Below are 56,595 nucleotides of genomic sequence, written 5' to 3' on the forward strand. Positions count from 1 at the left end.
CCGGGCGCGGGCGCCTCGCGGTGGGCGCGGCGGCCGGCGCCCTCGCGGGCGTCGGGGAGTTCGCGGCCGCGCGGATCGCGCCGGGGCCGCGCACCGCCCGCTAGGTCGCCGTGATGACGGTGACGAGCCTGGCCATCCCGCCGGTCGCGACCTGGCACTGGCTGCGCGGCCTCGTCGCGGCCCGGTCGGCCGCCCCCTGGCCGCCGCCGGTGCGGGCGGTGCTGTTCGACCGGGACGGCACGCTGATCCACGACGTCCCCTACAACAAGGATCCCGAGAAGGTCGAGCCGGTGCCCGGCGCGAAGGAGGCCCTGGACCTCGCCCGGCGGGCCGGGCTGCGCGTCGGCGTCGTCACGAACCAGTCCGCGATCGCGCGCGGCCTGGCCACCGAGGCCGAGGTCGCCGCGGTCAACGCGCGGGTGACCGAACTGCTCGGCCCGTTCGACACGTGGCGGCAGTGCCCGCACGGCACGGGCGACGGCTGCGACTGCCGCAAACCGGCCCCCGGCCTGGTGCTCCAGGCGGCGGCCGACCTCGGCGTCGCCCCCGAGGAGTGCCTGGTCGTCGGGGACATCGGCGGCGACGTCGCGGCGGCGCGGGCCGCCGGGGCGCGCGGCGTACTGATCCCGACGCCGCGGACCCGGCCGGGGGAGACGGCCGGCGTGCGGCGCGCCGCCGGGCTCGAGGAGGCCGTCCGGTACGCGCTGGCGGGCGGTACGGGTGCGGTGAGCTGGCATGAGTGAGCGCGGAGGCCGGCGGGTCGGCGGCGAGCGGCGTTCGCTGGTGGTGCGCCTGGACAACGCCGGTGACGTGCTGCTCGCCGGGCCGGCCGTCCGGGCCGTCGCCGCGCGGTCCGCGCACGTCACCATGCTGGTCGGGCCGCGCGGCGAGGCGGCCGCCCGGCTGCTGCCCGGCGTCGACGAGGTCGTCGTGTGGCGCGCGCCCTGGGTCGATCTCCGTCCGCCGCCGGTCCGCCGCGACGAGGTCGACGCGCTCGTGGACCGGCTGGCCGCCGGGCGGTTCGACGACGCGCTGATCCTGACGTCCTTCCACCAGTCGCCGCTGCCGACCGCGCTGCTGCTGCGGCTGGCCGGCGTCGTTCGCACGGCCGCCATCAGCGTCGACTACCCGGGCGCGCTGCTGGACGTACGGCACCGGCTCGACGACGACGTCCCGGAGGCCGAACGCGGGCTCTCGCTGGCCCGCGCGGCCGGTTTCCGGCTCCCGCCCGGCGACGACGGCCGCCTCGCCGTACGGACTCCGCTACCCGACGTGCGGCACCTGACCGGCGGGGACCGGTACGTCGTCCTCCACCCGGGCGCGTCGGTCCCGGCCCGCGCCTGGCCCGCCCGGCGCTGCGCCGAGGCGGTCGCCGAGCTGACCGGGCGCGGATGGCGGACCCTCGTCACCGGCGCCGGCGCCGAGCGCGACCTGACGGCGCGGGTCGCGGGGGAGACCGGCGTCGACCTGGGCGGCCGTACGAGCATGGCCGAGCTCGCCGCGATCCTCGCCGGGGCGGCCGTGGTCGTCGTCGGCAACACCGGTCCGGCGCACCTGGCCGCCGCCGTCCGCACGCCGGTGGTGTCGCTGTTCGCCCCCGTCGTCCCGGCGGCGCGGTGGGCGCCCCATGGCGTGCCGCACGTCCTGCTCGGCGACCAGAACGCCGCCTGCCGCGACACCCGGGCACGCGAGTGCCCCATCGACGGACATCCCTGCCTGTCGGAGGTCACGGCCCAGGAGGTCGCCGACTCCGTCGAGAAACTCGCCATCGAGGTGAGCCGATGAGGGTGCTGATCTGGCACGTCCACGGGTCGTGGGCGACCGCCTTCGTCCAGGGGCCGCACACGTACGTGCTGCCGGTGACGCCGGACCGGGGGCCGGACGGCCTCGGCCGGGCCCGTACCTGGGAGTGGCCCGCGAACGCCGTCGAGGTGCCGCCCGAGCGGCTCCGTGACGAGGAGATCGACGTGGTCGTCCTCCAGCGGCCGCACGAGGAGAGGCTGGCCGAGGAGTGGCTGGGCCGCCGTCCCGGCGTGGACGTGCCCGCCGTGTACGTCGAGCACGACGCGCCCTGGGGCGGCGTGCCGCTGACCCGGCACCCGATGGCCGACCGGCCGGAGATCCTCCTCGTCCACGTCACCCACTTCAACCGGCTGATGTGGGACAACGGGTGCACGCCGACCGCCGTCGTCGAGCACGGCATCGTCGACCCGGGGCTCCGGTGGACCGGCGAGCTCGAGCGGACGGCCGTGGTGGTGAACGAGCCGCTGCGGCGCGGCCGCTGCGTCGGTACCGACCTGCTGCCGTACTTCGCGGAGGGCATGGGGCTGGACGTGTTCGGGATGAAGGTCCGGGACCTGCCCGGCCGGCTCGGCCTGCCCGGCGTCCACGCCTACGAGGACCTGCCGCAGGAGCGCATGCACGAGGAGCTGGCCCGGCGGCGCGTCTACCTGCACCCGATCCGGTGGACCTCCCTGGGCCTGTCGCTGCTCGAGGCCATGCACCTGGGCATGCCGGTGGTGGCGCTGGCCACCACCGAGGTCGTCGAGGCGGTGCCCCGCGAGGCGGGGATCATCTCCACCCGGCCCGACCGGCTCCGCGACGGTCTGCGGCGGCTGCTGGCCGACCGCGAGGAGGCCGCCCGGCTCGGCAAGGCCGCCCGCGCCGCCGCACTCGAGCGCTACGGCCTGCCCCGCTTCCTCGCCGACTGGGAGGAGACCCTGGCCGAGGTGACCCGTTGCCCGCCGTCCTGATGCTGCGCGCCCTCGGCCTGGGCGACTTCCTCACCGGCGTGCCCGCCTACCGGGCGCTGCGCCGCGCCTACCCGGACGCCGAGACGGTCCTGGCCGCCCCAGAGGCGCTGCGGCCCCTGGCGGAACTGACCGGGGCGATCGACCGGCTGCTGCCGACCGGGGAGCTGCGGCCGATCCCGTGGGACGGGCCGCCGCCGGCCGTCGCCGTCGACCTGCACGGCAACGGCCCCGCCAGCCACCGGCCGATCGACGCGACCGGCGCGGCGACCCGCATGATGTACGCGTCCGCGGCCGCCCCGGACGTCGACGGCCCGTGGTGGGACGACGACGAGCACGAGGTCGCCCGGTGGTGCCGCCTCGTCGAGCGGTGGGGGGTCCCGGCCGACCCGGGCGACCTGCTGCTGCGCGCCCCGGCGGCGGAACCGCCGGTCCGCCGGGCGGCCGTCGTGCACCCGGGCGCGGCGTTCCCCGCCCGCCGCTGGCCGGCCGACCGCTTCGCGGCCGTGGCCCGTGCGCTGGCCGCCGAGGGACACCCGGTGGTGATCACCGGGACCGCCGCGGAACGCGACCTCGCGGCGGCCGTCGCCGAGGGCGCCGGGCTGCCCGCCACGGCCGTGCCGGCCGGGACCACCGGGCTCACCGGCCTGGCCGCCCTCGTCGCCGACGCCGCCGTCGTGGTCAGCAATGACACCGGCGTGTCCCACCTGGCCACCGCGTACGGCGTGCCGTCCGTGACGCTGTTCGGCCCGGTCTCCCCGGCGCTGTGGGGACCGCCGGAGGACGGCCCGCACGTCGCCCTGTGGCACGGCACGGGCGGCCGTCCGGGTGACGCGCACGGCGGCGAACCCGACCCCCGCCTGCTCCGGATCACGGTCGACGAGGTCCTCGCCGCCCTCGCCGGTCTCCGCCAGCCGGCGGGCTGACGGTCCGGTCCGGGCAGGTCGCGGGATCGTCAGGGCCGGGAGGCGAGGTGTCAGGCGGGCTGCGCGGCGGCCTCGAGGGTGGGGTAGTCGATGTAGCCCGTCGCGTCGCCGGTGTACATCAGGTGCCGGTCTCTGATCGGGTTGAGCGGGGCACCGACGCGCAGCCGTTCGATGAGGTCGGGGTTGGCCAGGAACGGGCGGCCGAGCGCGATCAGATCGGCGCCCGCCGCCACGAGCCGGGCCGACTCGTGGAGGACGTGACCGGTGGTGACTTCCGGAAGCTTGGGATTGGCGATCAGTGTTCCGGGCCAGAGACGACGGATCGCGCGGAAGACGTCCTGGTCCGGGTCGGCGTACACGACGTGCAGGTAGGCCGGGGAGATCTCGGCCAGGGCCCGGACGAGCGCGGGATAGAGCTCGTCGACGTCGTCCTCGTACATCGCGTTCGCCGTCACACCGGGAGCGATCCGCACGCCGACGCGGTCGGGACCGATGGCGTCGACGACGGCGCGGGTGACCTCGACCGTGAACCGGATCCGGTTCTCGATCGGGCCGCCGTAGGCGTCGGTGCGGCGGTTGGTGGCGCTGGAGAGGTACTGGTGCAGCAGGTAGCCGTTGGCGGAGTGCACCTCCACACCGTCGAATCCGGCGTCGACGGCGTTGCGGGCGGCGGCTGCGAAGTCGGCGACGGTCCTGTGGACGTCGTCGAGCGTCATCTCGCGGGGTGTGACGGCGGGCTGGAAGCCCGACGGTGTGTAGATCGGGTCGGGGAGCGGGACGGGAGAGGGGGCGATCGGGTGCAGCCCGCTGTTGTCGGGGTGGCCGATGCGGCCGCCGTGCTGGATCTGCAGGAACATCCGCCCGCCCGCGGCGCGGACCGCGTCGGTGACGTCCCGCCAGCCCGCCACGTGCGCCGGACCGTAGATCGCCGGGATGTTCGGGTAGGTCAGCCCGACCGCGTTGGGGGTGGCGGCCTCGGCGACGATCAGTCCGGCGGCGGCGCGCTGGGCGTAGTAGGTCGCCATCAGCGAGCCGGGAACGCCGTCGGCGTCCGCCCGGTTGCGGGTCATGGGCGCCATCACCAGGCGGTTCGGCAGGACGAGGCCGCCGAGACGCGCGGGCTCGAGAAGGGCGTCGGCCGGCTCGGTCGTGGTCGTCATCGAATCCTCATTGCGGCCTTCGTACCTGGTCATGGCCTGCCTCCCTGTGGTGTCGGTGTCGCGGTGCGCTGACGGGAACGACTCTGCCGGGGGCCGCTTCGGAAACGCTGATGATCTGCTGACGGACGGCCACGGCCCCGTGTGTACGGTGCTGGCATGCGGTTCGGTGTGCTCGGTCCGGTGACCGTGTGGGACGGGGACGGGGCGCCCGTGAAGATCCCCGAGGCGAAGGTCCGGGCGCTGCTGGCCGACCTGCTGGCGCATGAGGGACGGCCCGTCTCCGCCGACCGGCTCGTGGCGGACCTGTGGGGCGGACGGCCGCCCGGCCGCCCCGCCAACGCCCTGCAGGCCAAGGTCTCGGTGCTGCGCCGGGCGATCGGCCACGACCGCGTGGTGCGCCAGGCGCCGGGCTATCGACTCGTCCTCGACCGTCCCGGCGACGAGGTGGACGCCGACCGTTTCCGCGCGCTGGCGGCGCGGGCCCGGACGCGGACCGATCCGCGGGCGCGGGCCGCGCTGCTCACCGAGGCGCTGGAGCTGTGGCGGGGACCCGCGTTCGCCGACGTCGCGGACGAGGAGTTCGCGCGCGCGGCGGCCGACCGGCTGGCCGAGCAGCGCCTCGCCGTCCTGGAGGAGCAGGCCGAGGCCCGGCTGGAGGCGGGCGACCACGCGCTGCTCGCCGGGGAGCTCGCCGACCTGGTGACGCGCCACCCGCTCCGGGAGCGGCTGCGCGCGGTCCAGATGCGCGCCCTCTACGCGGCCGGGCGGCAGAGCGAGGCGCTGGCCTCCTACGCCGAGCTGCGGAAGCTGCTGGTGGACGACCTCGGCCTCGATCCGAGCCCGGAGCTCGCGGCCCTGTACGAGGCGATCCTGCGGCAGGACGGGTCGCTGGCTCCGGCCTCGCAGCCGGAGCGGCCCGACGCGGCCGTGCCGGCCGGCCCGGTGCCGCGGTCCAACCTGCCGATCCCGCTCACCGCGCTGGTCGGCCGTGACGGGTCCCTGGACCATCTCGCCCGGCTCGTCCGGACGGCCCGTCTCGTCACGCTCTCGGGGCCGGGTGGGGTCGGCAAGACCCGGCTCGCGGTGGAGGCCGCCACCCGGCTCGCCGCCGAGGACGAGGCCGGTTTCCCGGACGGCGTGTGGCTCATCGAACTCGCCGGGCAGCGCGGGGGCACGGCGGCCCTGGCCCAGGAGATCTCCGCCGTGCTCGGTGTCCGCGACGACCTGCCGTCCGGCGTGCCCGGGACGGGCACGTCCGTGGCGCCCGCGCGACGCCTCGCGGCGGCGCTGCGCGACCGGCGGCTCCTGCTCGTTCTCGACAACTGCGAGCAGGTCGTCGACCTGGCCGCCGAGCTGGCCGAACTGCTGCTGGGCACCGCGGCCGGGCTGCGGATCCTGGTCACCAGCCGCGAGCCGCTGGGCCTGACCGGCGAGGCGGTGCATCTCGTCGAGCCGCTTCAGGAGAACGACGCCGTGCGGCTGTTCGCCGACCGCGCCTCCGCCTCCGCCCCCGGGTTCTCGCTGGAGTCCGACCGCGAGGCCGTCGCCGAGATCTGCCGCCGCCTCGACGGCATCCCGCTCGCCCTCGAACTCGCCGCGACCCGCGTCCGCGCCCTGGGCGTGCGGGAGCTGGCGGCGCGCCTGGACGACCGGTTCCGGGTGCTCACCACCGGGCGGCGCGGTTCGCCGGCGCGCCAGCAGACCCTGCGCGCCGTGATCGACTGGAGCTGGGAGTTGCTCGGCGCACCGGAGCGCATCGTCCTGCGCCGCCTCGCCGTGCCCGTGGACGGCTGCGACCTGGACGCGGCGGAGGCGATCTGCGCGGGCGACGGAGTCCGCCGCGAGGAGGTCCTCGATCTGCTCACCCGGCTGGTGGACCGGTCTCTGGTCGTGGTCGCCGACGGACCGGCGGGGCCCCGCTACCGCCTGCTGGAGTCCGTCGCCGCGTACGCGACGCAGCGGCTCCACGAGATGCGGGACCTCGACGCGACCCGCGACCGGCACCTGCGCCACTACCTCCGGCTCGCCGAGCGCGCCGAGCCGCGGCTGCGCGACGGCGGGCAGCGGGCCTGGCTGGACCGGCTCGACGCCGAGTCCGCCAACATGCGCGCCGCGCTGGAGGAGGCGCTGCGGCGGCCCGCCCTGGACGAGTCAGTGCGGCGGCCCGCCCTGGAGGAGGCGGTGCGGCTCGTCACGGCCCTGAGCCGGTGGTGGCTGCTGCGCGGCCGCCTGCACGAGGCCCGCCGCGCCCTGTCGGCGGTGCTCGACGTCGCGCCGGACGCCGCCGAGGTCCGCGTGCTACGCGCCGCGTTCGCGCTGCTGACCGGGGACCGGTCCGCGGCGGGCGCCGAGCCGGACGGCATCGCGGACCCCGCGCGCCGCGGCCGGGCCTTGTGGCTGTACGCGTACGGGCTGTTCCACTCCGGCGATCCCGTGGCGAGCGAGCGGGCCAACGCGCGGGCGCTCGACCTGTGCACCGAGGCCGGCGACCCGTGGGGTACCGCAGCCGCGTACGGGCTGCGCGCGATGCTCGCGCTCGTCCAGGGCGACCTCGGCACCGTCGAGGAGGCGGGCCCGCACGCCGCGGACCTCTTCGGCGACCTCGGTGACCGCTGGGGCGAACTGCAGACGGTGACACCGCTCGCCGAGCTCGCCGAGATCAGGGGCGACTACGCCGAGGCCGAACGCCGCCAGAACGAGGGCCTGCGCATCGCCCGCGAACTGGGCCTGGAGACGGAGGTCTCCGCGCGCCTCTCGGGCCTGGGCAGGCTCGCGCTGCTCGCCCGCGACTGGGACCGGGCACGCGACCTGCACCGGGAGGCCCTGCGGCTGGCCGCCGAACAGGGCCACCGGTACGGCGAGGTGCACTCGCTGATGGGCCTCGCCCTCGGCGCCCGCCGCTCCGGTGACCTGGACGCGGCGGACCGGCACCTGCGGCGCGTCCGGGACGAGTACGAGTCGTCCGAGATCGGGGAGCACCTGCTGTTCGCGGAGCTCGGCTTCACCGCCGAGGCGCGCGGGGACGCGGCCGGAGCCGCCGCGTGCCATCGCCGCGGGCTGGAGATCGCCGTGGCGCTCGGCGAACCGCGCGCGCTGGCACTGTCCCTGGAGGGAGTGGCGGGCGTGCTCATCCTGTCCGGCGACGCCCGGCGCGCCGCCGTGCTGCTCGGCGCGGCCGATTCGGCCCGCCGTAGCGTGCACGCGCCGCTCCCACCGGCCGAACGCGGTGACGTGGAGCGGATCTCGACCGCCGCCATGGCCGCCCTCGGCGAGGAGGCCTTCGCCGACGCCTTCCAGCGAGGCGTCGAGACCCCACCCGCCGACGCGGCCGCACTGGCCAAGGACGCGATCCGCATCTGAGGTCCGGTCCACCCGGCGACGCGAGCGTGCCGGGGTGCGGATTCCCGTACCACGAATCCGGATGGAAGCACGATCGTGCGGCTCCTCCGACCGGTCCAGGCTTGCGACATGCCCTTTTCGAACCCGCACGGCCGCTTCCCGGCGCACGACGGTCCGGGAACCGGCGCCGCCGCCTCGCCGTACCGACCCGGCGGCGCGCTCGACGCCACCACGCCCTCTCGAGACGGCACGGCGGACGCCGCTCCCGGCGACGGCGCGGTGGCCCGGTGCGATGACCTGCACCGTCGCTACGGGAGGGGCGCGAACGCCGTCCACGCCCTCCGCGGCGTGACCGTCGCCTTCGCACCGGGGACGTTCACGGCCGTGATGGGGCCCTCCGGGTCGGGCAAGACGACCCTGTTGCACTGCGTCGCGGGCATGGACCGGCCGACCTCCGGCACCGTCTGGTGGGGACCGACCGAGGTGTCCCGGCTGCGGGAGCGGCGGCTGGCCGAACTGCGCCGCGCCGAGGTCGGTTTCGTCTTTCAGTCGTTCAATCTGATGCCCGCCATGACGGTCGAGCAGAACGTGACGCTGCCGGGCCGGCTCGCCGGGCGGCCGCCCGAGCGGACGGCGGTGCGCGAGGCGCTGCGGCAGGTGGGGCTCGGCGGGCGCGAGCGGCACCGTCCCGGGCAGCTGTCCGGCGGCCAGCAGCAGCGGGTCGCCATCGCGCGGGCCCTGGTCTCCCGCCCGAGGGTGCTGTTCGCCGACGAGCCCACGGGCGCGCTCGACCGGCGGACCGGCATGGAGATCCTCTCGCTGCTGCGCGCCGGCGTCGAGGAGCAGGGGCAGACCTGCGTCATGGTGACGCACGACCCGGTCGCCGCCGGGTACGCCGACCGCGTCGTGGTGCTGGCCGACGGCGTCATCGTCGATGACCTGGATCGCCCTTCGGCGGCGGCCGTCTCCGCCCGGCTGAGCCGGTTGGGAGGCTGACGTGCTGCGACTGGCCTTCGGGCAGATCCGGACCCGGCCCGCGACGTTCGCCGGGCTCGCCACGGCCCTGTTCATGGCGGTGACCGCGATCACCCTGTTCGGGTCGCTGATCGCTGCGAGCGTCGTCTCTCCCCCGGCGTACGCGGGGCAGCCCGGTCTCGTGATCATCGGCGGGGCGTTCGGGGAGATCGCCGTCCTGGTGGCCCTGTTCGTGGTGGTCAACACCCTCGGCTTCGCGATCCGCCAGCAGCATCGGGATCTGGCGCTCCTGCGCACCGTGGCGGCCACCCCCCGGCAGGTCCGCGGGCTGGTGCGCCGGCAGGTACTGATCGTGGTCCTCCTCGTCAGCCCGGCCGGCTGGGCGGCCGGGGCGCTGGGGGCCCACCGTCTGCTCGGCGCGCTCGTGGACCGGGACCTGGTGCCGGCCGGAAGCCGGATCCCGTTCACTCCGGTACCCGCCGCGGCCGCCTCGGTGATCGCGCTCCTCCTCGGCATGCTGTCGGCCGTGGTCGCCGCCCGCCCGGTCTGCCGCGTCGCCCCGGCCGTCGCGCTCGGGGAGAGCGTCGGCGGCGACCGGCGATTCGGACCGATCCGCACGCCCGCCGGGTTCCTCGCACTCGCCGGCGGAGGCGGTCTCTGCCTCGCCGTCGCCCGGCAGCCCCCGGACAAGGCCGGGCAGGGCGCGCTGCTGGCCACGCTGGTCCTCATGGTGGCGGTCGCGCTCCTCGGACCGCTGTTCACCGTGGCCGTCGTCACGGTCCTCGGCCTGTCCGTACGGGTCGTCGCCCCCCGCTCGGGCCGGCTCGCCGACGCGAACCTGCGCGGGTACGCCGCCCGGCTGTCGTCGGCCGTGGTCCCCCTGGCGCTGCTGACCGCGCTGGCGTGCGCGTTCCTGTCCCTCGGCGATACGGTCAAGGACGCCGCCCACCACCTCTCGGGAACGGAGCTGACCTCGGTGAACTCCGCCGGCGACGTCTGGCTCCGCCAGGTCGAGCTGACCATCCTCGTCTGCTTCGGCGGCGTGTCGACGGTCAACACCCTGGCGGCGCTGACCGCCGCGCGGCGCCGCGAGTTCGCGCTGCTGACTCTGGTCGGCGCGACCCGCCGGCAGCTCGCGTCGATGCTCTGCGCCGAGTGTCTGCTGATCACGGCGGTGGGCACGCTCACCGGCACGGCCGTCGCGGGGGTCAGCGTGAGCTCGTTCAGCGTGACCCTGCCGGGATCCCCGCTCCCGTCGATGCACCCGGCGGGCTATGGATCGATCGCGGCGGGTGTGGCGGCGCTGGCCGCGCTCGGCATCCTCCTCACCGGGCTGCGGGCGACCTCCGGGCCGGCCACGGAGACGGTCGCGGGGCAGCGTGGCTGACCACTCGGGCGGCCCCGCCGGGCTCCGGCGCGCCGCCGACCCGGAGGAGGCCCGACGGGCGGGACGGTTCCGGCCCCGCTTTCCCCGGTTCCGGCCCCGCCTGTCCCGATCCCGGCCCAGCGAGCCCCGGGTCCGGCCTCGCCTGTCCCGGTTCCGGCCCCCTCTGCCTCGGCCCGCCGTGCGGCCCGGCGAGGTCGTTTTCGCCGTCGCGGGGCTGCCGGCGGCCGTCGCCGGTGCCGTCTTCGTCTTCGCCATGCTGTACGCGGGCACGCTTCTGGCGGTGACCCTCATCGGGCTTCCGCTCGTCGCGGCGGGCCTGCGCGGCGCCCGGGTGCTCGGCGGACTGCACCGCCGCGCCGTCGCCGGGCTCCTCGGCGAGGACGTGCCCGGCCCCGAGCCGGTGCCGCCCGCGCCCGGAGTGCTCGGCTGGATCCGCGCCGGGCTCACCGACCCGTCGGGCTGGCGGGCCCTGCTGTACCTGGTCCTCCGCCTCCCGGCCGGCCTGGCGGCCTTCCTGGTCGCGGTCGTGCTGCCGGCCACCGCGGTGTGGCTGATCGGCTTCCCCGTGCTCGTTCATGTGCTCGCCCCGCATGACCGGGCCGTCCCCTGGTGGGCGAGCGTCGCCGGCCCGTCGCTCGGGCTCGTCCTGCTGGCGGCCGTCCCCGCCGCCATTCGCAGGGCGAGCGGGCTGAACCGCCGGCTGGCCCGGCTCCTGCTCGGCCCGACGTCCGGGCAGCGGCGGATGCGCGCGCTCGAACGGTCACGGCACGCGCTGGCCGCCGAGAACACCGAGGCCCTGCGCTCGATCGAACGCGATCTGCACGACGGAACGCAGGCCGAGCTGGTCGCCATCGCCATGACCCTCTCGTTGGCCGACGACGCGCTCGGCGCACGCCCGGATCCGGCGCCGGACCGGCTGTCCGTCCTTCTCGCCCGGGCGCGGACCCAGACCGACGACGCCATCGCGGGGCTGCGGCGGATCACCCGTGGCATCAATCCGGTTCCGCTCGACGCGGGTCTCGGCGCCGCCCTCCGCTCCCTGGCCATGGGCAGCCCGGTCCCCGCCGGCCTGCGCCTGGACCTGCGCGAACGCCCGGATCCGGCGATCGAGCGCGTGGTGTACTTCTGCGCGGCCGAGCTCCTGACCAACGTCGCCAGGCACAGTGGGGCGGACACCGCCACCGTCGAGGTCGTCGCCGCTCACGGCCGGGTCCGGCTGGTCGTGACCGACGACGGACGGGGTGGCGCGTTCCCGGACGGCGGGAGCGGGCTGACCGGCCTGGGCCGGCGGGTGGAGGCCGTGGGCGGAACGATCCGGATCATCAGCCCCGAGGGCGGCCCCACGACCGTCGTCGCCGACCTGCCGAGCACGGTGTGAGCGTCGGTCGCACAGTGTGACCGCGTCACCGGCACGACGTCGGAGCCGCCTGGATCACGCGCCGCTTCCGGTCTCGGTCAGGTAGGTGAGCACCGCCTTGACCCGGCGATTGTCGGTCTCGGTCGGAGGCAGGTCGAACTTCATGAAGATCGCGGCCGCGTGCTTCTCCACCGCGCGCTCCGTGACCACCAGGCGCTGGGCGATAGACCGGTTCGAGTGCCCCTGCGCCATGAGGTCGAGCACCTCCCGCTCCCTCGGCGTGAGCGAGTCGATCCGGTTCCGCCGGGTACCGTCCCGCAGCAGCCCGGTGACGATCTCCGGATCGAGAACCGTTCCGCCCGTGGCCACCCGGTGCAGGGCATCGACCAGCTCGGCGGTGCGGGCCACCCGTTCCTTGAGCAGGTAGCCCACTCCGGCGGCACCGGCCGACAGCAGCCGCTCCGCCAGGATCGCCTCCACATGCTGGGAGAAGACGAGGATGCCGACCTCCGGCCAACGTTTGCGGAGCTCAAGGGCGGCACGGATGCCCTCGTCGGTGTGCGAGGGCGGCATCCGGATGTCCACGACGGCGACGTCGGGGCCGTGCTCGGCGACCGCCGCCAGCAGGTCCTCAGCGGTGCCGACCGCCGCGACGACCACGCATCCCCGCGCGGACAGCAGTTCCGACATGCCGTCACGCAGGACGACCGAGTCCTCGGCCAGCACCACCCGCAGCGAACGTTCCGTCATGCACGTCATCATGCCGCCGTCCGAGCGTTCCCAGCGCCATCGGGACCGCTTCAGCCGACGTAGCGGCGGGCGGGGGAGGTGCGCTGGGGCCTCTCCAGCAGCCGCAGGGCCCGCTCGACGTGATGGGGGACCGGCCGCCGTTCCCGGATCACCCACGGCAGGCCGCCGAGGGCCTCGGCGACCGCCGACACGCTCGTACGGTCCCGGGGCACCGAGCGCAGCACGGTCAGCGTCCTGCGGACGGCCGACCGGACCGGGCGGCGCAGCCAGGTCGTCCAGAGCGTGTTGCGGATGCCGACCCGGCGCCGTTCGCGGGGATCGCGGGCGGCCGACGCGGCGTGGTGCACGACGACGTCCTCGGCCCAGCACATCCACCAGCCCCGGGTCGCCAGGTCCATGCCGAGCAGTTCCTCCTCCCCGCCCAGCACCAGCCGCGGCGAGAACCCGCCGACCTCGCGGAACGCCTCGACCCGGATCATCGACGCGCCCGCCAGGATGCTCATCAGCGCGGGGCCCGGCATCCAGCCGGGGGCGGGCACCGGCGAGTGCCGCAGCTCCGGGGTGATGGGATCCTCCTCCAGCCCCGGCTCGACCAGGATCAGGCCGGTGACCGTCGCCAGCCGGGGATACCGGTCGAGCAGGTCCGCCGCGCGCCCCAGCGCGCCCGGCTCCCACCAGGTGTCGTCGTCGCAGAAGGCGACGTACGGGGTGGACACGTCCTCGACGGCGAGGTTGCGGGCGACGGCGCCCAGGTTGCGCGCCGACCGGATCAGCCGGACCCGCGGGTACGCGTCGGCGACGGTCTCCGAAGTGCCGTCGGACGAGGCGTTGTCGACGACGATGATCTGTGGGCGTTCGGGCAGCCGGGTCATGAGGTCGAGGGTCCGCAGCAGTTCGGGCCGGCGGTCCCGGGTCATGATCACCACGGCGACCCGCGGATCCGGGCTCACCGGGCCTCCCCGGCCAGCCGGCGGATGCCGCCCTCGACGGCCGCCGGGACGGGCCGTCGCGCGACCAGCGCCGACGGCAGGCGCACGGCGGCGCCCGCGAGGGCCGCGCGCGAGTCGCCGTCCCGCAGCGCCCGCGCCCCCAGCCGCGCGGTCTCCCGCACCGCCACCAGGCCGGGACGGCGCATCCAGGTCGTGAGCACCGTGTTGCGCAGCTCGCTGCGACGGCGCCGGCGGGACGGCAGCCGGTCGGCCGACGGCTCGTGCACCGCGACGACCTCCGGGACGTGGCACAGCCCCCAGCCCGCGGCGGCCAGGTCGTAGGACAGCAGGCGCTCCTCGCCGACGAAGAACAGCAGCGGGCTGAACCCGCCGACGTCGAGGAACGCCCGCCGGCGGACGATCGAGGCGCACGCCAGGAACCCCAGGACCGGCGGGCCGGGCAGGTCGGGATCGGGCGGGAGCGGCGACTCGGCCATCGCCGCGTTGATCGGGTCGGGCTCGCGTTCGGGCCCGACGAGGGTGTGCGCCGCGATCAGGCCGAGGCGCGGATGGGCGTCGAACAGGTCGGCGGCGCGGGTCAGCGCCCCCGGCTCCCACCACGAGTCGTCATCGCTGAACGCGACGTACGGGGTGCGGGCCAGATGGACGCCGACGTTGCGGGCCGCGGCCCCCCGGTTGCGGCCCAGCGGCACGATCCGCACGCCGGGGTGATCGGCCGCCACCGCGGTCGCGGTGCCGTCCTCCGAGCCGTTGTCGACCACCGCGATGACCGGCCGGTCCGGCAGGGCCGCCAGCCGGTCGAGGGTGCGCAGCAGCTCCGATCGCCTGTTCCTGGTGGCGATCACGACGGTGACACGGCTCACCGATCGACCTCCCCGTGGTCCGAGTAACCGGTCGACTACCCGCCGACGGAGCGCCGAAATCCTCGGCCCGAGGAGCCCTCGCCGAGCGCCCCGCGGAGCCCACGCCGAGCGGCCCGCGAGGGCCGCGCGAGCGGTACGCCGCCGGGGCGGCCGATGGCGTTTTGAACCACCCGTCGCGGGCAGGGTGGGCGCGTCGGCACCATGGGGAGGGAACCATGCCGAACGTTTTCGACGTACTTAGCAAAGACCACGTAGAGGTCGAACAGGCGCTCGCGGAGCTCGAATCGGGGCCCACGGCGGCGACCGGAGCCGACCCGGAGCAGAAGGAGATCCGCAAGAGGCTGGTCGAGCAGCTGATCATCGAGGAGTCCAAGCACGAGGCCGTCGAGGAGGAGTACTTCTGGCCGGCGGTCCGCGACAAGCTGCCCGACGGCGACCACCTCGCCGACGAGGCCACCGACCAGGAGCAGGCCGCCAAGCACATCCTCAACGATCTGCTGGACCTCGACCCCGACGATCCGAGGTTCGAGGACCGCCTCCGCACGTTCACCGTCGACGGGCGCGAGCACATCGCCTACGAGGAGGAGCGCGTGTGGCCCCGCATGCGGGAGGCGCTCAGCGCGAAGGAGGCCGACGAGCTCGGCACCAAGGTCGAGGAGGGCAAGAAGCTGGCCCCGACGCGGCCGCATCCCAACACGCCGCCCAGGCCCGGCATCCTCAAGACGGTAGGGAAGGCGGCCGCCGTGGCGGACCGGGCCCGGGACGCGGTCACCGGGCTTGGCGATTGAGCGCCCCGGACGCCGCCCGGAGGGTCCCGCGTCATGAGTGACGTCGAGGCCGCACCGGGCGAGCTGCTGAAGACTCTGCGGAAGGCCGCGGCGGCGCTGACCGACGCCGGGATCAAATTCGCGCTGACCGGCGGGTTCGCCGCGTACGCGCGCGGCGCCGCGCCGTCGACCCACGACGTCGACTTCGTGCTGACCGAGGACGAGGTCGAGGGTGCCCTCTCCGCCCTGGAATCCGTGGGGATGCGGCGCGTCGAGATTCCCGAGGCATGGCTCGCCAAGGTCCATGACGACGGCCGTACGGTCGACCTGATCTTCCGGCCGTCGGGGCGGGCCGTGGACGCCGCGCTGCTCGCCCGCGCCGAGGAGCTGAACGTCGAGGCGGTCGCCATGCCGGTGCTGACCGCCACCGACCTGACGGTCCTGCGCCTTCTCGCGTTCGACGAGAAGGCCAGCGACTTCGGGGGATACCTACCGGTGTCGCGGGCGCTGCGCGAGCAGGTGGACTGGCCGCGGGTGATCGCCGCCACGGCGGACTCCCCGTACGCCTACGCCTACCTGACCCTGCTGCACCGCCTGCGCGTGATCGAGTACGGGCCGCCGTACGAAGGGAGTGACGGATGACGCCCAGCGACCCGCCCCACTACCTCGCCGCCCGCATCAAGAGCCGCCTCGCCGAGGACGCCCGCACGGTCGAACTCGGCATCCAGGTCGACGTCCGTGGTGACGTCGTGTTCCTGCGCGGCCAGGTGGCGACTTCCCGGAGGCGGGAACTCATCGAGACGGTCGCCCGTGAGGCGGCCGGCGGAAGACGGATCTCCAACGATGTGACCGTCGTGGAGATTCGGCCCCCGAAAACGGAGGAATCGCCCACATGATTCGTGTGGCCGCGGTCGGCGACATCCACGTCGGCGAGGATGTGCGCGGTCTGTACCGCAACCGACTGACCGGGATCGCCGATGACGCCGACGTCCTACTTGTTGCCGGCGATCTGACCCAGCACGGCACGGCGGAGGAGGGACGGATGGCCGCGGAGGAACTCCGCGACATCGGCGTCCCGGTCATCGCCGTGCTCGGCAACCACGACTACCACTCCGACGCGGAGACCGAGATCACGAAGGCGCTGAAGGACGCGGGGATCACCGTCCTCGAAGGCGAGTCAACGGTGATCGACTGCCATGGCAAGCGCCTCGGCGTCGCCGGCGCCAAGGGCTTCGGCGGCGGCTTCGCGGGCCGCTGCGGCTCCGACTTCGGCGAGCCGGAGATGAAGGCCTTCATTCGCCACACCAAGGCCACCGCGGCCAAGCTCGGCGAGGCACTGGGCGCGCTGGACGCGGACGCGCGCGTGGCCCTGACCCACTACGCGCCGGTCAAGGACACCCTCACCGGCGAACCCCTCGAGATCTTCCCCTTCCTCGGCAGCTACCTGCTCGCCGAGGTGATCGACGGAGCGGGGATCGACCTCGCCGTGCACGGGCACGCCCACCGCGGCGTGGAGAAGGGGATAACGCCGGGCGGGATCCCCGTGCGCAACACCGCCCTGCCGGTCATCGAGCGCGCCTACTCGGTGTACTGCGTCGGCGGCGTCGACGACGTCGAGTGCGCACCCGACGACACCGTCGGCGTGACCGCGTAAGACACGGGCGAGAGGTCCGCGTCCGGTGGGCGCGGACCTCTTCGACGTCCCGGCGCGGCTCAGGCCGGCACGGGGGCGAGATCGCGGTTGTGGTGCCGGTGTGCCGCCACCGCCATGACGAACTGCTCGACGAACTCGCCGGTCACGCCGGACGCCGACTGCATGACGACGCCCTGGTCGGCGGTCAGCGCCTCCCCGTGGTTGTTCACTCCGTTCAGCCGGGCGCTCGACAGCAGGCGGATCCCGTCTCCGATGGCCCCGATCGCCTTGCCGTGCTTGAACGCCTCCGCGACGAACTGAACGGCGCTGCCGTCGGCCTCCAGCGCCGTCACCGACTCCTTCCCGCCGGGGACGATGACCGCGTCGTACAGCACCGAGCCGACGGTCGGCAGCGCGCGCGTCACCTCGACCGGCCCCTCGGAGCCCTCGACCGTGCCGTCCCGCGCGGCCAGCACCTCGGGTATCGCGCCGACGGCCGAGAGCGCCTCCCGCAGCGACCGGACGTCGCCGGTGTCCACGCCGTCGGCGGCCAGGATGGCGATCTTGCGGGTCTCGATCGAGTCATGAGGTGCGTTGGCCTGGCTCAGCGCGGGCGAGGTGCGCCCGTGGTTCGTCGTGGGCTGCGCCGGCGGCTCGACGCCGACACCCTCCGCGACCGCGACGGCCAGGTCGTGGTCGACGTTGTTCAGGTTGGCCACGACTCCCTCCCTGATCGGCCGGTGGTCCACCTTCCCCAGCTCGAAGCGGAACGCCGAGACGATGTGCTCCTTCTCCCAGTCGGACATGCTGTTCCAGAACAGGGTCGCCTGGGAGTAGTGGTCGGCGAAGCTCTCGCTCCGCTTGCGGATCTTGTTCCCGTCGACCCGCTCCTGGTAGTGCGTGAACGCGCCCTCCGCGACGACGGCGGGGCAGCCGCCGCTGAGCGAGTTCGGATGGTAGGCGGCCCGGCTCGTGTGGACCATCGACTGGTGGTAGCCGTCGCGCTGGTGGTTGCGCACGTCGGCGACCGCCCGGTTCACCGGCAACTGGGTGAAGTTCGGGCCGCCGAGGCGGATCAGCTGCGTGTCGAGGTAGGAGAACAACCGGGCCTGTAGCAGCGGATCGTTGGTGAAGTCGATGCCGGGGACCACGTTGCCCAGGTGGAAGGCCACCTGCTCCGTCTCGGCGAAGAAGTTGTCCGGATTGCGGTCGAGCACCAGCCGCCCGACGGGGCGCACGGGTACCTCCTCCTCCGGGATGATCTTCGTGGCGTCGAGCAGGTCGAAGTCGAAGGCGTGCTCGCGGTCCGCCGGTACGAGCTGCACGCCGAGCTCCCACTCGGGGAGGTTCCCGGCCTCGATCGCCTCCCACAGGTCACGGCGGTTGAAGTCCGGGTCCTTGCCGGCGATCTTCTGCGTCTCGTCCCACACCAGCGAGTGCGTGCCGAGCTTCGGCTTCCAGTGGAACTTCACGAACGTGCCGACACCCTCCTCGTTCACGAGACGGAAGGTGTGCACTCCGAAGCCCTGCATCATCCGGAAGCTGCGCGGCAGCGCCCGGTCCGACATCAGCCACATCATCATGTGCGTGGTCTCGGGCTGCAGCTGTACGAAGTCCCACAGGGTGTCATGGGCCGAGGAGGCCTGCGGGATCTCGTTGTTCGGCTCCGGCTTCACCGCGTGCACGAAGTCGGGGAACTTGATCCCGTCCTGGATGAAGAACACCGGCATGTTGTTGCCGACCAGGTCGAAGTTGCCCTGCCGGGTGTAGAACTTGGTCGCGAACCCGCGGACGTCGCGCACCGTGTCGGCCGACCCCCGTGAACCGGCGACGGTCGAGAAGCGCACGAACACCGGCGTGCGCAGCGACGTGTCCCGGAGGAACTCCGCGGCGGTGTACTCGGTGAGCGGATCGGTCACCTCGAAGTACCCGTAGGCGCCCGCGCCCCGGGCGTGTACGACCCGCTCGGGGATCCGCTCGTGGTCGAAGTGGGTGATCTTTTCGCGGAAGTGGAAGTCCTCCATGAGGGTGGGACCCCGCTCTCCCGCTTTCAAGGAGTTGTCGGTGTCGTCGACCGGGATGCCCTGGTCGGTCGTCAGCCGTGAGTCATGGTTCGGATTGACGCGGACCTGGTCGAGCTGGCGGTCCTTGTCGTCCGGCGTTGTCATGGCGTCCCCCTCCGAGATCGAAAACGGCCCTTTACAAGGAGCCATGTCCGGTCGGCGGCGTCCTATGCGTGATCCGGCAGCCCAATGTCCTGCCCCGGCGGGGGTCCTGCTCGTGGGGATGACTCTGCCCCGCCAGGATGACTGGGGCGACGACTCCGGCGTGAACATCAGCAACGAGAACAACGACATTGTCGGCTCTGCGGGTGGCACGATCTTCGGCTGATCATCGGATCGACGCGGGGTGGACGAGACGCCCTGCCCACGACCCTCAGGGGTGCGGAACATGCGTCTCCGCACCCCTGAGCGTTGATGCCGGTCCCGTGGCGAGCCGCGATGAGGGTCGGTCGGGTGGCGCTCAGGCGCCCTCGTCCTCGATGCGCATGGCCTGCTCCTCGGGTGAGAAACCGGCCTGATCGGGTCCGACGTCCTCGGCGACGGCGTCCTTCTCCGTGTCGGCACGGACGCCCTCGTCCGGTTCGACCAGCCGGCCGGCCCGGCGCGGCGTCTCGTTCTCCCGGACAGGGTCGAAGTCGCGCTCCTCGGCGTCCGGCCGGTCCTCGCGCCGGCGGCGGCCGCCGAGCGCCGGATCGGGCTGTTCTCTTCTCAGGCGGGCGTCCAGGGACTCGCCCTCCCGCTGCTCATCGGCGGTGGTCCCGAACTCCTCGACGCCGACAGGCTCGTCCCGGGGGACCGGGGCGCGCTGCGGGTCCTCCGCCCACTGCCGCTCTGGGTAGGAGTCCTCCAGGTCGGGGATCCCCTCCTCCTCCAGCTCCGAGTACGGATCGGGATCCGGATGCGGATGTGTCATCGGTCTCTCCATCGTCCGTCGAATGCGTTCGAACCAGGCCCATGCCCACGAATCGGCCCTCCTCACCTGCGGCGGACGGCTGTGGGCGAGGTTTGAGACGACGCCCGGAGGGCACCCGGACATCTCGTCAGCGACGCGATCGATCAGGAGGGTTGTCATGAACGGGCGCGAAGGCGGACCGACGGCGCACCGTGCTCCGGAGGACCTGAACCAGGAGGGCGCGCCGCGCGCCACCGGGCCGGACCCCGCGTGGGCCGCGCGCGACACCCAGGCGCTGACCCAGGACCAGATGATCGTGTACGAGGCGCTCGCCACCGTACGGCGGCCGATGAGCGCCGGCGACGTCGCCGCGACCACCGGCAAGGACGAGGAGACGGTACGGGCATGCCTCCGCGTCCTCGCGGAGCGGAAGATGATCGTCGACGGTGACGACGGGATCGTCATCGGCGACAACGACTGGGACGTGCGCGGCGCCCACCCGACCGCCTCCCGCCGCGACTGAGCCGTGTTTGAGAACCCTCCGGCCGCGCCCGGCCGGTGTCAGGAGGGGGTGATCAGCCGGAACCGGACGCGCTGCCCCGGGCGGAGCTGCGCGGCCCGGCCGAGGTCCGCGCTCGTCACGACGGCCGCGACCGGATAGCCGCCGGTGGTCGGATGGTCGGCGAGGAAGATGATGGGCAGGCCGTTCGGCGGCACCTGCAGCGCGCCGGTGACCATCCCCTCGCTCGGCAGTTCGCCCTCCCGCCGCCGTACGAGCGGCCGCCCCTCCAGGCGCACCCCGACCCGGTTGCTGTGCGAACTGACCTCATAGCCGCCCCGGGTGAGCGGTTCGAGGCTCTCGAACCAGTCGTCGCGCGGTCCCGGCAGGATCCGCAGGACCGGTTCGTCCTCCGGCTCGTAGCCGGGCGCGTAGTCCACGGTGATCGGCTCGGACGCGCGGCCCACCGCCAGCCGGTCCCCGGCGGTCAGCGGGTCGGGCCCCAGCCCGGACAGCAGGTCCGTCGAGCGGCTGCCGAGGACGGGCGGGACGTCGATCCCGCCCCGGACGGCGACGTACGTGCGGACCCCCGCGGACGGCGTGCCGAACTCCACCGCGGTGCCCGCCGGGACGTGACAGGGGGCGTTCATCGCGCCGGGACTCACCCGTACCGGCGCGCCGGTCACGGCGATCCACGCCGGCGCGTCGAACCGCAGCGCGGCCCCGCCGAAGGTCAGCTCCAGGCCGGCGGCGTCCTCGGGGTTGCCGACCAGGCGGTTGGCCAGCCGCAGGCCGGCGGCGTCCGCCGCGCCCGAGCGCGGCACTCCCAGGTGCGCGTATCCGGGACGGCCCAGGTCCTGCACCGTGCAGAGCGGGCCGGGACGGAGCACCTCGATCGCCACGACACCCCCTAGCCCGCGCGGACCCGGCCGAGGCCGGCACCCCGGACCGTGGCCCGCTCGGCGACGAACCGGACGCGGACGCCGGGCCGCAGCAGCGACGGCGGATCCCGGTCGATGTCCCACAGCGTCATCGTCGTACGCCCCAGCAGCCGCCAGCCTCCCGGCGACGGCGTCGGATACACCGCGCCGTACGGGCCCGCGATGGCGACCGAGCCGGCGGGCACCGCCGTACGCGGGGAGTCCCGGCGGGGCACGTGCAGGGCCTCGTCCAGCCCGGTGAGATACCCGAAGCCCGGGGAGAACCCGAGGTAGGCGACGACGTACTCGGCGCCGGCGTGGCGCGCGACCACCTCGTCCCGGGACAGCCCGGTCAGCCCGGCGACCTCGTCCAGGTCCGCGCCGTCGTAGACGACCGGGAAGCGCACCGGCTCGGCCGAGATCTCGTCGAGCTCCGGGAGCACCAGCTCGGCGAGCAGCGCCCCGAGCCGGCCGACCTCGGCGCCCGGCCGGACCGTGACCAGGACCGTCCGGGCCCCCGGCACGACGTCGACGACCTCCGGCGGCGCGAGCCCGAGCACGGCGGCGTGCACGCGGTGCGGCGCCTCCGTCTCGATCAGCAGCGCCGCGTCGCCGACGCGTCGTACCTTCACGCGAACGACCTCAGGGGAACGGCGGCGTTCTCCAGCGCCTTCCGGACCGCCTGCGCGAGCTCCACGGCGCCCGGCGTGTCGCCGTGCACGCAGATGGACCGGGCGTCGACCCGGATCCGCGTGCCGTCCGTGGCCTCGACCACGCCCTCGACGGCCATCCGCAGCGCCCGGTCGGCCACCTGCGCGACGTCCTCGATCACCGCGCCGGGCTCACGGCGGGACACGAGCGTGCCGGCGGGCGTGTAGGCGCGGTCGGCGAAGCACTCGTTGACGATCGTCAGGTCCGTCACCTCGTGCAGCTTGGACCCGGGGAGCGTGAGCACCGGCAGCGCCGGGTCGTACGCCTCGACCGCGGCGGCCACCGCCTCGGCCTGCACCGGGTCGCGGACGATCCGGTTGTACAGCGCGCCGTGCGGCTTCACGTAGCGGACCCGGTCGCCCTCGACCCGGGCGATGCCGTCGAGCGCGGCGATCTGGTAGAGCACCTCGGCCGTCAGCTCCTCCGGGGCGACGTCCATCTCCCGGCGGCCGAACCCGGACAGGTCGCGGTAGGACACCTGCGCCCCGATGACGACGCCGCGCTCGACCGCGGCCGCGCACGTACGGCGCATGATCACGGGATCGCCGGCGTGGAAGCCGCACGCCACGTTGGCGCTGCTCACTATGGACAGCAGGGCGAGATCGTCGCCGAGCCGCCAGGGCCCGAGCCCCTCCCCGAGATCGGCGTTGAGGTCGATCATGTAAACAGGCTCTCCTCGGATCTGTCCGTGATCAGCATCCGTCCCGGCGCGTGCGTGATCGCGAACGGCGGAGCGCTCGCCATCACCACCGCCTGCGGGGTCACGCCGCAGGCCCAGAAGACCGGGACGTCGCCGGTCTCGAACTCAACGCTATCGCCGAATTGGGGGAACGCGAGGTCCGCGATGCCGAGTTCTGCGGGGTCGCCGACGTGGACCGGGGCGCCGTGCATCGCCGGGTACCCCGCGGTCACCTCGACCGCGACGTCCACCAGGTCGGCGGGGACCGGCCGCATCGACACGACCAGCGGGCCGGCCAGCCGACCCGCGGGCCGGCACTCCCGCGACGTGACGTACATCGGGACGTTCCGGCCCTGCTCGATGTGGCGCAGCGGCACGCCCGCCGTCGCGAGCGCCGCCTCGAACGTGAAGCTGCACCCGATGAGGAACGCGACCAGGTCGTCCCGCCAGTACTGCGTGACGTCGGGCACCTCGGCGGCGAGCACGCCGTCCTGGTAGATCCGGTAGGCGGGCAGGTCGGTCCGCAGGTCGGCGGCGGCGACCTCGCGGGCGTACGGGTCGCCGGGGTCGGTGACCTCCAGGATCGGGCAGGCCGCCGGATTGCGCACCGCGAACAGCAGCGCGTCGAAGGCCAGGTCGCGGGGGACGGCGAGGAGGTTCGCCTGGACGTAGCCCCGGCACCAGCCGCTCGTGGTCACCGGCGTCTCGCCGGTCCGGAACACCTCACGAGCCTGAGAGGGGGTGAGGATCGCGGGTTGATCCATGGTCGTCATGGCGGGTTCATGCCCACTGGACGCGGTTTACAGCGTGCTCGGCGCGTCCGTCTCGTCGTAGGGGCGCCTCGCGGCCGGAACCGGCCGCGAGGCGGTCCGATCGACCTCGGCCGTGGACTCCGGCCGTCTCGCCGAGGACTCCGGTGGCCGTACCGCGGGCCTCGCCGCCGGCTCCCACGGGCGCGCCGCGGACTCGGGAGGCCGTGCCGTGGATTCCGGCGGCCGTGCCGCGGGTCCGCTCGGGGCCGTCGCCCGGAGGGCGCGCAGCAGCCGCGTGACCGTGTCCACCATCGCCTTGATCGTGCCGGGCCGCGCCTCGACGAGGTCCTGGGCGATCATTCCCTCGACCGTGGCGACGAGGATGTCGACGTCCGCCGGCGAGTGCGGGTAGCCGCCCTCCTTCAGCACCTCGGTGACGGCCTCGTGGCGGACGGCGCTCCAGGTCCGCGCGAGCGGCCGGAACGCGGGCTCGCGGCCCACCTGGAAGTACAGCTCGCACAGGGCGAGGTGGCGGCTGCGCTCCGCCTCGTCGAAGGGGGCCAGGGCCCCGACGACGACGTCGGCGACCGCGGCGGGCCCGGCGCCGGCGACCGGCCGCAGGCGTTCCCGTACCGCCGCCACGCCGCGCGCGACGAGCCGGGTGAACGCCTGCGTCAGCAGGTCCTCACGGGAGCCGAAGTAGTACGTGGTCGCGGCGAGGGGCAGCGCGGCCCGGTCCGCGACGGCCCGGTGGGTCACCTGCGCGGGCCCGCCCCTCTCGAGAAGGTCGACGGCCGCGTCGAGCAGCGCCTCCTTGCGCCGCCGGCCGCGCGCCTGCGCCGGCTCCTGGCGGATCGCCCCGGTCACCGCGACCTCTAGGACAGGTCGGGGGCGTCCCGCAACGCGAGGAGCGCGGCGCGGAGCGCCCGGGGGTCGCCGTCGGTGTCGCGGAGGATGGCCATGAACCGGTGCAGGATGGAGTGGCGGTCGTGCCCGCGGTCGAGCAGGCGCTCCGCCACCGTCCACAGCTGCGGCGGGTCGCCGTCCCAGATGCGGGCGGCGAGCCGGAGGTGGGCCTCGATGTGCGCCGGATCGGCGTCCGGGTGCTCGAACCGCAGGAGCAACCGCCGGTCCGCGTCGACGGACGGGTTCAGGCGGGTCAGGTCGATGTCGGCGTTGCCGCCGGTCAGGAACGGGAACGCGAAGGCACGCCGGGCGAGGGCCTCGAGGTCGCCGTCCGGCAGCAGCCGCTGGACCAGCTCCCGGTCGAGCCCGAACGTCGTCGGGTCGCGGTACGCCTCGGCGAACTTGCCGGTGATGTCCCAGACCTTGTCGAGGGTCTGGCGGACGCCCTCCTCGGGCAGCCCCGTCCGCCGGCTCGCCCAGCGCACCCACGCCGCGAGCACGTGCGGCATCGCCTCCTGCTCCTCCGGCGACAGCATCACCTTGCGCGGCAGCCAGTGCAGCAGGAACATCTCGCACTTGACCGGGCTGACCCGCAGCGGCCGGCCGAAGTCGCGGTCGCAGCCGTAGTCGATGATGCGGTCGACGCAGCGGCTCGCCGCGGAGCGGTCCGACAGCTCCTCGGCCTCGTCCGAGGCGAGGAACTGCGCCGCCATCGTGGCCCGGCGGTCGTGGCCGTAGACGGGCGGGACGGGGGAGCGGCCGCCGGGCGGCAGCGCGCGCACCCGCGCCCGCACGAACGCGTGGTAGTTGCCGAAGGTCTCCTTGACCGGCGGGTCCTCGGTGTCGTCCGCCACCGCGAGGGCCCGCTCCAGCCGTGCGCGGGCGGTCGCCGCGGGGATCGGCTCGAACCGCATCAGGGGGTTCTCCTCGGCCTCCTTGCGGCAGTAGCCGAGCAGCTTCTCCACCTGCGAGGACACCCACGCGTCGACCACCATGCCGCGCTCGTTGTGGTCGATCACCACGACGAGCGCGTGGCGCTCCTCGCCGCCGTAGGTGTAGATGCAGACGATCGAGTCCTGGTCCCCGTAGACGTCGCGGGAGACGTGGCACTCCTCGCAGACGACCATCCCGACGCGGTCGGCCCAGCCGGGCCGCGCGACCCCGGCCTCCATGAGCGGCAGCGCGGCGCGCTCGGCCTTGGCGGCCTGCCGCGGCGTGCCCAGGGCGGAGATGCCGGTGAGCAGCGCGAGGGCCGCCGGCGTACGGGCCGTGGCCGCGTGGTCGACCAGCGCCTCCCCGATGACCTTCTCCACGTCGTCGTGCGCGAGCCGCTTGCCCCACCAGGTGCCGAGCATCTCGCTGACGATCAGCTCGGCGTCCAGCGGGCTGCGGACGGCCAGGAGCTCACGCGCGGCGCGGAGCATCTCGGCGAACACGGCGTCCGGCGGCGGAGCGGGGCGCCGTGTCATGCGGCCTCCCCGGTACCCACCTCGCGCAGGTCGCTCACGGTCTACCTTTTCGGAGTACGTCCCGAAGCGCGCCCGTGACGGGTGCGCGAGGGATTAGTGGTCCAGTGTCCGACCACTCACCCTACTCGCCCGGCAGGGGTTCGGGTCGGCGTCCCGAGGGTGGTTCCGACTTGATCATCGACATCAGGTGCTCGCGCGCGACCGCCTCGACCAGCCTCGGCGTCAGATCGACCCCCAGGTGCCGAGCCCGCAGCCGGACGTCGCGGACACACCGCTCCACGGCGTCCGTGGGGATCGAGGGGAACTCCCGGCGGAGCCGCCCGATCACCGGGTCTCGTACGTCGGCCTGCCAGACCAGCTGCGTCGAGGTCATGCGGACACCTCTCGCACCAGACGATCTCAGTCCACCTGCGTCCCGCTCAGCGCCCAATCTCGATCCTCCCCCGAAGAAGTGTCAAGACCTCCGGGGGGACAGGTCGTCCTTGCCCTCTTCGGTGTTCCCGGAGGGGGCGGTGACCTCACCAGATCCACCGTAATTTCCCCTCGAACGGGGACGGGGCTGGTCAGGGTCGTCCATTCCGGGAGCCTCCGCCGCGCGGGTCTCGTCGAGCCAGGCCGGGTGATGGCGGGCCGCCCACTCCGGCGTGACGCGTCCGGTGAACATTCCGGACAGGGCTCCAGGGTCCCTCAGGGCGTACCAGAGATGGCCGAGGATCACGACGAAGACCGCCAGGGTCAGCCAGTCGTGCACGAACGTCGCGCCGGTGCGGAAGGTGTCCGGCCACGGGTGCGGGAAGGCGAGGATCACCCCGGTGCCCAGCATGACGAGGATCGCGCCGGCGACGAACGCCGCGTTCAGCTTCTGGCCCGCGTTGAACTTGCCGACCGGGTGGATCCCGCGGCCGCCGACCGTCGCGCGCCGGTCCCGGCCCCGGAGCCACCGCCAGTCGTCGGGGGAGAACCGGTCGAGCCGGCGAACGTCGCCCCGGAACGCCCGCGAGGCCCAGCCCAGCAGCGCGGGCACCGGCAGCCCGAACCCGGCGAGCAGGTGGATCATCCGGATGAGGTGGCGGCGGCCGACCGCCTCGGCCAGCGCCGGCACGTACAGCATGGCCGCCGTGACGAGGCAGACGAGCATGAGGAGGGCCGTCACGTGGTGCACCCCCCGTACGGCGCGGGCGAAACGGATCATGAACCCTCCTTTGCCCCGCTCGGTCATGACGTGTACCCGTTCGACCGGCCGACCCAGGCGTCGACGTCGTAGCCGCGCGTCTCCCAGTACCCCGGCTTGACCGTGGGGACCAGGTCGATCCCGCCGAGCCACTTCGTCGACTTGTAGCCGTACATCGGCGCGACGTACATCCGCACCGGGCCGCCGTGTTCGTGGCTCACCGGGCCGCCCAGCATGCTCGTGGCGACGATCACGTCGCGGCGGCGCGCCTGCTCCAGCGTGAGCGTCTCGGTGTACGCGCCGTCGAACGAGGTGAACCGGACGCCCCTCGCCCCCGGCCGTACGCCCACCACGTCCAGGAGGTCGGGCAGGGCCACGCCCGCCCAGGCGACGTCCGGCACGGTCCAGCCGGTGACGCAGTGGAACGTGTCGGTCATCCGGGTCTGCGGCAGCGCCTGCAGGTCGGCGAACCGGAAGGTCCGCGGGTGCTCCACCAGGCCGCCGACGGTGAGGCGGTAGTCCGCCGGGTCGACGCGCCGCACCGAGTCGACCACGGAGTAGAAGCGGAAGCCGCCGGCCGCCGGGATCAGTCCCGAGACCCGGCCGCCGACGGGTCCCACCGCGCGGTTGAGGCCGCTCTGCACGCGCGCGCCGATCACGACGCCCACGGCCCCGATGCCGACCATGCCGAGGACGACGCGTCGGCCGACAGGTGTTCCTTCGCCGGTCATGTCCCTATTCGAGCACCGTCGGCGCCGCGCCGGAACGGCGACGGGCGACACGTTCGCGAACCGTCACATCTACGGCGGGTGGCCACCACGTTGTGACCCCGGGTGACCGGCGGCGCTCGCAGGGTGCAGGATGAGGGGCGAACGCTCCCGGAGGACGCCATGACGATCTCGCTGCCCATCGATCCCGAGGCCAACGCGCTGCTCAACCGCAGTCCGCTGGCCCTGCTGATCGCGATGCTGCTCGACCAGCAGGTGCCCCTGGAACGGGCGTTCGCGGCGCCGTGCGAACTGGCGCGGCGGCTCGGGCGCGACCTCGACGCCGAGGAACTGGCCCGGTACGACCCTGACGCGCTCGTGGCGGTCTTCGGCGAGCGGCCCGCGCTTCATCGGTACCCCAAGGCGATGGCGGGCCGTGTGCAGGCTCTCAGCCGCGCGGTGCTGGAGCGGTACGACGGGGCGGCCGAGCGGGTCTGGACGGAGGCGGCGACCGGCCGGGACCTCCTGGCGCGGGTCGGGGACCTGCCCGGCTTCGGCGATCAGAAGGCCCGCATCTTCGTCGCGCTGCTCGGCAAGCGGCTCGGCGTACGGCCCGAGGGCTGGCGCGCGGCGGCCGGCCACTACGGCGACGAGGGCGCGTACCGCTCGGTGGCCGACATCGTCGACGAGGAGTCCCTGGGCCGGGTCCGCGCCTACAAACAGGAGATGAAGGCCGCGGCGAAGGCGCGGGCCTGAGAGATGTGGCTCACTTCCACGGCGCGGTGCTCGATTTACAAAGCTTGTCAAACAGGGAAATGTGCCGCGAAGACGACGGGCCACCGGAACGGCGCCTCCGTACCGTTCAGCGCCCCGTCCCGGCGACACGGGACTCGCCGAGATCGGGGATGTCGCCCGCCCGATGGCGATCGGCCCCTATCATCATGCTTCCCGCCGGATACGCGGCCTCGTGCCGAGTGCCCGGCGGGTGACCGGAGGGCGCGCCCGCGCGGTCGCCGGAATAACGTTGCCGCACGGGGCTTCCGTCGGCGCCGAAGCATCGAGATGATGAAAACCTGACTCCGAGCGGTGTTGTGATGGAGGCGGGAGCGCTAGCCTGCTCCCATTCACCCATAGTGATGCGGAAATGCCTCGCAGTAGGGCCGAGCGCGCGACGGAGGTGTCGACGGTGAGCACCGATACGTCTGTGCCGCACCCCCGGATCTCTGGCCTCGACGCGTCGGATTCGGCGCTGCTCACCACGTTGCTTCGGGAGGCTCCGATCGGCTTCGCGCTGTTCGACACCGACCTGCGCTTCAAGCGGGCCAACGACACGCTGGCGCGCATGCACGGCGTGAACGTCGCCGACCTGGAGGGCGGCCGGGCCGCCGAGGTCATCCCCGGGGAGCTCGGCGGCGTCATCGAGGCGTCCGCCCGCAAGGCCCTGGAGGAGGACCGCACGGTCGCGGACGTCGACCTGTCCCTCGGCGACCGGCACTGGGCGCACTCCTGGTTCCCCACGCACACGGCCGAGGGCGAGGTGTCCGGGGTCGTGATGGTCGCGGTCGACGTCACCGACCGCGTCCTGGCCGAGCGGTCGATCCGCCGCAAGGAGGAGCGCTACCGCTCCCTCGTCGAGGCCAGCTCCCAGGTGGTCTGGGTGACCACGCCCGCGGGCGAGGTCGTCGACGACGCGCCCGAGTGGCGCGCCATCACCGGCCAGACGCACGAGGAGTACGCCACCGAGGGGTGGCTGGGCGCCGTGCACACGGAGGACCGGCCGCGCATCGAGGAGACCTGGCACGCCTGCGTGGCGAACGACCGGATCTTCGAGGCCACCTACCGCATCCGCACCCGCGCGGGCGGTTACCGCAACTACGACGTGCGGGCCGTGCCGATCCGCCGCGACGGCGAGATCGTCGAGTGGGTCGGCGCGAACACCGACGTCACCGGCAAGCGCGAGGCCGAGGAGATGCGCGGCCGGCTCACCGAGCAGCTGTCGGCCGCCGCGCTGCGCACCGCACGGCTCCAGCAGGCGACGTCCATGCTGGCCGAGGCGCTGACCGTCAACCAGGTCGTCTCGGTGATCACCGAGGTCGGCCGCTCGGCGATCGGCGCCGACCGGTCCGCCGTCGCCCTCCTCGAAGAGGACAAGCTCCGCCTGCGCATGATCACGCCGGGCGGCATCCCGGAGCTCCCCGGCCCCGCCCGGGAGGAGATCGGCATCGACGGCGCCAGCGTGATGTCGATCGCGGTCCGCGAGCGGCGTCCGTTCCTCGCCGAGAACCCGGTCAGCCTGCGGCTCCAGCTCCGCGGCGACGAGATCGCCGACTTCGTCCGGCGCACCGACGAGCGCGCGTGGGTCGGCCTGCCACTGCTGGCCGCCGGCCGTGCGCTCGGCGCGCTGCGGTTCTCCTTCACCCGGCCGCGGGAGATCACCGAGGAGGAGCGCGTCTTCCTCGAGGCCCTGGCCGGTCAGTGCGCGCTAGCCGTCGAGCGGGCGACCCTGTTCGAGCGGGAGCACAAGACGGCGGAGGCGCTGCAGCGCAGCCTCCTGCCGGACCGTCTCCCGCAGCTGCCGCCGATCCGCCTGGCGGCCCGCTACCACCCCGCCACGCGGCACGTTCAGGTCGGTGGCGACTGGTACGACGCCTTCCCGATCGGGGACGGCCGGGTGGCGATCGCGATCGGCGACGTCATGGGCAAGGGCGTCAAGGCCGCCGCGGGCATGGGCCGGGTGCGCAACGCGCTGCGCGCCCTCGCGCTGAACGACCCGCGTCCGTCCGCGGTGATCACCGGCCTGGACCGGCTGTTCGCCGCCACCGAGGGATGGGAGCAGATCACCACCCTGGCGTACGCCGTCATCGACCCCGCGACCGGCGAGGGATCGATCAGCAACGCGGGCCATCTGCCGCCGTTGCGGATCCTGCCGGACGGCCCGCCGCGGGTCAGCACCGCCGAGGCGGGCACCCCGCTCGGCTGGCCCTCCGAGCGAGAAGAGACAAGTTTTTCCGTTCCACCCGGCAACACTGTGGTCTTCTACTCCGATGGACTGGTGGAGAACCGTAGACGGGGGCTCGACGCCGGTCTCGACGAGATCGTGTCGATCGCCGCCGCTGCCCCATCGGAGGTGCTTGCCGATCCTGAGATACTCGTTGACTTCTTGGTCGACCGGATGCTGGCCGGGTACGACCATGATGATGACGTGACAGTACTTGCCCTACATGTTCCGCCGAAGACGGCGTAGCACGTACGAAGGACCGCTCAGTGCCCTCTAAGGTGGGTGTCACCGGGCAGGACTCCACCGCGCGGAATACGCGGGCGTGCCAGACTGCTAAACCGACAGTGAAGCAGGGGTACGCTGCTCAGCGCAAAGGGCCTGCAGGGCCGGCGCCCGACAGAGCACTGGGTAAACATAGCCACACGTTTCGTTCGAGAGGTGTTTGTGTCGCCTGCGAGTTCGACCTCCAAGCCGTCCGAGCTGCACGAGCACGTTGTCAGGCAATTGATCGAGCGTGGGCGTTCCCAGGGCTACCTCGAGGCCGATGACGTGCGCCGTGCGTTCGAGGAGGCCGACATTCCCGTGTCGAAGGCCTCGAGCATCTTGCGGAGTCTTAGCAAGGAGGGTGTGACCGTCATGGTGAGCGCTGCCGACTCCGCGGCGCCTAAGCGCGCGCGCAACAGCAGCAAGCGCGCGACGCCCGCGACCAAGAAGCCCAAGACGACCACCGCCGCCGCAAAGGAACAGGACACGGTCACCGCCGTCGTCGAGGACGACGCCGACGTGCCCGCGCGGCCCGCACGTGCCAAGAAGACCACGGCCAAGCCCAAGAAGGCAACGCCCAAGAAGAAGACCGAGCCCGCGGTCGCCAAGAAGGCGGCCAAGGAGCCGGAGGACTCCGACGAGGTCACCGACGACGCCGAGCTCGAGGTCACCGACCTCGACGACGCGGACCTCGCCGACCTCGAGGACGTCGCCGACGACGCCGACCTGGACACGGGAGACGACGCCGACGCCGCCGTCGAGGCCGAGACGGAGACCGAGGACGCCCCTGCGGCGGCCGCCACCGACAAGAAGCCCACGTCGGAGGACGACTCCTTCGTCATCGGAGACGACGACGAGGACGCCCCGGCACAGCAGATCGCCGCGGCCGGCGCCACCGCCGACCCGGTGAAGGACTACCTCAAGCAGATCGGCAAGGTCCCGCTGCTCAACGCCGAGCAGGAGGTCGAGCTCGCCAAGCGCATCGAGGCCGGCCTGTTCGCGGAGGAGAAGCTCGCCCTCGAGCGGCACACCCTGGAGTTCCAGGTCCTCGAGGACCTCGAGTGGATCGCCGAGGACGGCCGCCGGGCCAAGAACCACCTGCTCGAGGCCAACCTGCGGCTCGTCGTCTCGCTCGCCAAGCGTTACACCGGGCGCGGGATGCTGTTCCTGGATCTCATCCAGGAGGGCAACCTCGGCCTGATCCGCGCGGTCGAGAAGTTCGACTACACCAAGGGTTACAAGTTCTCGACCTACGCCACGTGGTGGATCCGGCAGGCGATCACCCGCGCCATGGCCGACCAGGCGCGCACGATCCGCATACCGGTCCACATGGTGGAGGTCATCAACAAGCTGGCCCGCGTCCAGCGCCAGATGCTCCAGGACCTCGGCCGCGAGCCGACCCCGGAGGAGCTGGCCAAGGAGCTGGACATGACGCCGGAGAAGGTCGTCGAGGTCCAGAAGTACGGCCGGGAGCCGATCTCGCTGCACACCCCGCTCGGCGAGGACGGCGACAGCGAGTTCGGTGACCTCATCGAGGACTCCGAGGCCATCGTGCCCGCCGACGCGGTCAGCTTCACACTGCTGCAGGAGCAGCTGCACTCGGTGCTCGACACGCTGAGCGAGCGGGAGGCCGGCGTGGTCTCGATGCGGTTCGGCCTGACCGACGGCCAGCCGAAGACGCTGGACGAGATCGGCAAGGTCTACGGCGTGACCCGCGAGCGGATCCGTCAGATCGAGTCGAAGACGATGTCGAAGCTGCGTCATCCGTCGCGGTCGCAGGTGCTGCGCGACTATCTCGACTGAGGCGGCTGAGCCACTCCTCGCCTAACGATCGGATAACGAAAGGGTCCGGACGGGAGTTCCCGTCCGGACCCTTTCGTATGCCTCGCGCGTGCCCGCTTTCGTGCGTACGAGGCCGTCTTCGCGCATGTGGGGCCGTCTTCAACGCGTACGGCGTCGTCTTCGGTGCGTACGGGGTCGGCTTCGCGTGCGTACGGGTCGTCTTCGCGCGCGTACGACGGCGGCGCGGTGCTGCCCCGCGTGGGTCGGTGGGATCAGCGGGCGATCACGTCGAGGTCGGTGCCGTTGAGCTCGGCGGTGTACCCGACGTCCCGTACCGTCTTCAGGAGCTCCTCCGGCGTCGCCGGGTCAGCGCCGTTCGCCAGCAGGTCGCGGGCCAGCGCCCCGCGCGTCGCCTTCGCCATGTGACTGACCACCGTGCGCCGGCCCTCGTGCTCCCGGAACACCCGGACCCGGACCGCCGGGGCCTTCCACGCGGCCGCGTACGGCGCCGAGCGCATGTCCACCAGGAGGCCGTCCGCCGGGAGGGTCGCGGTCAGCGCCGGGCGCCATACGGCCGCGAGAGGGCCGAGAGGCGGCAGTTTCACGCTCATGGACAGTCGGTACGGGGGGACGCGGTCCGCGGGCCGCAGCGCGCCCCACAGCGCCGAGAAGATCAGGACGGAGCGGGCGGCACGCTCCGGGTCGAGGGTGGGCAGGCCCAGGTTGTCGTACAGGACGCCGGTGTAGAGCCGCGACGCGGGCAGCGTGGGCGCGGTGCGCAGCGCGCGGTTCCGGTCGATCTCCCCGGCCTGCCCGGCGGACAGTCCGAGGATCTGCCGCGTGTCCTCCGCCGGGCCGTCGCACAGGGCCCCCAGCGCGCCGAGCACCCGCTCACGGGTGTCGGTCAGGCGGGGAAGGCTCAGCGCGGACAGGTCCAGCGGCGGCCCGTCGCCGTCGGCGGCCTTGCCCTCGGACGGGGGCAGCAGGATCAGCATCGTCCTCCTTCGCCGGCGTCGTCTCCGTCGGCTCATCGGCGGCGGGTCACCGGGGGTGACCGTGAGAGCGGTTCCTCGGCAGGATGTCACAGCGGGTGACGGTGCGGTCGCAAGGGTCGTGCCGCGGGAAACGTGAGACGGCGGCCACCCTGGCTGGGTGGCCGCCGTCTCATGGATTATCGGGTCGGCTGGCCTGGCCTACCGCTCGTCCTCCGGTGGGGGTGCAGGGGTCTCAAGCAGCCGGTCGGTTTCGTCGTGAATCTCGGCGCCCTTCGCACGAAGCGTTTCGCCGTACTTACGGCCATGGTGCGCACAGAACAGCAACTCTCCGCCGCCCGCGAGGACCGCGCGGACGTAGGCCTGAGCACCGCAGCGGTCGCAGCGGTCCACGGCCGTCAGCGGCTTGGTTGGGGCAAGAGCTCCAGTCACGTCGCCTTCCTCGTCTCGGGGTCGGTCGCTTAGGACAACATCTAACCTGACGCGGACGTTCCCATGCGGGTTCTGTGTACGCCCAGAGCGGAATACCCCCTCAGGTGACAAAAGTCACGGTCACGCCGATTGTCAGATTTGTTCCCAGCGGAACACCCGAACGGCGATCAGCGTGGCCACAACGGCGAATCCCAGCAGGACGCCCATCTGCGGCAGGACGGACGCCGGCCCCTCCCCGCGTACGAGGACCTTGAGCATTCCGCTGTTCAGATGCCGCAACGGGAAGATCTCCGAGATGATCCGCAGCCACCGGGGCGCGTCGTCGATGTTGAAGAACGACCCGCCCAGGAAGGCCATCGGCAGCACGACGATCTGCGTGACCCCCTGCGCCGCCTCCTGCGTCTTCGCCCAGGCCCCGATCAGCATCCCGAGGGCGAGGAAGGCCAGCACCCCGCACAGCACCATGGGGATCGCCATCCACCAGTAGTGCGCGAGCTTCAGCCCGAAGAACGGCATGGTCGCCACGCCGATGAACAGCACCGTCTGCACCAGGGCCACCCCCAGGCTGACCACGACCCGAGCGGCGAACACGCTGCGGATCGGCACCGGCGACAGGCGCAACCGGCGAAGGAGGCCCTTCGTCCGCCATGTCACGAGTGTGGTGGACGCGCCGAACATGCCGGCCGAGGCGAGGGCCCATCCGAGCAGGCCCGGGGTGATGTACTGGATCGGCTTGAGCGACTGGTCCTCGACCTGCTCGCTCTCCAGCCGATACTTCGGCGCCCTGCCGGACGCCGCCTGGTTCGCGGCCTGCACCAGGCCCTCGAGCTGCCCCTGGGTGGTGCCCGCCTTGACCTGGTCGGCGGCCGAGTAGTGGACCACCACCTGATCCCCGCTCTGCTCGATCGCCGCCGAGTAGTCGCCCTTGCGCACCTTCTCCAGGGCGGCGTTCCGGTCGGAGACCTTGGTGAACTTCAGCGACTTGCCGACCCCTGCCCGCATCTCCGCCGGCATCTGGTCCACGATCGACACCGACCCGATCTCCAGGACCTTCGACTTCGGCGTCGACTGCCGGGCGAAGATTCCGCCGATGACCAGCAGGAACAGCAGGGGCAGGGCGATCGTGAAGAACAGCGCGCCCCGGTCCCGGCGGAATCCGAGGAACATCGCCCGCGCCAGGCTCTTGAAACCGCTCACGCCCGATACTCCCGCCCGGTCAGGTTGAGGAAGACGTCTTCGAGAGTGGCGCCCTTGATCTGGACGCCGTCCAGCGCGCCGCGGCCGGCCAGCGCCGATACGACGGAGGAGGGGTCACGGGTCGCGATGACGAGCGAGACGCCGTCGTCGGTGACGTCGTCGACGCCCGGCAGCGTACGGGCCTCGGCCTCGCTCAGCACGCCGCTCACCACGCCGATCCGCGTCGCGGCGTCCAGGCCGCGGACCAGCGCGGCGGGCGGGCCGCTCCGCAGGATCCGGCCCCGATCGATGATCGCCACCCGGTCGCACAACGTCTCGGCCTCGTCCATGTAGTGCGTCGTGAGGACGACCGTGCGGCCCTCCGTGTTGATCGCCCGCAGGACGTCCCAGAGGTTGCGGCGCGCCTGAGGGTCCAGCGCCGCCGTCGGCTCGTCGAGGAACACCAGTTCCGGCTCGTGCACCAGCGCGCAGGCGATCGACAGCCGCTGCGCCTGGCCGCCGGACAGCTTCTCCACCGGCGTCTCGGCCTTCTCCGTCAGGCCGACCGTCTCCAGCATCGCGTCGGCCTTGCGGTCCGGCACCCCGTACAGCGAACCGAAGGTCCGCAGCTGCTCGCGCGCGGTCAGCCGTTCGAAGAAGGAGGACGCCTGCAGCTGCACCCCGATCCTCGGCAGCAGTTCGGGATCGCGCGGCCACGGCGACCGGCCGAGCACCGACACCTCACCGCCGTCCGCCTGGCGCAATCCCTCGATGATCTCGAGAGTCGTCGTCTTCCCCGCGCCGTTGGGCCCGAGGATGCCGAAGAACTCTCCCTCCTCGACGGACAGGGTCACTCCGTCGACCGCTTTCACGTCGCCGTACCGCTTTCGAAGGTCTTTGGCGACAATCGTGTTGGGCATGCCTGAAGATTAGGAAGGCCTTGATCACCGAACACCCCCCTACCGGTGGATTCCACCGTCTGGACCGTCGTGCGGCCATCTCCGCCTGAGGGTGGAGGCCGTATCGGACCGGCGCGCCGGTCCGCGTAGTGTCGGTCCCGGCGGGTAGCCTGCTGCCCGCACGCCCTACCCCCGAGGAGCACAGCCGTTGACCGCCGCCACCATCACTGCTGAGGACCCGCACGGATACACCGCGCGGCACCTGTCGGTGCTCGAAGGTCTCGAGGCCGTCCGTAAGCGGCCCGGGATGTACATCGGGTCGACCGACAGCCGCGGCCTCATGCACTGCCTATGGGAGATCATCGACAACTCCGTCGATGAGGCGCTCGGCGGTTACTGTTCGCGTATCGACGTCTTCCTGCGGGCCGACGGCTCGATGGAGGTCTGCGACGACGGCCGTGGCATTCCGGTCGATGTCGAGCCCAAGACCGGGCTCACCGGCGTCGAGCTGGTCATGACCCGGCTGCACGCGGGCGGCAAGTTCGGCGGCATCTCCTACACCGCTTCCGGCGGCCTGCACGGCGTCGGCGCGTCCGTGGTCAACGCCCTGTCGGCCCGGCTCGACGTCGAGGTCGACCGTGACGGCCACACCCACGCGATGAGCTTCAAGCGCGGTCTGCCCGGCGACTTCGCCGCCGAGGGGCCCGACGCGAAGTTCACCAAGAAGCCGGCGAAGCAGCGGGGGCTGCACCAGACCAAGCGGGTCGCCAAGGGCGTCACCGGCAACCGCGTGCGCTTCTGGCCCGACCGCCAGATCTTCCTCAAGGACGCCGCGATCGCCGGCGACACCGTCATCGACCGCATGCGGCAGACGGCCTTCCTCGTGCCCGGCCTGACCATCACGGTCCGCGACGAGCGGGGCGAGGAGCCCGTCGAGCACGAGTTCCGGTTCGACGGCGGCATCAGCGAGTTCTGCGACCACCTCGCGAGCGACCCGCCGGTCTGCGACGTGCTGCGCATCCAGGGCCGCGGCCACTTCACCGAGACGGTCCCGGTCCTCGACGAGCAGGGCCACCTCACCCCGACCGACGTCGAGCGCGACATCGACGTCGACGTCGCGATGCGGTGGGGCGGCGGCTACGACACGATCACCCGGTCGTTCGTCAACGTGATCGCCACGCCCAAGCACGGCACGCACGTCACCGGCTTCGACCGCGCCCTGATCAAGATCATCAATGAGCAGCTGCGCGCCACCAAGCTGCTGAAGAACAGCGACGAGCCGGTCATCAAGGACGACATCCTCGAGGGCCTCACCGCCGTCGTCACCGTGCGTCTGCCGGAGCCGCAGTTCGAGGGCCAGACCAAGGAGGTCCTCGGCACCTCGGCCGCCACCCGCATCGTCTCCCAGGTCGTCTCCCGGGAGCTGAAGGAGGCGTTCGACAGCCCGAAGCGCGGCCAGAAGCAGCAGATGCGCGCCGTCCTGGAAAAGATCGTCGCGGCGTCCAAGGCACGCATCGCCGCCCGCCAGCAGCGGGAGAACCAGCGCCGCAAGAGCGCCCTGGAGAACTCCGCGCTCCCCGCCAAGCTGGTCGACTGCCGCACCGCCGACGACCGCAGCGAGCTGTTCATCGTCGAGGGCGACTCGGCGCTCGGCACCGCCAAGCTCGCGCGAGACTCCGAGTTCCAGGCGCTGCTGCCGATCCGCGGCAAGATCCTCAACGTGCAGAAGGCGTCCGTCGCCGACATGCTCAAGAACGCCGAGTGCGCCTCCATCATCCAGGTCATCGGCGCCGGCTCCGGCCGCACCTTCGACCTCGACTCCGCGCGCTACGGCCGCATCATCCTGATGGCCGACGCGGACGTGGACGGCGCGCACATCCGGTGCCTCCTGCTCACGCTGCTCCACCGCTACATGCGGCCGATGCTCGAGGCCGGACGCGTCTTCGCCGCCGTTCCGCCGCTGCACCGGATCGAGCTCGTCAAGCCCAAGAAGGGCCAGGACAAGCACATCTACACCTACTCCGACACCGAGTTGCGCAAGAAGCTCGTCGAGTTCGAGCGACGCAACGTCCGGTGGAAGGAGCCGATCCAGCGCTACAAGGGCCTCGGTGAGATGGACGCCGACCAGCTCGCCGAGACGACCATGGATCCGCGCCACCGGATGCTCCGCCGCGTCCGCATCGAGGACGCCCAGGAGGCGGAGAACATCTTCAACCTGCTGATGGGGTCCGAGGTCGCGCCGCGCCGCCAGTTCATCGCCGCCGGCGCCGCCGAACTCGACGACTCCCGCATCGACATCTGACACCCCCGGCGGGCTGCGACGACGGCCCACTCACCCCGGTCGGGGCGAGCGGGCCGTCGTCGCTTTTCTCCGATGCCCGGGTGATCGGGCGGCCCGGTGTAGTTCTTGCGGGCCTTTGCGGTGGCGTAGCGGTGCGGGTCGTCGCCGAACTATGCGAGCCCCCGGGCGCCGAAGATGGGCCCCAGCGCAGGTTGGACAAGATGATCTCAGCGGCCGGGTGCTGCCCAAAATGGGCTGCTGGCCAAGATGGCCGGCACACAGCGCGGCCCGGAGTGTGGCCGTCTTGCCCGCCACGTTCTTCCGGCGGGCGCGTTTCAACGCGGCGCTGATCTGCGGAATCGTCTGCCGGGCGGCCAGCACGGGGGTGGGGCCTTGCCGAGCAGTTCCAGGGTGCCGGCAGCGTCCAGGTCCTCGAGCGCGGCCAGCGCAGCGGGGAAGTAGTCCCGCAACGCGTGCCGCAGCCGTTGGTCTGCCGGGTCAGTTCCTAGATCAGCGTTTTGTGGGTGCGGGCCACGACCTCGATCGCCTCAGCCCCGGTGCTGTCCCCGGCCACCGGCCGCACCTTCCTCGCCTCGATCGCCGTACGGGGCGGGGCCGTGGCATGCGGGGCAGGGGCAACGCCAGCATCCTTCGCTTTCCACCGTGGTGACATAAAGCGATGATATAGTTACGCATCGTGAAGGTTGTGGCGCAGGTCAAGCTGATGCCGACGCCGGTGCAGGCGGCGGCGCTGAAACACACCCTGCGCACGGTCAACGAGGCCGCATGCTGGGTCTCTGGCGTGGCGTTCGAGCGTGGTGTGCCTCGTGAGTACGAGCTGCGCAGGCACACCTATGCCGAGCTCAGGGAACGTGGTCTGGGGGCGCAGGCCGCGCAGCATGTGATCAAGAAGGTCCGGGAGGCCTACACCAGCCTGCACGCCAACCTGCGGGCCGGGAACCTGGGCAAGAAGGGTTCCAAGCGGCGGATCAAGGCCGAGTCCAAGCCGATCACCTTCCGGCCCCAGGCCGCGCAGCCGTATGACGATCGATGCTTGTCATGGCAGTACGACGCCCAGACCGTTTCGATTTGGACGATGGCGGGCCGGTTGAAGGGCGTGCGTTTCGCCTGCTCGCCGAACGGGCTCAAGCAGCTGATCGCTCACCGCAAGGGCGAGAGTGATCTCATCGAACGCGATGGCGTGTTCTACCTGATCGCGACGTGTGAGGTGCCCGAGGTCGACGCCTCCGATCCGGACGCCTTCATCGGGGTGGATCTGGGCATCGTCAACATCGCCACCACCTCCACCGGTTACCGGGCCGCCGGACGCACGCTGAACCGCTACCGCAGGCGGCAGTTCGCGCTGCGGGCCAAGCTGCAGAAGAAGCGCACGAAGTCCGCCAAACGCCTGTTGAAGAAACAGCGCCGGAATGAATCACGGCGAGCCAAAGACATCAACCACTGCGTATCCAAGACGATCGTGACCGAGGCTGAACGCACCGGGCGCGGCATCTCCCTGGAAGACCTCACGGGGATCCGTGACCGGGTACGGCTCCGCAAGCCCCAACGGGTCGCACTTCACTCCTGGGCCTTCGCCCAACTTGGAGACTTCATCGTCTACAAGGCACGCCGGGCCGGTGTTGCCGTTGTGTTCGTCGACCCGGCGTACTCCTCCAAGCAGTGCGCCGAGTGCGGGCATATCGACCGATGCAACCGAGTGTCTCAAGCCTTGTTCACCTGTCGGGGCTGCGGCGTCGTTGCGCACGCGGACCGGAATGCTTCCCGTGTTCTAGCCCGAAGGGGTCAGGATGCGTGGGATGCGGGGCGGACGTCACACGTCCCGGCCACCAGCCTGCGAAGCTGATGGCCAAGACGCGGCAGACCACCTCACAGCCAGTGAGGCTCTAGCTGCAAGCTCGGTTCTTAGGGACCAGAAGTTGACAGTGCTGCTTAGGGTGTGCTTGTGGTCGACGATGAGATGGTGGTGCATGGCGGTCTCGTTCTGCTGCTCGCGCTGTTGGCCGGTATTGATGTCGGGTCGGCGGCCAGCGGTGCTGGAGCGTTCCGCGCCGGCTGCGACGGCTGCTCCCGGGATCCTCCGGTGGCGCACTGAACAGCAGGGATCTCTGGCGATCGCCGAGCCCTCGTCCCCGCCGGTCACCAGGGATCGCCCGGCACGCGGCTCCGGTGCGGGTGCTCGTCTCCACCCCCGGGTGGAGGGCGCCGGAATCCAACCCGGCTCCGATTCGTCTCGGCCGGGGGGATCCCTACCGTCGAGGTCATGCACGAGCTACTCAACGGGCTGATCGTCGTCGCCGTCGTCGTCTTCGTGATCGTCCGTCGGTTCACGGCACGGCGCGTCGACGAGTCGCGGTTCCTCGTTCTGCCGCTGATCGTCGCCGTCATCGGCCTGACCCGCGGGAACCTCCTCGACACCCACCACCAGATGCTCAGCGCCGGTCTGCTGGCCGGGGAGGTTTTCGCCGCGCTGCTGCTCGGCCTCGGGCTCGGCGCGACCATGCGTGTCTGGCGGGCGTCCGACGGCTCGCTGTGGAACCGGGGCACGTGGGCGACGTTCGGCGTCTTCCTCGCGTCCGTCACCGTGCGGAGCGGCATGGCGGCGGCCGGCTACGCGACCGGAGTCAGGACCGGCAGCGGAGCCATCCTCCTGTCGGTCGCCGCCTGGATGCTGACCCAGAATGCCGTACTGATGTGGCGGGCGCGCACGCTTCCGGCCCGGGTTAGCGTGAATCTGTGATCGGAGAGCGGTTCGGCCGCGACCTGCGCGCCTCGGCGGGTTCGGTGTATGCGGCGATCGGCGGCAGAGAGGGCGGGGAGCGGTCGCTCATCCGGGTCGTCGCGCTTGTGGCGGGGCTCGTCTGGTTCTGCTACGCGATGCTGCACGGACCTAAACGGCCTGGCCTCGGATTGCAGCCGGCGGACCTCGTCCTCACGGCCGGGACGTTCGCCGGGGTCATCACCCTCGTCATGGGCGTCGTGGTCTACCGGCGGGCTTGGCCGTACGGCCACCTCTTCTATACGGCGAGCGCAGTCGCGGGCGTCATGCTGTACCTGATCGGGCCCAACAGACCGGCCAGCGCGTTGTTGTTCGCGGCGTGCGGGTTCGTCTCGTCGCAGTATCCCACCCGCGCCTCACTGCCGACGGTCGTCGTGACCGGGTTCGGAGTCGGCGTCGGCATCGAGCTGCAGCACCGGCCGTTCGGTGACCTCTGGACGATCGTCGGCCTGGTCGGCATGTTCGCGGCGCTTCGCGCGGCCAGGGCTCAGGAGGCGGCGAAGCGGACCGAGCAGCAGAACCTTGTGCTGGCCGAACGCGCCCACATCGCCCGGGAGATCCACGACATCCTGGCGCACGCTCTGTCCGCCCAGCTCGTGCACCTGGAAGGGGCCCGGCTGCTGATCGCGAACGGCCGGACGGAGGAGGCGCTCGACCGGGTCGAGCGCGCCCGCGGCCTGGCCCGCAGCGGGCTGGAGGAGACGCGCCGGGCGCTGGCCACCTTGCGCGGGGACATTCCGCCGACCGACGAAGTCCTCCGTGAGCTCGCTGATGAGCATCGGTCCCTCACCGACGTCCGCTGCCAGGTGACGATCACCGGGCAGCCCCGCGAGCTGGAACCGAAGGCGGCCCTGGCGATCATCCGTACGGCGCAGGAGGCACTGACCAACGCCCGTAAGCACGCTCCGGGCGCGGACGTCGCGATCGACCTGCGCTACCTCGACGACCGGTGCGAGCTGGAGGTCCGGGATACGGGCAGTACGGGGCCCGGGCCGCTCGCCGGGACCGGGGGCGGCTACGGTCTGGTCGGAATGCGGGAGCGTGCCGAGTTGATCGGTGGCACACTCGACGCCAGTCCGGAGGGAAAGGGTTTCCGAGTGCTGCTGAGAGTGCCGCGATGACGCGCGTGCTGGTGGTCGACGACCAGACGGTGGTGCGTGACGGCCTCGTGCTGCTGCTCGGGCTGTTGCCGGGCATCGACGTGGTCGGGTCGGCGGCCGACGGCGAGGAGGCGGTACGCCTGGTCGACGAGCACGAACCGGAGGTCGTGCTGATGGACCTGCGGATGCCGCGCGTGGACGGGGTGGAGGCCACCCGGCGGATCAAGGCGGCCCACCCGGCGGTGCAGGTCGTCGTGCTGACGACGTACAGCGACGACGAGTCGGTGTTCGCCGCCCTGCAGGCGGGCGCGCGCGGCTACCTGACGAAGGACGCCGGCGCGGAGGAGATCGCACGGGCCATCGCGGCCGTCCGGGACGGGGCGGCGCAGCTGGACCCGTCCGTGCAGCGGCGGCTCGTCGACGCACTCGCCGCGGGGGGACAGCCGCAGCGCCGCCGGAAGGGCGACCTGCCGGACGGCCTGACCCAGCGCGAGGCGGAGGTCCTGGCGCTGATCGCCGAGGGGAAGTCGAACGCGGAGATCGCCCGGGAGCTGTTTATCAGCGAGGCCACGGTGAAGACCCACATCAACAACCTGTTCGCCAAGGCGGGGCTGCGCGATCGGGCGCAGGCCGTGACGTACGCCTACCGGAACGGACTCGCATCGCCGAAATGATCCGCCCGGTTGGGGATACAGCGGCAACAGGGGCTTATCGAAAGGCAAGGGGTCGGTGTGTTTCCGGCCGTCGGCTGACATTGGCGGTGACAGTGGGTCCTTTGTCGACTACTGTGCGCGATTGGTCGGACTGAATGCCTTTCCAAGGAGGCCGCATGCGGAATTCCCGCATGATCGCTGAATGCCTGCGTCGTCACGCTTGGTGGCGACTCAACCGAGCCGACGCACGCGACGACGGGCGGAACGCGCGGAGCGCGGTCGCCCTTCTCGACGCCGCGGCGTACGCCGTGGCCCTTCCGGACGACGCGGCGGTCATCACCCGTCTCGCCGCGGCCGGGTGTTTCTCGGGTGACGAGTTCCAGCTGAACGAGGTGGCCGAGCGCATCGTGCGCTTCTGGCACTACGAGGAGGTGATGGGCGGGCCGGCCGACCTGCTGACGGCCATCGCGGAGACCGTGCAACCTCCCAAGATCCCCGCGCAGCGGGACGGCGGCCGCTCGCTGCGCCGCTGAGACCGCGGGCTCGCCCGCCACTCCTCCGCGCCGGGCGGATGATCGGATGTCCGTCTCCACCGTGGCGGCCATGATGGCGGGATACCCATCTCCGTCGCGGGGGCCATGATGGCGGGATGCGCATTCGTGTGGCCCGTGTCGACGAGCTTCCGATCCTCCAGGACATCGAGGTGGCCGCCGGGCGGTGTTTCCGTGACGTCGGCATGCCGGAGGTCGCGGGGGATGAGCCGCTCCCGCTCGCCGAGCTCACCCGGTATCAGGAGGCGGGGACGGCCTGGGTCGCGGTGGACCCGGCGGATCGGCCGGTGGCCTACCTCATCGCCGTCCGCATCGACGCCGGAGTGCACGTCGAGCAGGTGTCGGTCCATCCCGGCAGCGCGCGGCAGGGCGTGGGCCGATCACTCCTGGACCATGCGGCGGCCTGGGCCGAGGCGGAGGGGGCGCCCGCGCTCACCCTGACGACCTTCGAGGACGTTCCGTGGAACGCCCCGTACTACGTGCGGTGCGGATTCCGGCGGCTGGCCGAGGCCGAGCTCAGTCCCGCGCTGCGGGCGATCCGCCGGCGGGAGGCCGCGCACGGCCTCGACCGGTGGCCTCGTGTCTGCATGACGCGCCCCCTCGGCGGCGGCTCCGCGGCACGGGACACCGGCCGGTGAAAGAGAGGGGCGGCCCGTGACGGGCCGCCCCTTCGATGATCCGTGACCTCACTCCGCCGGAGGCTGCTCCGCCTCGTCCGTGGACGTCTCGTCCGGGGACGAGGCGCCCGCCTGGGCGGTCGCGTCCGCGGCGCCGAGGGTGACCGGGCCACCGACCGCGGCGATCGAGGTGGGCAGCTTCTCGCCGGAGCCGTCCCGGCGGCCGAGCTCGGTGGGCAGGTCGATCGACTTGCCGGTCATCCCCGCGGCCTTCGCGGGGACCGGGCCGGCCCAGGCGAACAGCAGCGTGTCCTCGCCCTTCAGGAACCGGTGCGCCCGGACGCCACCGGTCGCGCGGCCCTTCGCCGGGAAGTCGGCGTAGTCGGACACCTTGATCGCGCCGGTCTGGGTGCCGGGCAGCGCGGTGGAGCTGCCGGCGATCGTGACCACCAGCGACTCACGGGCGCCGTCGAGGGTGCCGAACCAGATCACCTTGGCGTCGGTGCCGAGGCGGATGCCGGCCATGCCGCCGGCGGCGCGGCCCTGCGGGCGTACGGACGAGGCGGGGAACCGCAGCAACTGCGCGTCGCTGGTGACGAACACCAGGTCGTCGTCCTCCGATTCCAGGTGAACGGCGCGGACGACGCGGTCGCCGTCCTTGAGGCCGATCACCTCGAACTCGTCGGCGTTCTTCGGATAGTCGGGCGCGACACGCTTCACGACGCCCTGCTCGGTGCCGAGGGTGAGGCCGCCGGAGTCGAGCGAGGCCAGGCCGACGATCGTCTCGTTCTTCTCCAGGGCGACGAACTCGCTGATCGGCGCGCCCCCGGCCAGCGACGGCGCCGTCGCGGTCGGCGGGACGGCGGGGATGTCGATGACGTCCACCTTGATCAGGCGGCCGGCGTCGGTCACCGCGCCGACCTGGCCGCGCGCGGTCGAGGGCACCGCGGAGGCGATCACGTCGTGCGCCGCGCGGGGCCCGTCGGCGGGCAGCGGTTCGGCGGACATCGTACGGGCGAGCAGGCCGGTGGAGGACAGCAGCACGAAGCACGGGTCGTCGGCGACCTCCAGCGGCACCGCGGCGGCCTTCGCCTCCCCGGAGGACTCCAGCAGGACGGTGCGGCGCGGCGTGCCGTACGTCTTGGAGACCTCGGCGAGCTCGTCGGAGACCACCTTGCGCAGCTTCCGCTCCGACTCGAGGATCGCGGTGAGCTGGGCGATCTCCTTGGTGAGCTGCTTCTTCTCCTTCTCCAGCTCCAGCCGGTCGTACTTGGTGAGGCGGCGCAGCGGCGTGTCGAGGATGTACTGCGCCTGGATCTCCGACAGCTCGAAGACCTCCATCAGCCGCGCCTTGGCGGCGGCGGAGTCGTCGCTGCTCCGGATGACCTGGATGACCTCGTCGATGTTGAGCAGCGCGATGACGAGGCCGTCGACCAGGTGCAGCCGGTCCTGACGCTTGGTGCGGCGGAACATGCTGCGGCGGCGTACGACCTCGATGCGGTGGTCGACGTACACCTGGAGCAGGTCCCGCAGGCCCAGCGTGCGCGGCTGGCCGTCGACCAGCGCGACGTTGTTGATGCCGAACGTCTCCTCCATCGGGGTGAGGCGGTACAGCTCCTCCAGCACCGCCTCGGGGTGGAAGCCGTTCTTGATCTCGATGACGAGGCGCAGGCCCTGCTGCCGGTCGGTGAGGTCCTTCAGGTCCGCGATGCCGGCCAGCTTCTTCGCGTTGACGAAGTCCTTGATCTTGGCGACGACGCGCTCGGGGCCGACGGCGTACGGCAGCTCGGTGACGATGATGCCCTTGCGGCGCGGCGTGACCTGCTCGATGTGCGCCGTGGCGCGGGTGCGGAACGTGCCGCGCCCGCTCTCGTACGCGTCGCGGATGCCCTCCAGGCCGACGATCTTGCCGCCGGTGGGCAGGTCGGGGCCGGGCACGAAGCGCATGAGCTCGTCGAGCGACGCGTCGGGGTTGTCGATCAGGTGGCGGGCGGCGGCGATCACTTCGGTGAGGTTGTGCGGCGCCATGTTGGTCGCCATCCCGACCGCGATGCCGGAGGCACCGTTGACCAGGAGGTTCGGGTACGCGGCGGGGAGCACCTCGGGCTCGGTCTCCTGGCCGTCGTAGTTGGGCCGGAACTCGACGGTCTCCTCGTCGATGCTGTCCACCATGAGCATGGCCTCGCGGGCCATGCGGGCCTCGGTGTACCGCATCGCGGCGGGGGAGTCGTCGCCGCCGAGAGAGCCGAAGTTGCCGTGCCCGTCGACGAGGCGCATCCGCATCGCCCACGGCTGGGCGAGGCGGACGAGCGCGTCGTAGATCGCGCTGTCGCCGTGGGGGTGCAGCTTGCCCATCACCTCGCCGACGACGCGGGCGCACTTGACGTGCCCGCGGTCGGGGCGCAGGCCCATCTCGTTCATCGAGTAGAGGATGCGGCGCTGCACGGGCTTGAGCCCGTCGCGCGCGTCCGGAAGCGCCCGCTGGTAGATGACCGAGTAGGCGTACTCGAGATAACTGCCCCGCATCTCCTCGGAGACGTCGACGTCGACGATGTTCTCCTCGAAGTCCGGCGGGGGAGGGGTCTGCGTACCACGTCGTGCCATGAGGACATTCTTGCCGGTCCCGACGACATCTTTGGCCGCTGTCCGTTTCTTTCGGCATGTTCGCGAGCAGACACTTGACCAGAGCAAGTCTTGCAATATGCAATACTTTTCTCGTGACGGACCCCTCACGCGCACCGCTGGACGCGGAGATCGACGTGTTCCAGACCGCCACGAAAGACCTGGTCGGCGTGACCGTCCGCAGCCTGGAGCAGCTGGAAGGACGGGTGTCCCTCGCCCAGTTCCGGATGCTCGTCGTGCTCGCCGACCTGGGCGCGTCGCCTTCGTCGAAGGTCGCACGAGAACTCGGTCTGGGCGCCTCGTCGGTGACCCGGCTCGCTGATCGCCTTCAGGCGAGCGGCCACGTGGTCCGCGGCCACGATCCGGGCAACCGCAGCGTCGTGACGCTGGAGCTCACGCCCTCGGGCCGGCGACTGGTCGATCAGGTCATGCGGTGGCGGCGCGCGGAACTGGCGCGGATCCTCGCTCGGCTCAGTCCGTCCGACCGCGCCGTTCTGACCACCGCGCTGCACCGCTTCCACGAGGCGGTGGGCCGGGACGACGCCGACGGGCCGTACGGGCCCGTACCGCTGTGAGCCGATCCGGCGAACGACGTCACCGGCCCGTCGCCGCGGCACCGGCCGAGCGGGCGGCCTGAGCAGGAGAAGAGTGAGCGACGCCCGCGGGGCGTCGCCGAGTCGCCCGTGTCCGGAACGGGCGGGACAAGGGGAGGACTTCGCGAGCGCACGGTCGACCGGAGCGGTACGCCGGCCGCCGTCCCTCGGTGACTTCACCGTCGGGCGCAGAATGCTGATCGTCACCCTGTGGGCGTTGCCGGTGGGCGGGGTCGCCGCCCTCGCCGCCCTGGGGCTGCTCCGGCTCGTCGCGCTCATCACCGACCTGGTCTTCTACGGGCGTCCGGGTACCGCGCTGCTGGCCCCCGGCCTGCACCCGCACCCCTGGTGGCTGCCCCTGTCCGCGCCGATCGCCGGCGGTCTCATCGTGGGCCTGATGGCGAGGTACGGCTCGGAGAAGATCCGCGGGCACGGCATGCCGGAGGCGATCGAGGCGATCCTGACCGGCGGCAGCGCGTCCTCCGGTGGTGGGGCGACGCCTCGCGCGCCCGGGACCAGGACGGCCGGTCGGCTCTGCGCGACGGCGGACCGCAGGCGGCATGACGATCGGCGCGGAGGCCCGGCGACGCGCCGGCGCCCCCGCGTCCGCCGCGTTCGCCGCAGCGGGGCCTTCCTCCGTACGGAGCCCGATAACGTGATCTCACGTCGTGAGGAGGAGCGCCGCATGTACGCCGACTTCCAGTTCGAGATCTACCTCAACGGCCTGAACGACGTCAGGCCACCGCTGCCGACCGATCTGACCCGTCTCGAGGCGCTGGCCCGCGAGAAACTGCCTCGGGAGGCGTACGACTACGTCGCCGGGTCGGCGGGCACCGGGGACACCGCGGTCGCCAACCGGGAGGCGTTCCGGCGCCGGCGGATCGTCCCGCGCATGCTCCGCGGCGCGGCGGGCGGCGACCTGACCACACAGGTGCTCGGCACGGACCTGCCCGCCCCGGTCCTCCTCGGCCCGGTCGGGGTGCTGAACATCGTCCACCCGGAGGGGGAGCTGGCGGCGGCGCGGGCCGCGCGGGCCCTCGGGGTGCCGGTCGTCCTGAGCACGGCCGCGTCGCACACCCTGGAGGAGGTGGCCGAGGTCGCGGGTCCCCGCTGGTACCAGCTGTACTGGCCGGGCGACCGTGACCTGGCGGTCAGCCTCCTGGGGCGGGCGCGGGCCGCGGGCTACACCGCCCTCGTCGTCACGCTGGACACCTTCACGCTGGCCTGGCGGCCGTACGACCTCGACAACGCCTACCTGCCGTTCCTGCGCCGCATCGGGATCCAGAACTACCTCGCCGACCCGGTGTTCACCGCCAAGGCCGGCGACGACCCGGTCCTCCACTGGGCCGGCGTCTTCGGGAACCCCGGCCTGACCTGGGACGACCTGGCGTTCCTGCGTGAGCACTGGGACGGGCCGATCGCGCTGAAGGGCATCCAGGCGACCGACGACGCCCGCCGCGCGGTGGACGCGGGCATGGACGGCATCGTCGTGTCCAACCACGGCGGCCGCCAGGTCGACGGCGCCGTCGCCGCCCTCGACACGCTGCCGATCATCGCGCACGCGGTCGACGACCAGATCGAGGTGCTGTTCGACAGCGGCGTACGGACCGGCGCGGACGTGTTCAAGGCCCTGGCGCTGGGCGCGAAGGCGGTTCTGCTGGGCCGCCCGTACGTGTACGGCCTGGCGCTCGACGGCGAGGACGGCGTCCGGCACGTGCTGCGCTGCCTGCTCGCCGAGCTCGAGCTCACGCTGCGGCTGTCCGGCCACGACCACGTCGCCACCCTGTCCTCGGACGACCTGCACGAGGTCGGCTGATCCTCCGGGTCCGCGCCGCCGATCCGGCCCAGGTCGTCGGCGGGACCTGGTATGCAGGAGCGCATGGCCGACGAAGCACGCCCCGACCCTTCCGAAGACGCCCTGCGCCAGGACGCCGAGGCGTGCCTGCGATCGCTCGCCGGTGACCACGCCCGGCTGCGCGAGGACCAGTGGGCGGCGATCCGCGCCCTCATCGTCGAGCGGCGGCGCGCGCTGGTCGTGCAGCGCACCGGGTGGGGCAAGTCCGCGGTCTACTTCGTGGCGACCGCCCTGCTGCGGCGGCGCGGCGCGGGCCCGACCGTGATCGTCAGCCCGCTGCTCGCGCTGATGCGCAACCAGATCGCCGCCGCCGAGCGCGCCGGCATCCACGCGGCGACGATCAACTCGGCCAACCTCGAGGACTGGGAGCGCGTCTACGCCGACGTCCGCGCCGGGGCCGTCGACGTGCTGCTGGTCAGCCCGGAGCGGCTGAACAACCCCGACTTCCGCGACCAGGTCCTGCCCGACCTGGCGGCCGGAGCCGGCCTGGTCGTCGTCGACGAGGCGCACTGCATCTCCGACTGGGGGCACGACTTCCGGCCCGACTACCGGCGGCTGCGCACACTGCTGGCCGACCTGCCGGCCGGAATCCCGGTCCTGGCCACCACCGCGACCGCCAACGCACGGGTCACGCGGGACGTCGCCGACCAGCTCACCGGCGGATCCGACGCGGCGGCGGCAGAGGCACTCGTCCTGCGCGGCCCGCTGGAGCGCGAGAGCCTGAGCCTGGCGGTCGTCCAGCTGCGGGGCGCCGAGCAACGGCTGGCCTGGCTCGCCGGGCGACTCGACGCGCTGCCCGGCTCGGGGATCATCTACACGCTCACCGTGGCGGCGGCGCACGAGGTCGCCGGGTTCCTGCGCGACCGCGGGTACGCCGTCGCCGCCTACACCGGGCAGACGGAGCAGGCCGAGCGCCTGCAGGCCGAGCAGGACCTGCTCGACAACAAGGTGAAGGCGCTCGTCGCGACCAGCGCGCTCGGCATGGGCTTCGACAAGCCCGACCTCGGGTTCATCGTGCATCTGGGCGCCCCGCAGTCGCCGGTCGCGTACTACCAGCAGATCGGCCGCGCCGGGCGCGGCGTCCAGCGGGCCGAGGTGATCCTGCTGCCGGGCAGGGAGGATCGCGACATCTGGGCGTACTTCGCCGGCCTGGCCTTCCCGCCCGAACCCGTCGTGCGCCAGGCACTGGGCGCGCTGGAGGAGGCGGGGGGCACGCTGTCCACCGCCGCCCTGGAGACCCGCGTCGACCTGGGGCGCAGCCGCCTGGAGATGATGCTCAAGGTGCTCGACGTCGACGGTGCCGTGCGCCGCGTCAAGGGCGGCTGGACCGCGACCGGCACGCCCTGGGCGTACGACCGGGAGCGCTACGAGCGGGTCGCGGCCGAGCGCTCCCGTGAACAGCGGGCCATGCTCGACTACCTGACCACCGAGTCCTGCCGCATGGAGTTCCTGCGTCGTCAGCTCGACGATCCGCAGGCCGCGCCGTGCGGGCGCTGCGACAACTGCACCGGGCGGCACCTGCCCGCGGAGGTCCCCGAGGAGGAGACCGTACGCGCCCGGGAGCGGCTGAGTCGCCCCGGGGTGGAGCTGACACCACGGCGAATGTGGCCCACCGGCATGAAGGCCGAGGGCATCTCCGGCCGCATCCCCGCCGACCTGCAGGCCGAGCCCGGCCGGGCGCTCGGGCGGCTGACCGACATCGGCTGGGGCAACCGGCTGCGCGACCTGCTGGCCGAGGGCGCCCCCGACGCCCCGGTGCCCGACGAGGTCTTCGGCGCGGTGGTCAAGGTGCTCTCGGCCTGGGACTGGGCGGACCGGCCCGCGGGCGTGCTGGCCATGGCGTCGGCCACCCGGCCGGGGATGATCGCCGACCTGGCCCGCCGCGTCGCCGGGATCGGGCGGCTGCCCTACCTCGGTGAGGTCGCGTACGCCGACGGCGGACCCGGTCCGCGCCGCCACAACAGCGCCCAGCGGGTCCGCGCGCTGTGGAACGCCTTCGCCGTCCCCGACTCCGTGCGCTCCCTGACCGGCCCGGTGCTGCTGGTCGACGATCAGGTCGACACCGGCTGGACCATGACGGTCGTGACCCGGCTCCTCCGCGAGACCGGCGCCCCCGCCGTGCTCCCCCTGGCCCTCGCCACCGTCGCCTGACCACGGCCCCGGCCGCGCGACGGCCGGCGCCGGCGCGTACGGCCGTCGGGCGGATCGGCGGATGGCCGGGCGTTGAGGCGTGGCCGGTCGTACCCGGCTCTGCCGGGCGTGACGGGGGCGGGGAACGGGCGTCGAGGCGCGGTCCGCCGGGGCGTCAGAGGACGGGGCGAGCGCCGAGGTGGCTGATGGCCCGCGCGGCGAGGCGGCAGCCGTTCGCGAGGGCCTCGGCGGGCGGCTTGCCGTCCAGCCAGCCCGGCAGGAACCCGGCGATGAAGGCGTCACCCGCACCGGTGCCGTCGACGATCTCGTCGACCGGCTCGGCGGGCACCCGGACCGGCTCGGCGCCGCGGCCGTTGCTGAACCACAGCGCGCCCTCGGCCTCCATCTTGACGACGACCTGGGCGTACCAGGCGGTCAGGACCTTGGCCGCCTGCTCCGGGTTGTCGCGGCCGGTGAGCACCTCGGCCTGGGAGGCGTTGACGAACAGCAGCCCGGCACCCTGGGTCCACTCGAGGAACGGCTCGGCGCCGGCCCGCTTGAGGTGGGAGTTGGCGCCGCCGTCCACGGTGATGGACATCTGGGCCTTCTGCGCCAGCTTCATGGCGTGCAGGGCGGCCTGCCGGGACCCCTCGTTGAGCAGGGAGTAACCGGAAATGTGCAGATGCGCACCGGGGCCGAAGAGGTCCTGCGGGATGTCGTCGGGGAGCAGCGCGGCGTTCGCCCCGGCGTCGGACAGCATCGTCCGGTCGCCCTTGTGGGTGACCATGACCACGCACGTGCCGGTGGGGCGCTCCGGATCCATGACGAGCCGGGCGTCGACGCCGTAGCCCATCAGCTCCATGTCGCGGTTCCGGCCGGCGATGTCGGCCCCGCGCCGCCCGATGAATCCGGACTCGACGCCCTCGACCGCCAGCCAGGCCGCGACGTTGGCTCCCGAGCCGCCGCCGTGCATCGACACGTTGGCCGGCGTGTCGCCGCCTTTCGCCAGCGGGAAGGCGGCTCGCGCGACGGCATCGGTCATCAGATCGCCGACCACGACCACGCGCGTCATGACGTCACCCACCTTGTTCCCTGCGGCTGCCGCGCCCCGAACGACGGCCTGCCTGCGTGACCCGGAGAAAAACCTAACAGCTCCCGCCACCCGGGTGGGTCCCGAACCGGCGCGAAATCGGGATCTCCCATACTCTCGACGTGTGCCGTACCCCGATCACTGGGAGGCCGACGTCGTCCTCGCCGACGGCGGGACGGCGCACCTGCGCCCGATCAGGGCCGGTGACGCCGAGCTGCTGCGCGAGTTCTACGCCCGGCTCTCGCCCGAATCGATCTACTACCGTTTCTTCTCGCCGCGGCCGCGACTTTCGGACCGTGAGATCGAGCACTTCACGACCGTCGACTACGTCGACCGGGTAGCGCTGATCGCGACCATCGGAGACGCGATGATCGCGGTGGTGCGCTACGACCGCCTCGGCCGCCGGCCGGACGCGCCCGGTGGCGTCGACAGTGGTGCGGCGGGGCCCGACGGGACCGGTGGGGACATCTGGCGCGCGGCCGTCACGGAGTACACCGCCGCGACGACCGAATCCACCGGCACCGCCGAGGTCGCCTTCCTCGTCGAGGACGCCCAGCAGGGCCGCGGCCTGGGCACCGTGCTGCTGGAGCACATCGCGGCCGCGGCCCGCGAACGCGGCATCCGGCGGTTCATCGCGGACGTCCTGCCGGAGAACCGCCGGATGACCACCGTGTTCCGGGCGGCCGGCTACGAGGCCCAGCAGCGCTTCGAGGACGGCGTGATCCGGTTGACCCTCGACCTGGAGCCGACCGAGACGTCCCGTGAGGTCATGGCCGCCCGCGAGCACCGCGCGGAGTCCCGGTCGATCGAGCGGCTCCTGTCCCCCCGCTCGGTCGCGGTGATCGGCGCCAGCCGGGAGGCGCGCAGCGTCGGCCAGACGGTCCTGCGCAACCTGCTCGGCGGCGACTTCACCGGGCCGGTGTTCCCGGTGAACCCGACCGCGCCGGCGGTGGCGGGCGTCCGCGCCCACCCGACGGTCGCGGCGATCCCCGACCCGGTCGACCTGGCCGTCGTCGCGGTGCCCGGCGAGCACGTCAACGAGGTCGTGGCGCAGTGCGCGGCCAAGGGGGTGCACGGGCTGGTCGTCGTCTCCTCCGGGTTCGGCGAGGCCGGGCCCGAGGGCCGCGCCCGCCAGGACGACCTCGTACGCCTCGCGCGGGCGAACGGCATGCGCGTGGTCGGGCCGAACTGCCTCGGCATCGCCAACAGCGACCCGGCCGTGCGGCTTAACGCCACGCTCGCCCCGACCCTGCCGGGGCGCGGACCGGTCGGCTTCTTCTCGCAGTCCGGCGCGCTGGGCATCACGATCCTGCGGTGGGCCGCCGAGCGCGGACTGGGCCTGTCGACGTTCGTCTCGGCGGGCAACCGCGCCGACGTGTCCGGCAACGACCTCATGCAGTACTGGGAGGAGGACCCGGCCACCGAGGTGATCCTCCTCTACCTGGAGTCGATCGGGAACCCGCGCAAGTTCACTCGCCTGGCGCGGCGCATCAGCCGGGCGAAACCGATCGTCGCCGTCAAGAGCGGGCGTACGACCCAGGGCGTGCCGCTCGGCCACGCGGCGCGGGCGCTGAGCCTGCCCGACCACGCCGTCAGTGCACTGTTCGCGCAGGCCGGCGTCGTACGGGTCGACACGCTCGGCGACCTGTTCGACGTCGCGCAGATCCTCGCCTACCAGCCCCTGCCGACCGGCCGCCGCGTCGCCATCGTCGGCAACTCCAACTCCATCGCCCTGCTCGCCCAGGACGCCGCCACCGCCGCCGACCTCGACCCGCTGCCGCCGGTGGAGCTCGGCCCCGCCGCCGGCCCGGCGGAGTTCGAGGCCGCGCTGGCCGGGATCCTGGCCGACGAGGCGGCCGACGCGGTGGTCACGGTGTTCGCCCCGCCGGTACGAGGCGGCCTGGATCCGGAGGTGGCGGCCGCGATCGTCCGGCAGGCGGAGGGCGCCGCCAAGCCGGTCATCGCGACCTATCTCGGCGAGCGGGGCCTGCTGCACGGCAGCGTCCCGTCCTATCCCGCGCCCGAGGACGCCGTCCGCGCCCTGGCGTACGCCGTCCGGTACGCCGAGCGGCGCCGCCGCCCGCCGGGCCGCGTGCCCACCCTGCCCGGCGTCGACCGGGACCGCGCCCGGACGCTGATCGAAGAACTCCTCGCCGCCCCGGCGGGCCCGCCCGCCCCCACCGCGGATCCCGCACCGGTGGACCGGCGAGAACTCGAACCGGAGCGGACCGCCGAACTGCTCGCCTGCTACGGCATCGAGCCCGCCGACGGTGCCGAGGCGGACGGCGCAGGGGTCGTCACGCAGATCAGGACGGCGGAGGACCCGTCGTTCGGGGCGATCGTGTCGTTCGGACTCGCCGATCCGACCGCCGAGCTGCTCGAGGACCGCGCGTACCGGCTGGCGCCGCTGACCGACGTCGAGGCCGCCGGGCTGGTCCGCGCGATCCGGGCCGCGCCGCTGCTCCTGGGACATCGGGGCGCCGAACCCGTCGACGTGGCGGCCCTGGAGCACCTGCTGCTCCGGGCCTCCCGGCTGTCCGACGACCTGCCGGAGGTCGCGCGGCTGGAGCTCGAGGTGGTGGCCCGGATCTCCGGCGCCGTCGTACGCTCCGCGCGCCTGTGGCTGGCCAGACCTCCGGGCCCGCGCATCGACCACGTCCGCCGCCTCAGACCCTCCTGACCGAGACCGCGCGGAAGTAGTCCCCGCCTCTCGCCCTGGTTCCGCCGAGGCCATGACAGGCCGCTGCCCGGCCCGTCATGGCCCGGAACGTGCGGTGGCCCGTGCCGGCGTACCCGGAGATCACGCCGCGGCCGAGTCCGCCGTGGCCCGGGGCGGGGCTCGGGCCGTCGCGGAGAGGGCCGCTCGCGGTCCGGCGGGCAGGCGGCTTCGCGGTCAGGTGGTCTCGGTGGGTTGCGGCGGGGGGATCGGGTCCGGCATCGGCGGGATCGGGCTGGGGTCGGGTTCGGGGATCGGCCGGGGAGTGGGCCGTCCCGGCGGTGGCTCCGGCGGGGGGACCGGCGGCTCGGGGGTCGGTATCGGCGGCTGGGGCGTGGGCGGTTCCGGCTGGGGCGGAGGGGTGGGCGGTCGAGTCATGGTTCCTCCTCCATCGGGCGAGCACCGGGGTGCTGTGCTCCACGATTCCCTCGCTCCGGTCGGTCATGCACAGATCGCGACCCGTGGGTGTGCGTGTGACGCCCGAGCAGTGCAGGATGGGAGCCATGAGGGAAACCCGAGCGATGGCTCAGGGGCTGCGCACCGCGATCGAGCGGAGCGGCTACTACCCGGCGCTCGTCGCGGACGCGGTCGAGTCGCTTCTGGGCACTGAGACCGTCATCTCCTATGTCGTCCACCATGAGGCGACGTTCGACCCGGCGATGGAGGTCCGGCGGCACGTCACCGTGCTGGTGCTGTCGCCGACGCGCCTGCTGGTCTGTCACACCGACGAGCACCCGCCGACCGAGTCGGTGCCGCACCCGCACGCCTCCACGACGACGGAGGCGGTGCGCCTGGGCCGGGTCCAGTCGGTCGCGGTGACGCGTGTCGTGCCGGAGCCCGCGTCGTACGTCCCCGGTGTGCCGCCGACCGAGGTGATGCTGACCATCGGCTGGGGCGTGATCGCCCACATCGATCTCGAGCCGGCGTCCTGCGGTGACGAGTCCTGCGAGGCCGACCACGGCTACACCGGCACGCTCACGGCCGACGACCTGTCGCTGCGGGTGAGCGAGGCGGCGGACGGCGCCGACGCCGTCGAGCAGGTCCTCGCGTTCGCGCAGGCGCTGTCGGAGGTCACGTCCGCGCAGGGCCGATGAGACTGCCCGTTCCGGCGTACGGCCGGGAGTCGTTGGCCGACCTGGGGCCCTCCGTGCTGGCCGCGCTGGGCGTGCCGGGCGAGGCGAACGTCCTGGGCCTGCCCGACCTGCCGCGCGCCTGTGTCCTCCTGATCGACGGCCTCGGCTGGGAGCTGCTGCGCGCGCACCCGGACGCCGCGCCGTACCTCTCCGCACTGCCGGGCCGGCCGCTGACCGCCGGCTTCCCGGCGACGACCGCGACCAGCGTCACGTCGCTGGGCACGGGCCGGCCGCCGGGCGGGCACGGCATGTTCGGCTACCAGGTGGCCGTCCCGGGAGAGGGGCGGC

51 protein-coding genes (1 of these 51 only partly in view) are annotated in these 56,595 nt (G+C 72.8%); 30 read left to right on the forward strand and 21 right to left on the reverse strand.

What is annotated here, in order from left to right; all coding sequences use genetic code 11:
* Window positions 1–113 precede the first annotated feature (113 nt).
* Genes ABD978_RS33935 through ABD978_RS33950 form a run of 4 tightly spaced genes read left to right on the forward strand, consistent with a single transcriptional unit; the run spans window position 114 to window position 3,676 of the window.
* Window positions 114–743, forward strand: a complete 630-nt coding sequence (locus ABD978_RS33935) for a D-glycero-alpha-D-manno-heptose-1,7-bisphosphate 7-phosphatase (protein ID WP_345363892.1) — start codon at window positions 114–116, stop codon at window positions 741–743.
* Entirely contained in the window at window positions 736–1,785 is a 1,050-nt protein-coding gene (locus tag ABD978_RS33940; protein ID WP_345363894.1) for a glycosyltransferase family 9 protein, read from the forward strand. Before ABD978_RS33935 ends, ABD978_RS33940 begins: the two co-directional genes overlap by 8 nt.
* Complete coding sequence (locus tag ABD978_RS33945; protein WP_345363896.1) at window positions 1,782–2,753, forward strand: glycosyltransferase; 972 nt, start codon at window positions 1,782–1,784, stop codon at window positions 2,751–2,753. The genes ABD978_RS33940 and ABD978_RS33945 overlap by 4 nt, the downstream gene beginning before the upstream one ends.
* On the forward strand, window positions 2,738–3,676 hold the full coding sequence (locus ABD978_RS33950; RefSeq protein WP_345363898.1) for a glycosyltransferase family 9 protein: 939 nt from the start codon (window positions 2,738–2,740) through the stop codon (window positions 3,674–3,676). The genes ABD978_RS33945 and ABD978_RS33950 overlap by 16 nt, the downstream gene beginning before the upstream one ends.
* Before the next feature lie 50 nt (window positions 3,677–3,726).
* On the opposite strand, the gene ABD978_RS33955 is transcribed toward ABD978_RS33950, so the two are convergent.
* Window positions 3,727–4,836, reverse strand: a complete 1,110-nt coding sequence (locus tag ABD978_RS33955; protein WP_345363900.1) for an alkene reductase — start codon at window positions 4,834–4,836, stop codon at window positions 3,727–3,729.
* A 156-nt stretch (window positions 4,837–4,992) separates the two neighbouring features.
* Here ABD978_RS33955 and ABD978_RS33960 point away from each other — a divergent pair, with 156 nt between their 5' ends.
* The 4 genes from ABD978_RS33960 to ABD978_RS33975 all read left to right on the forward strand — a co-directional run bounded on the left by ABD978_RS33960 (window position 4,993) and on the right by ABD978_RS33975 (window position 11,915).
* A complete protein-coding gene (locus ABD978_RS33960) occupies window positions 4,993–8,196 on the forward strand; it encodes an ATP-binding protein (RefSeq protein WP_345363902.1) in 3,204 nt (1,067 codons plus the stop codon).
* Between the two features lie 108 nt (window positions 8,197–8,304).
* A complete protein-coding gene (locus tag ABD978_RS33965) occupies window positions 8,305–9,171 on the forward strand; it encodes an ABC transporter ATP-binding protein (protein ID WP_345363904.1) in 867 nt (288 codons plus the stop codon).
* 1 nt (window position 9,172) lies between these two features.
* A complete protein-coding gene (locus ABD978_RS33970; RefSeq protein WP_345363906.1) occupies window positions 9,173–10,537 on the forward strand; it encodes an FtsX-like permease family protein in 1,365 nt (454 codons plus the stop codon).
* Window positions 10,530–11,915 carry a sensor histidine kinase gene (locus ABD978_RS33975; protein ID WP_345363908.1) on the forward strand — a complete coding sequence of 462 codons (1,386 nt, stop codon included), beginning with the start codon at window positions 10,530–10,532 and terminating at the stop codon, window positions 11,913–11,915. The genes ABD978_RS33970 and ABD978_RS33975 overlap by 8 nt, the downstream gene beginning before the upstream one ends.
* A gap of 54 nt (window positions 11,916–11,969) precedes the next feature.
* Here ABD978_RS33975 and ABD978_RS33980 read toward each other — a convergent pair whose 3' ends face one another.
* Genes ABD978_RS33980 through ABD978_RS33990 form a run of 3 tightly spaced genes read right to left on the reverse strand, consistent with a single transcriptional unit; the run spans window position 11,970 to window position 14,457 of the window.
* Window positions 11,970–12,644, reverse strand: coding sequence for a response regulator transcription factor (locus ABD978_RS33980; protein WP_345363910.1), 675 nt, complete (start codon window positions 12,642–12,644; stop codon window positions 11,970–11,972).
* 50 nt (window positions 12,645–12,694) lie between these two features.
* Complete coding sequence (locus ABD978_RS33985; RefSeq protein ID WP_345363912.1) at window positions 12,695–13,594, reverse strand: glycosyltransferase family 2 protein; 900 nt, start codon at window positions 13,592–13,594, stop codon at window positions 12,695–12,697.
* A complete protein-coding gene (locus ABD978_RS33990) occupies window positions 13,591–14,457 on the reverse strand; it encodes a glycosyltransferase family 2 protein (protein WP_345363914.1) in 867 nt (288 codons plus the stop codon). The genes ABD978_RS33985 and ABD978_RS33990 overlap by 4 nt, the downstream gene beginning before the upstream one ends.
* A 215-nt stretch (window positions 14,458–14,672) precedes the next feature.
* On the opposite strand from ABD978_RS33990, the gene ABD978_RS33995 reads away from it, so the two are divergent.
* Genes ABD978_RS33995 through ABD978_RS34010 form a run of 4 tightly spaced genes read left to right on the forward strand, consistent with a single transcriptional unit; the run spans window position 14,673 to window position 16,878 of the window.
* Window positions 14,673–15,245: a hemerythrin domain-containing protein gene (locus ABD978_RS33995; RefSeq protein WP_345363916.1), complete on the forward strand. Its 573-nt coding sequence runs from the start codon at window positions 14,673–14,675 to the stop codon at window positions 15,243–15,245.
* A 33-nt stretch (window positions 15,246–15,278) separates the two neighbouring features.
* Complete coding sequence (locus ABD978_RS34000) at window positions 15,279–15,866, forward strand: nucleotidyltransferase (RefSeq protein ID WP_345363918.1); 588 nt, start codon at window positions 15,279–15,281, stop codon at window positions 15,864–15,866.
* Complete coding sequence (locus ABD978_RS34005) at window positions 15,863–16,120, forward strand: BON domain-containing protein (RefSeq protein ID WP_345363920.1); 258 nt, start codon at window positions 15,863–15,865, stop codon at window positions 16,118–16,120. Before ABD978_RS34000 ends, ABD978_RS34005 begins: the two co-directional genes overlap by 4 nt.
* Window positions 16,117–16,878 carry a metallophosphoesterase family protein gene (locus tag ABD978_RS34010; protein WP_345363922.1) on the forward strand — a complete coding sequence of 254 codons (762 nt, stop codon included), beginning with the start codon at window positions 16,117–16,119 and terminating at the stop codon, window positions 16,876–16,878. The genes ABD978_RS34005 and ABD978_RS34010 overlap by 4 nt, the downstream gene beginning before the upstream one ends.
* A 59-nt stretch (window positions 16,879–16,937) precedes the next feature.
* Here the strand turns inward: ABD978_RS34010 and ABD978_RS34015 are convergent, their stop codons facing one another.
* Both ABD978_RS34015 and ABD978_RS34020 read right to left on the reverse strand, forming a co-directional pair.
* Window positions 16,938–19,025, reverse strand: a complete 2,088-nt coding sequence (locus ABD978_RS34015) for a catalase (protein ID WP_345363924.1) — start codon at window positions 19,023–19,025, stop codon at window positions 16,938–16,940.
* A gap of 355 nt (window positions 19,026–19,380) precedes the next feature.
* The gene (locus tag ABD978_RS34020; RefSeq protein ID WP_345363926.1) at window positions 19,381–19,833 is read right to left on the reverse strand and encodes a DUF5709 domain-containing protein; all 453 of its coding nucleotides are present in this window, start codon (window positions 19,831–19,833) and stop codon (window positions 19,381–19,383) included.
* A 157-nt stretch (window positions 19,834–19,990) separates the two neighbouring features.
* Here ABD978_RS34020 and ABD978_RS34025 point away from each other — a divergent pair, with 157 nt between their 5' ends.
* A complete protein-coding gene (locus tag ABD978_RS34025) occupies window positions 19,991–20,335 on the forward strand; it encodes a hypothetical protein (protein WP_345363928.1) in 345 nt (114 codons plus the stop codon).
* Window positions 20,336–20,373: 38 nt separating this feature from the next.
* Here the strand turns inward: ABD978_RS34025 and ABD978_RS34030 are convergent, their stop codons facing one another.
* The 9 genes from ABD978_RS34030 to ABD978_RS34070 all read right to left on the reverse strand — a co-directional run bounded on the left by ABD978_RS34030 (window position 20,374) and on the right by ABD978_RS34070 (window position 27,650).
* Window positions 20,374–21,213: a 5-oxoprolinase subunit C family protein gene (locus ABD978_RS34030; RefSeq protein WP_345363930.1), complete on the reverse strand. Its 840-nt coding sequence runs from the start codon at window positions 21,211–21,213 to the stop codon at window positions 20,374–20,376.
* An 8-nt stretch (window positions 21,214–21,221) separates the two neighbouring features.
* Entirely contained in the window at window positions 21,222–21,863 is a 642-nt protein-coding gene (gene pxpB, locus ABD978_RS34035) for a 5-oxoprolinase subunit PxpB (RefSeq protein ID WP_345363931.1), read from the reverse strand.
* On the reverse strand, window positions 21,860–22,603 hold the full coding sequence (locus ABD978_RS34040; RefSeq protein ID WP_345363932.1) for a LamB/YcsF family protein: 744 nt from the start codon (window positions 22,601–22,603) through the stop codon (window positions 21,860–21,862). The genes pxpB and ABD978_RS34040 overlap by 4 nt, the downstream gene beginning before the upstream one ends.
* A complete protein-coding gene (locus tag ABD978_RS34045; protein ID WP_345364180.1) occupies window positions 22,600–23,385 on the reverse strand; it encodes a putative hydro-lyase in 786 nt (261 codons plus the stop codon). Before ABD978_RS34045 ends, ABD978_RS34040 begins: the two co-directional genes overlap by 4 nt.
* Before the next feature lie 36 nt (window positions 23,386–23,421).
* Entirely contained in the window at window positions 23,422–24,240 is an 819-nt protein-coding gene (locus ABD978_RS34050; RefSeq protein WP_345363934.1) for a TetR/AcrR family transcriptional regulator, read from the reverse strand.
* Window positions 24,241–24,248: 8 nt separating this feature from the next.
* A complete protein-coding gene (locus ABD978_RS34055; protein WP_345363936.1) occupies window positions 24,249–25,748 on the reverse strand; it encodes a hypothetical protein in 1,500 nt (499 codons plus the stop codon).
* Between the two features lie 121 nt (window positions 25,749–25,869).
* Window positions 25,870–26,121 (reverse strand): hypothetical protein, encoded by a 252-nt coding sequence (locus ABD978_RS34060; RefSeq protein WP_345363938.1) that lies wholly within the window; start codon window positions 26,119–26,121, stop codon window positions 25,870–25,872.
* Window positions 26,122–26,202: 81 nt separating this feature from the next.
* Window positions 26,203–26,940, reverse strand: a complete 738-nt coding sequence (locus ABD978_RS34065) for a cytochrome b/b6 domain-containing protein (protein WP_345363940.1) — start codon at window positions 26,938–26,940, stop codon at window positions 26,203–26,205.
* Between the two features lie 23 nt (window positions 26,941–26,963).
* Window positions 26,964–27,650 (reverse strand): molybdopterin-dependent oxidoreductase, encoded by a 687-nt coding sequence (locus ABD978_RS34070; protein WP_345363942.1) that lies wholly within the window; start codon window positions 27,648–27,650, stop codon window positions 26,964–26,966.
* Between the two features lie 159 nt (window positions 27,651–27,809).
* Here ABD978_RS34070 and ABD978_RS34075 point away from each other — a divergent pair, with 159 nt between their 5' ends.
* From ABD978_RS34075 to ABD978_RS34085, 3 genes are all read left to right on the forward strand, one after another.
* Window positions 27,810–28,382 carry an HhH-GPD-type base excision DNA repair protein gene (locus ABD978_RS34075; RefSeq protein ID WP_345363944.1) on the forward strand — a complete coding sequence of 191 codons (573 nt, stop codon included), beginning with the start codon at window positions 27,810–27,812 and terminating at the stop codon, window positions 28,380–28,382.
* A 430-nt stretch (window positions 28,383–28,812) separates the two neighbouring features.
* On the forward strand, window positions 28,813–30,870 hold the full coding sequence (locus tag ABD978_RS34080; RefSeq protein ID WP_345363946.1) for a SpoIIE family protein phosphatase: 2,058 nt from the start codon (window positions 28,813–28,815) through the stop codon (window positions 30,868–30,870).
* A gap of 198 nt (window positions 30,871–31,068) precedes the next feature.
* Window positions 31,069–32,691, forward strand: a complete 1,623-nt coding sequence (locus tag ABD978_RS34085; RefSeq protein ID WP_345363948.1) for an RNA polymerase sigma factor — start codon at window positions 31,069–31,071, stop codon at window positions 32,689–32,691.
* A gap of 251 nt (window positions 32,692–32,942) precedes the next feature.
* Here the strand turns inward: ABD978_RS34085 and ABD978_RS34090 are convergent, their stop codons facing one another.
* From ABD978_RS34090 to ABD978_RS34105, 4 genes are all read right to left on the reverse strand, one after another.
* Entirely contained in the window at window positions 32,943–33,665 is a 723-nt protein-coding gene (locus ABD978_RS34090) for a YaaA family protein (protein ID WP_345363950.1), read from the reverse strand.
* A gap of 198 nt (window positions 33,666–33,863) precedes the next feature.
* Window positions 33,864–34,094: a DUF7455 domain-containing protein gene (locus ABD978_RS34095; protein ID WP_252778596.1), complete on the reverse strand. Its 231-nt coding sequence runs from the start codon at window positions 34,092–34,094 to the stop codon at window positions 33,864–33,866.
* A gap of 132 nt (window positions 34,095–34,226) precedes the next feature.
* Window positions 34,227–35,291: an ABC transporter permease gene (locus tag ABD978_RS34100; RefSeq protein ID WP_345363952.1), complete on the reverse strand. Its 1,065-nt coding sequence runs from the start codon at window positions 35,289–35,291 to the stop codon at window positions 34,227–34,229.
* Window positions 35,288–36,190 carry an ABC transporter ATP-binding protein gene (locus tag ABD978_RS34105; protein ID WP_345363954.1) on the reverse strand — a complete coding sequence of 301 codons (903 nt, stop codon included), beginning with the start codon at window positions 36,188–36,190 and terminating at the stop codon, window positions 35,288–35,290. The genes ABD978_RS34100 and ABD978_RS34105 overlap by 4 nt, the downstream gene beginning before the upstream one ends.
* 187 nt (window positions 36,191–36,377) lie before the next feature.
* Here ABD978_RS34105 and ABD978_RS34110 point away from each other — a divergent pair, with 187 nt between their 5' ends.
* The 8 genes from ABD978_RS34110 (at window position 36,378) to ABD978_RS34145 (ending at window position 44,189) form a co-directional block, all read left to right on the forward strand.
* Window positions 36,378–38,471 (forward strand): DNA gyrase/topoisomerase IV subunit B, encoded by a 2,094-nt coding sequence (locus ABD978_RS34110; RefSeq protein WP_345363956.1) that lies wholly within the window; start codon window positions 36,378–36,380, stop codon window positions 38,469–38,471.
* Between the two features lie 676 nt (window positions 38,472–39,147).
* Complete coding sequence (locus tag ABD978_RS34115) at window positions 39,148–40,314, forward strand: RNA-guided endonuclease InsQ/TnpB family protein (protein WP_345363958.1); 1,167 nt, start codon at window positions 39,148–39,150, stop codon at window positions 40,312–40,314.
* Window positions 40,315–40,413: 99 nt separating this feature from the next.
* Complete coding sequence (locus tag ABD978_RS34120) at window positions 40,414–40,563, forward strand: hypothetical protein (RefSeq protein WP_345363960.1); 150 nt, start codon at window positions 40,414–40,416, stop codon at window positions 40,561–40,563.
* A 168-nt stretch (window positions 40,564–40,731) separates the two neighbouring features.
* The gene (locus tag ABD978_RS34125; protein ID WP_345363962.1) at window positions 40,732–41,208 is read left to right on the forward strand and encodes a hypothetical protein; all 477 of its coding nucleotides are present in this window, start codon (window positions 40,732–40,734) and stop codon (window positions 41,206–41,208) included.
* Window positions 41,205–42,368 carry a sensor histidine kinase gene (locus ABD978_RS34130; RefSeq protein WP_345363964.1) on the forward strand — a complete coding sequence of 388 codons (1,164 nt, stop codon included), beginning with the start codon at window positions 41,205–41,207 and terminating at the stop codon, window positions 42,366–42,368. Before ABD978_RS34125 ends, ABD978_RS34130 begins: the two co-directional genes overlap by 4 nt.
* The gene (locus tag ABD978_RS34135; protein ID WP_345363966.1) at window positions 42,365–43,021 is read left to right on the forward strand and encodes a response regulator transcription factor; all 657 of its coding nucleotides are present in this window, start codon (window positions 42,365–42,367) and stop codon (window positions 43,019–43,021) included. Before ABD978_RS34130 ends, ABD978_RS34135 begins: the two co-directional genes overlap by 4 nt.
* A gap of 155 nt (window positions 43,022–43,176) precedes the next feature.
* Window positions 43,177–43,533 carry a hypothetical protein gene (locus tag ABD978_RS34140; protein ID WP_345363968.1) on the forward strand — a complete coding sequence of 119 codons (357 nt, stop codon included), beginning with the start codon at window positions 43,177–43,179 and terminating at the stop codon, window positions 43,531–43,533.
* Window positions 43,534–43,649: 116 nt separating this feature from the next.
* Window positions 43,650–44,189 (forward strand): GNAT family N-acetyltransferase, encoded by a 540-nt coding sequence (locus ABD978_RS34145; protein WP_345363970.1) that lies wholly within the window; start codon window positions 43,650–43,652, stop codon window positions 44,187–44,189.
* 48 nt (window positions 44,190–44,237) lie between these two features.
* On the opposite strand, the gene ABD978_RS34150 is transcribed toward ABD978_RS34145, so the two are convergent.
* The gene (locus ABD978_RS34150) at window positions 44,238–46,772 is read right to left on the reverse strand and encodes a DNA gyrase/topoisomerase IV subunit A (RefSeq protein WP_345363972.1); all 2,535 of its coding nucleotides are present in this window, start codon (window positions 46,770–46,772) and stop codon (window positions 44,238–44,240) included.
* Window positions 46,773–46,885: 113 nt separating this feature from the next.
* On the opposite strand from ABD978_RS34150, the gene ABD978_RS34155 reads away from it, so the two are divergent.
* The 3 genes from ABD978_RS34155 (at window position 46,886) to ABD978_RS34165 (ending at window position 51,389) form a co-directional block, all read left to right on the forward strand.
* Complete coding sequence (locus tag ABD978_RS34155) at window positions 46,886–47,365, forward strand: MarR family winged helix-turn-helix transcriptional regulator (RefSeq protein ID WP_345363974.1); 480 nt, start codon at window positions 46,886–46,888, stop codon at window positions 47,363–47,365.
* A gap of 211 nt (window positions 47,366–47,576) precedes the next feature.
* Complete coding sequence (locus tag ABD978_RS34160) at window positions 47,577–49,199, forward strand: alpha-hydroxy-acid oxidizing protein (RefSeq protein WP_345363976.1); 1,623 nt, start codon at window positions 47,577–47,579, stop codon at window positions 49,197–49,199.
* Window positions 49,200–49,262: 63 nt separating this feature from the next.
* Complete coding sequence (locus ABD978_RS34165) at window positions 49,263–51,389, forward strand: RecQ family ATP-dependent DNA helicase (protein ID WP_345363978.1); 2,127 nt, start codon at window positions 49,263–49,265, stop codon at window positions 51,387–51,389.
* 154 nt (window positions 51,390–51,543) lie between these two features.
* Here the strand turns inward: ABD978_RS34165 and ABD978_RS34170 are convergent, their stop codons facing one another.
* On the reverse strand, window positions 51,544–52,440 hold the full coding sequence (locus ABD978_RS34170) for a carbohydrate kinase family protein (RefSeq protein WP_345363980.1): 897 nt from the start codon (window positions 52,438–52,440) through the stop codon (window positions 51,544–51,546).
* A gap of 142 nt (window positions 52,441–52,582) precedes the next feature.
* Here ABD978_RS34170 and ABD978_RS34175 point away from each other — a divergent pair, with 142 nt between their 5' ends.
* The 3 genes from ABD978_RS34175 to ABD978_RS34185 all read left to right on the forward strand — a co-directional run.
* Complete coding sequence (locus tag ABD978_RS34175; protein WP_345363982.1) at window positions 52,583–55,138, forward strand: bifunctional acetate--CoA ligase family protein/GNAT family N-acetyltransferase; 2,556 nt, start codon at window positions 52,583–52,585, stop codon at window positions 55,136–55,138.
* A 539-nt stretch (window positions 55,139–55,677) separates the two neighbouring features.
* Window positions 55,678–56,268, forward strand: a complete 591-nt coding sequence (locus ABD978_RS34180) for a DUF5998 family protein (RefSeq protein WP_345363984.1) — start codon at window positions 55,678–55,680, stop codon at window positions 56,266–56,268.
* Window positions 56,265–56,595, forward strand: partial view of an alkaline phosphatase family protein gene (locus tag ABD978_RS34185; RefSeq protein WP_345363986.1) — the 5' portion only. Its footprint extends 782 nt past the window's final position; the window shows 331 of its 1,113 coding nt (coding positions 1–331); the start codon lies at window positions 56,265–56,267; the stop codon falls past the right edge of the window. The genes ABD978_RS34180 and ABD978_RS34185 overlap by 4 nt, the downstream gene beginning before the upstream one ends.

The sequence above is a fragment of the Actinoallomurus liliacearum genome (assembly GCF_039542035.1).
Classification (GTDB): domain Bacteria; phylum Actinomycetota; class Actinomycetes; order Streptosporangiales; family Streptosporangiaceae; genus Actinoallomurus; species Actinoallomurus liliacearum.

Excerpts from the sequence above, each read along its gene's own strand:
- ABD978_RS33935 (WP_345363892.1), top strand. The coding sequence starts at position 114 with ATGACGGTGACGAGCCTGGCCATCCCGCCGGTCGCGACCTGGCACTGG.
- ABD978_RS33940 (WP_345363894.1), top strand. The coding sequence starts at position 736 with ATGAGTGAGCGCGGAGGCCGGCGGGTCGGCGGCGAGCGGCGTTCGCTG.
- ABD978_RS33945 (WP_345363896.1), top strand. The coding sequence starts at position 1,782 with ATGAGGGTGCTGATCTGGCACGTCCACGGGTCGTGGGCGACCGCCTTC.
- ABD978_RS33955 (WP_345363900.1), bottom strand. The coding sequence starts at position 4,836 with ATGACGACCACGACCGAGCCGGCCGACGCCCTTCTCGAGCCCGCGCGT.
- ABD978_RS33960 (WP_345363902.1), top strand. The coding sequence starts at position 4,993 with ATGCGGTTCGGTGTGCTCGGTCCGGTGACCGTGTGGGACGGGGACGGG.
- ABD978_RS33965 (WP_345363904.1), top strand. The coding sequence starts at position 8,305 with ATGCCCTTTTCGAACCCGCACGGCCGCTTCCCGGCGCACGACGGTCCG.
- ABD978_RS33980 (WP_345363910.1), bottom strand. The coding sequence starts at position 12,644 with ATGACGGAACGTTCGCTGCGGGTGGTGCTGGCCGAGGACTCGGTCGTC.
- ABD978_RS33995 (WP_345363916.1), top strand. The coding sequence starts at position 14,673 with ATGCCGAACGTTTTCGACGTACTTAGCAAAGACCACGTAGAGGTCGAA.
- ABD978_RS34000 (WP_345363918.1), top strand. The coding sequence starts at position 15,279 with ATGAGTGACGTCGAGGCCGCACCGGGCGAGCTGCTGAAGACTCTGCGG.
- ABD978_RS34005 (WP_345363920.1), top strand. The coding sequence starts at position 15,863 with ATGACGCCCAGCGACCCGCCCCACTACCTCGCCGCCCGCATCAAGAGC.
- ABD978_RS34010 (WP_345363922.1), top strand. The coding sequence starts at position 16,117 with ATGATTCGTGTGGCCGCGGTCGGCGACATCCACGTCGGCGAGGATGTG.
- ABD978_RS34015 (WP_345363924.1), bottom strand. The coding sequence starts at position 19,025 with ATGACAACGCCGGACGACAAGGACCGCCAGCTCGACCAGGTCCGCGTC.
- ABD978_RS34020 (WP_345363926.1), bottom strand. The coding sequence starts at position 19,833 with ATGACACATCCGCATCCGGATCCCGATCCGTACTCGGAGCTGGAGGAG.
- ABD978_RS34025 (WP_345363928.1), top strand. The coding sequence starts at position 19,991 with ATGAACGGGCGCGAAGGCGGACCGACGGCGCACCGTGCTCCGGAGGAC.
- ABD978_RS34040 (WP_345363932.1), bottom strand. The coding sequence starts at position 22,603 with ATGATCGACCTCAACGCCGATCTCGGGGAGGGGCTCGGGCCCTGGCGG.
- ABD978_RS34045 (WP_345364180.1), bottom strand. The coding sequence starts at position 23,385 with ATGGATCAACCCGCGATCCTCACCCCCTCTCAGGCTCGTGAGGTGTTC.
- ABD978_RS34055 (WP_345363936.1), bottom strand. The coding sequence starts at position 25,748 with ATGACACGGCGCCCCGCTCCGCCGCCGGACGCCGTGTTCGCCGAGATG.
- ABD978_RS34060 (WP_345363938.1), bottom strand. The coding sequence starts at position 26,121 with ATGACCTCGACGCAGCTGGTCTGGCAGGCCGACGTACGAGACCCGGTG.
- ABD978_RS34065 (WP_345363940.1), bottom strand. The coding sequence starts at position 26,940 with ATGATCCGTTTCGCCCGCGCCGTACGGGGGGTGCACCACGTGACGGCC.
- ABD978_RS34070 (WP_345363942.1), bottom strand. The coding sequence starts at position 27,650 with ATGACCGGCGAAGGAACACCTGTCGGCCGACGCGTCGTCCTCGGCATG.
- ABD978_RS34075 (WP_345363944.1), top strand. The coding sequence starts at position 27,810 with ATGACGATCTCGCTGCCCATCGATCCCGAGGCCAACGCGCTGCTCAAC.
- ABD978_RS34090 (WP_345363950.1), bottom strand. The coding sequence starts at position 33,665 with ATGCTGATCCTGCTGCCCCCGTCCGAGGGCAAGGCCGCCGACGGCGAC.
- ABD978_RS34105 (WP_345363954.1), bottom strand. The coding sequence starts at position 36,190 with ATGCCCAACACGATTGTCGCCAAAGACCTTCGAAAGCGGTACGGCGAC.
- ABD978_RS34125 (WP_345363962.1), top strand. The coding sequence starts at position 40,732 with ATGCACGAGCTACTCAACGGGCTGATCGTCGTCGCCGTCGTCGTCTTC.
- ABD978_RS34135 (WP_345363966.1), top strand. The coding sequence starts at position 42,365 with ATGACGCGCGTGCTGGTGGTCGACGACCAGACGGTGGTGCGTGACGGC.
- ABD978_RS34140 (WP_345363968.1), top strand. The coding sequence starts at position 43,177 with ATGCGGAATTCCCGCATGATCGCTGAATGCCTGCGTCGTCACGCTTGG.
- ABD978_RS34145 (WP_345363970.1), top strand. The coding sequence starts at position 43,650 with ATGCGCATTCGTGTGGCCCGTGTCGACGAGCTTCCGATCCTCCAGGAC.
- ABD978_RS34150 (WP_345363972.1), bottom strand. The coding sequence starts at position 46,772 with ATGGCACGACGTGGTACGCAGACCCCTCCCCCGCCGGACTTCGAGGAG.
- ABD978_RS34160 (WP_345363976.1), top strand. The coding sequence starts at position 47,577 with ATGCTGATCGTCACCCTGTGGGCGTTGCCGGTGGGCGGGGTCGCCGCC.
- ABD978_RS34165 (WP_345363978.1), top strand. The coding sequence starts at position 49,263 with ATGGCCGACGAAGCACGCCCCGACCCTTCCGAAGACGCCCTGCGCCAG.
- ABD978_RS34170 (WP_345363980.1), bottom strand. The coding sequence starts at position 52,440 with ATGACGCGCGTGGTCGTGGTCGGCGATCTGATGACCGATGCCGTCGCG.
- ABD978_RS34180 (WP_345363984.1), top strand. The coding sequence starts at position 55,678 with ATGAGGGAAACCCGAGCGATGGCTCAGGGGCTGCGCACCGCGATCGAG.